The sequence below is a fragment of the Alcanivorax sp. 97CO-5 genome, assembly GCF_000524665.1.
Taxonomy (GTDB): Bacteria; Pseudomonadota; Gammaproteobacteria; order Pseudomonadales; family Alcanivoracaceae; genus Alcanivorax; species Alcanivorax borkumensis.
The window spans coordinates 1-57,671 of record NZ_KI965883.1 but is presented as its reverse complement, the minus strand read 5'-3'; the positions used below and the strand labels follow the sequence as shown (position 1 = coordinate 57,671).

Sequence of the window (57,671 nt, the reverse complement as noted above, 5' to 3'; positions counted from 1 at the left end):
TTTCAGCATCATGATGATATTGCCATCTGGGGTGATATGCGGAGTCACTTCCAGTCGCAGCTCTGCTTCCACAAAATCGATGGAGGTCGCACCAGAGGAGGTCGCTATTTCGAAAGGCACTTGCTGACCGGAAGCGATCACTGCGGGCTGCTGATCCGCGGTCAAAACCTTCGGTGTTGCCACCAATTCACCGTGCCCTTCCGCTTCCAATGCGGACAACTCGAGCTCAATCAAACCAGAGGCAAGAGAGGTAAAGCCTACTGCAAACCGGGATGCACTGGCAGAATCCACTCCTAGATCAACAATGAGATCATCATCGTTTTCAGCCTCTTGAAACTGAAAATCATCCGGCCCAAATTCCACATCGCCAGGGTGCCCGCCAACAGTGTCGGGATAAGCGATAGTTGCATCAATATTAGTCTGATGGAGGTTCCTTAGAGATTGCAAACGACCCGAAACACCGAAGGTACGACCATCCTCAAGCATACTCTCCGTATCAAAACCCAGCCCCCCCCAACGCACACCAAACTCGTCGGTCACATCATTGGTCGCCACCACGACCCGAGCCTCGATGAGCACTTGCTGAACAGGAATATCAAGCTGATCGATTAGCTCACGTATTTCCTGCAATTTGGCCTGGGTATCCTGAACAATGAGTGTATTCGTACGCTGATCTACAACCACAGAGCCACGCCCGGAGACTAGCGCTTCGCCCTTACCGCCAGCGTTGGAGATCAGCTCTTTCAACTCCGACGCATTAGCATAATTGATATTGATATATTCGGTTCGCAGAGGAGCCAGTGCCTCAATTTTTTTCTGGCTTTCCAGCTCTAACTGCTCACGGGCTGCAATTTCATCCGCTGGCGCAACCAGCAGAACATTGCCCACCTGACGTTTATCCAACCCCTTGGTTTTCAGAATCAATTCCAGCGCCTGATCCCATGGCACATTCTGCAAACGCAGCGTAATTCGACCGTCTACTGTGTCAGAGGCAACCAGGTTAAGCCCCGTGAAATCCGCAATTAATTGAAGAACGGAGCGCACCTCAATATCCTGGAAATTCAAGGAAAGTTTTTCCCCCGTATACTGGAACGCATTTTTCTTCTTTCTTGCCACTTCTGCTTTACTAACCGGCTTAATGTTAATACTGAACTCGGTATCCGCCTGGTATGCCATATATTCCCATACCCCGGTCGGCTCAATAACAACCATGGTGCTGCCATCTGCAGACTGCGTTTCCACCATTTTGACTGGCGTTGCAAAATCGGTCACATCCAGTTTACGCACCAGCTCGTTAGGCACTCCTGCACCCACAAATCGAGCCACGATTTTGCCGCTCTCTTCTTTCACATCTACAGGAATGGATGGTTCAGACAATTTGATAATGACGCGTCCTTCGCCACTTTCTCCACGCCGAAAATCGACCCCCGTTACAGCGGCCTCGCCATTGTAATCATTTCCCTGTGAAGCCTGTTTCTGCTTATCAACTTGATCATTACCCAACAGAACAATCAGATCATCACCCTCGGTACGGGTTGAATAGCCAGTCAGCGATTCCAAATTAAAAATCAGCCGCGTCCTGTCTTTTGCTTCAACAATGGTGACACTACGAGCGTTACCAGAACCAAGGTTTTGCCGCTTTCCCGCAATATCCGAATCCGCACCGACAAGGTCCAATGCAATACGAGCAGGCTGTTCGATACTGTATCCCTTCACTTCCGGCACACCACCTTCAAACTTCAGGCGAACTTCCATGCCATCACCGGATAAAGCATTAGCTTCGATGTATTTCAGTGTATCTGCGCCCGCAACCATAGAGAGGGCAGACAACACTCCTACAGAAACCAGCCCCGCCAGACGCCGGGAAGCGCTATTTTTTATTGTCGATCTTGCACATTTCATAACTGGATCCCCAGCGGCTGTTATTCGGAAATCGAGACGTTACTGGCGCGTTCCACCCAGCCATCCCGACCATCCGGTACGATTTCAATCAGACTCACTTTGGTTTCGTTAACCTGCTTGACCAAACCAAAGTTTTTCCCCATATAACTGCCTGGTTTAACACGTGTCACCGCCCCTGAAGGATCGGCAACCAAAGCCTGAAGCGGCTGACCTGGCTTGGTAATGGTGCCCACCATTTTCAGCGCATCCAGCGAGAAACGCTCCAGATATTCTTTCGGGCGGCCCATATCCGGCTCCACCTTGCGGCCATCAGGCACCACCAGCAATTCCTGGTCCTGTGGCGGACTGAATGGAGATCGCAGTTTGTGAGCAGCATAAGCATAGGAAGCAATAGGCTTGAACTCAGGCGGAGGCTCAACCCGCCCTCGCGGCCTTGCCTTTATTTCCTGAAGACGAGCATCTAGCTCTGAAAGATTAGCGCTGGAACCACAACCGGCAAGCCCGAACAAGGCAACGCAAGCAACAGAAAGAAAGATTATTTTTTTCATTATCTCACGCCCCCTTATTTCTTCTTGCTAGAAGAATTAGCGTTGCCCGTCGCATCATCCTTACTAGAGTAACGATAGGTCTTCGCCGTAATGTCCATTCTCAACAGCCCCAGGGGAGCCTGTTTTTGATTACCTTTCGCAGGCCGCGCAACCGTAAACTCATGCAACGTCACAATACGTGGTAATGACGCCACCCCGGAAACAAAAGAACCAAAACCATGGTAATCACCAATGACTTGAATATTGATAGGGAGCTCAGCATAAAACTCCTTCTCCATTTCATCTCTCAGTTCGATATTTTCGAACTCCAAGCCACTGCCCAGCCCAGTATGCGTAATATCCTCAAGCAGACCAGGAACCTCCGTATCTTTGGGCAATTGTTTAAGGAGGGCACCAAAAGTTTGCTCCATTTCTACCAGCTGCTTACGAAACTGATCGAGATTGTGGGCTTGAAACGCTTTCTTCTCATATGCCTGTAAAAGCGTAGCCTCTTCTTTTTTCTGCTGATCAAGCACCTGATTGGCCTCACTAATCGACAGGAAATAGCCTAGGGCCACAACAAGAATCAGCACCAGAACCGCAGCGCCAACCTTAATTGGCGTGGGCCACCCCCCCACATTCTCGAAATCCAGACTATTGAGCTCATCCATCAGCTCACGCAAGTCCATATTCTTCAGCTCAGAGGCTTTCATTATTTTTCTCCCTCTTTATCGCTGTTCAGAGATGCCTGCTTGACTGTCAACAAGAAACTGTTGGCCTGTGAGCCATCTTCAAGCGCCGTCACATTTTGTAAATTGGCACTCTGGAACCAGGATGACTCATCAAGATTACGCATCAGGCGAGAAATTCGATTATTACTTTCAGCCACCCCATTAATGGTGTACAAGTCGCCCACCCGTTTAATTTCGTTATAGAAAACACCATCGGGGAGGGTCTTCACCAACTCATCAAACACATACACGATAGTTGGACGATTACCCTGCAGGCTCTGAATAACCTCCATCCTCGCCACCAGCTCATCGCGACGAGACTTTAGCTCCTTAATCTCTATGATTTTTTCATCTAGCTCTGCTGAACGCGTCTGGATATGACTATTGCGGGCCCGCTGATCAGCAATCTGCTGATCCACATACCCCCGCCAAACCCAAAAAATAGCCCCTCCCACAATCGCCGCGAGCACCAACATCATGACGAATTCCTGCTGGCGCTGTTTGCGGCGCTCTTCGCGCCATGGCAACAGGTTAATTGTTGTTGTCATTAGTCAAAGCTCCTCAATGCCAGGCCACAGGCAATCATCAATGCCGGGGCATCATTGGCAATGGCAGAGGCATTCACCTTGTTCGCCAGCGCCATGTCACTGAAAGGGTTAGCCACTGAACAACCCGCGCCCACCTTTTCCTGAATCAGATCGCCCAAGTCTGCGATAGAGGAAGAGCCCCCTGCCAGCAAGATGTAATCCACTTCATTGAATTGCGTGGAGCCATAGAAAAACTGCAATGAACGATTCACCTGCTGGACAATGGCATCTTTGAACGGCTGCAGCACTTCGCCTTCGTAATCATCGGGCAGCTCGCCGGTTTTCTTGGCCAACCCCGCCTCTTCCATAGAAATACCGTAACGACGCTGAATTTCTTCAGTGAGCTGCTTGCCCCCGAAAAGCTGCTCGCGGGTATAAACGCTACGCCCTTGATGAAATACGTTTAGCGTGGTCATGGTGGCGCCGATATCGAATACCGCCACGGTTTCTAGCTCCTCCGCATTCGGCAAACCGGGCAGAAGCAACTGAAAAGCCCGCTCAATAGCGTACGCTTCCACATCCACCGCTCGCGGTTGTAGGCCACCGATTTCCAACGCATCGGTGCGCATCTCCACGTTCTCTGTGCGTGAGGCGGCAACCAACACCTCCACGCGCTCATCGTTATTCTCAACCGGCCCCACAACCTGAAAGTCCATACGGACCTCATCCATGGGATACGGGATGTACTGATCTGCCTCAGACTTGAGCTGCATTTCCAATGCATCCTCGTCCAGCTCGGCATCCATTTCGATGAGCTTAGTAATCACAGCGGAACCGGACACTGCCACCGCCGCCGCTTTTACCCCGGGACGCGTACGGCTTACCAAGCGGGCAATAGCATCACCCACTCCTTCCACGTCGCTGATATTTTTCTCGACAACCGCATTGGCCGGCAGGGGCTCAACCCCATAGCTCTCGACCTTGTAGCGACTCCCTGATTTGGACAGTTCCAACAGCTTGACCGCCGTGGAGCTGATGTCGATCCCCAGTAGTGTCTGGGCCTTTTTTCTGAGGAAAGGCAGCACTGTCGTCGTCCCGTCTGGTTATTATTGAAGTATTTTTTCTTGCTAGATATATACTTACACGTTTTTTATGTCGAACTACATTAGGAGTTAGTAATAGCAGAACAGATATTAGATCACAACAAGCATTCCACCATATAATGACCCACTTCACGGGCCGGCTAGGCCTTTCTACCGATCCCAGCCAGTAGTTGCCGAAAACATGCGTTTACCCTCCTGGATCCGATACCTGCTGTTACTCCTTATTGCCGGCGCCGGTGGCGGCCTCGCGGCACTTGCCGCCTGCTACCTTTATTTGGCCCCACAATTGCCCCCGGCAAACCAGATTCGCGAGGTGGAGTACCAGATCCCTCTGCGCATCTACAGCCGCGACATGAAGCTGATTGCAGAATACGGCGAAAAGCGTCGCCAGCCAGTGACTTTCGACGAACTGCCGCAACCACTAATCCAAGCGGTACTCGCTGCGGAAGACGAACGCTTTTTCCAGCACAATGGGGTCGATTTGAAAGGTCTGTTACGGGCCTTCGTTGAGCTTGCTCGTTACCGAGAGATCCGTTCTGGCGGCTCCACCATCACCATGCAGGTCGCCCGGAACTTCTTTCTAGACCGTGAACAGCGTTTTTTGCGCAAGTTCAACGAAATCGTACTGGCCATTCAGATCGAAAGGGTTCTCAGCAAAGAAGAGATTCTTGAGCTTTACCTAAACAAGATCTATCTAGGCCACCGCGCCTATGGTGCCCAAGCGGCCTCACAGGTGTACTACGGCAAGTCCGTGGGCGAACTCAGCCTGCCCCAGTGGGCCATGATTGCCGGCTTGCCGAAAGCACCTTCCGCCTACAACCCCATTACGAACCCTCAGCGCGCCCGGGTCCGACGCAACTGGATTCTTCATCGCATGCAGGAAACCGGCGTCATTACCGCTGAGCAGAAAGAGCAAGCGCAGGCTGCGCCAGTCAGCGCCCGCTTCCACGCAGCGTCACCGGAAGTAGACGCCAGCTACCTAGGGGAAATGGCTCGCTTGCAGGCCATGAAGCTGGTAGATGCCAACATTTACACCGACGGCATTCGCATCATCACCACCGTGGACAGCAAGCGCCAGCAAGCTGCCGTTAACGCCCTGCGCAAAGGTTTACACAGCTATGACGAACGACATGGCTACCGTGGTCCGCTAGCACAACTGGATGTGAGTGACGCACCCACCCTCCCCTCCCCATCCAATGCAGATAACGAAGCCCCTCCGCAGGACAGCACCGACACAACGGAGGTGATCGAGGAAGCTGAACTAGAAAAAACCATCACCGGCCTCAATCCTGATGTGGCCAACTGGGCTGAACGCATCAAGGACCAACGACGCATAGGCCCCCTGCAACCGGCCATCGTTACCGCCGTAGGCAAAAAAGACGCAGAGATTCTGTTCCGTGACGGCAAACGCAGCCCACTTGCCTGGGATGACATCCGTTGGGCTCGCCCACAATTAAACAATAAATATGTAGGCAAGGAGCCAACCCAGGCCAGCGACGTCCTCAGCAAGGGAGACGTCATCTACGTTCGTCCAGCCGGCAATGACGAGGATCGGCATTGGCGGCTCGCGCAGCTACCAAGAGCTCAATCCGCACTGGTCTCCCTTGATCCGACCAGCGGCGCCATTGTTGCTCTGCAAGGTGGCTACAGCTTCTCCACCTCCAATTTCAACCGTGCCGTACAAGGCGAGCGCCAAGCCGGCTCCGTATTTAAGCCCTTCATCTATACCTCAGCCATGGAAAGCGGCTTCACCCCAGCCACCATCATCAACGACGCCCCCGTGGTCTTTGACGACAACAAGCTGGAAACTGCTTGGCGACCCACCGGCGCCAGCGGTAAATTCTTTGGCCCCATCCGCATGCGCGAAGCCCTTTATCGCTCCCTAAACCTAGTTTCTATCCGCATCCTTCGGCAAATCGGGATTAGCCAGGCCATGGGCACACTGAAACGTTTTGGCCTACCGACAGACACCTTCCAGCGAGATCTTTCGCTGGCACTGGGCAGCGCCAGCGTCACCCCCATGGATATTGCCGCTGCCTACAGCATCTTTGCCAATGGCGGCTACCGCGTTACCCCATGGAGCATCCTACAAATAGAAAAGGACAACGGAGAGGTGCTTTGGAAAGCGCCGGAAATCACCTTCTGCGAGCACCACTGTCAGGCACCGACAACCGGCAACCCGCCAGCTGAGAACAACTCAACCCGTCACACCGATGACAGCAACAGCTTTGAAAACGCTCTAGAGCCACTGCAACCCCCCCCGGTCATGGCTCCCCGGGTTGTTGATGCTCGTATTGCCTGGCTGATGAACTCCATACTCCAAGATGTTGTGCGTCGCGGCACTGGTCACCAGGCTAACCGTCTGGGTCGCCGGGATCTGGCAGGCAAAACCGGCACGACCAATGATCAGTTCGACGCCTGGTTTTCCGGCTACTCGCCGGATCTGGTTGCCACCGTCTGGGTTGGGTTTGATAACCCTGCCACCCTAGGCTGGGGCGAATATGGCGGCAAGGCAGCGCTACCCATCTGGATGGACTACATGGGCCCAGCCCTGAAAGGAGTGCCCGAGCACCAACTGAAACAACCCTCCGGCATCGCTACCGTACGCATCGATCCAGATAGTGGCCTGCTAGCTCGGCCGGAGAATCCGGACTCCATTCGCGAGTACTTCATTGACAGTCAGGTTCCCAAACTGGAACCCGCTCGCGGCCCGAATGGACACAGTGCGCCGGAACAGATCTTTTGATGCACGCAGCGCACAACTCTGCTCTGCTGTGCTGAAACAAAAATGAGCAGCCATAAAAAAACCGCCGAAAGGCGGTTTTTTTATGGCTGGCACTGCTCCCTTAAAGTTCTGGGAAAATCTCGTCCAGCGAGTTTAGCGGGTAGTGTGATGGGTATCCCTTACGGGCCACACCACAATCCACCGCTGCCTGGGCCACAGCAGCAGAAACCTTGCCCAACAAACGCGGATCATTCGGCTTGGGAATGATATATTCCGGCCCGAAGGTCAACGGCTCTCCACCATAGGCATCCAGCACTTCCTGCGGGGGCGCCGTTCGCACCAGCCCGGCAATAGCATGCACTGCGGCGATCTTCATTTCTTCAGTGATGGACGTGGAGCGCACATCCAAAGCCCCACGAAACATGTACGGGAAACACAGCACATTGTTCACTTGGTTGGGGAAATCCGAACGACCCGTCGCCACAATCGCATCCGGACGTGCCGCCTTGGCCACTTCCGGACGAATTTCCGGATCCGGGTTAGCCAACGCGAAGATGATCGGCTTGGGAGCCATCTTCTTGACCATTTCTGGGGTCAACATATCCGGCCCGGAAACGCCGATGAACACATCCGCGTCTTCCACAGCATCGTTCAATGTGCGCTTATCCGTATCGTTGGCCAGCGCAGCCTTGTACTGGTTCAGATCATCACGGCGGCTATGAATCACCCCCTTACGATCCAACACCAGAATATTTTCCTTGCGCGCGCCCATCTCGATCAACAACCGCACAGATGCAATACCCGCCGCACCAGCCCCGACACACACCACCTTGATGTCTTCGATACGCTTGTTTTGAATTTCCAGCGCATTAATCAAACCTGCCCCCACCACAATAGCGGTGCCGTGCTGGTCATCATGGAATACGGGAACTTCGCACTGTTCTTTGAGAATACGCTCAATCTCGAAACACTCCGGCGCACGGATATCTTCCAGATTGATGCCACCGAAGGTGCGATGAATACGCATTACCGTGTCAATAAAAGCCTGGGAATCCTCAGAGTCCACTTCGATATCGAACACATCGATACCCGCAAACAACTTGAACAGAATGCCCTTACCTTCCATCACCGGCTTGGAGGCTAGCGCGCCCAGATTGCCAAGACCAAGAATCGCCGTGCCATCACTAATTACGGCTACCAGGTTGCCCTTGGAAGTAAAACGGTAGGCCAGCTCCGGCTCCCGCGCGATTTCTCGCACCGGTTCAGCTACACCTGGGCTATAGGCCAGGCTCAGATCTCGACTGGTCGCCGCCGGCTTGGTTACCTCGACGCTAATTTTCCCCGGCCGCGGTTTGGCGTGGTATTCCAGGGCCGCCGTTTTTAAATCCTCGGACATGCTGGTCTCCGCTTCCCTTTTTTTGGGATATACACTGTGTACGCAAGTACTTAACGTAAAAAGCACCCAGTTGGGTGCTTTTTACAATAGGCGCTGTAACGACGCGCTATTAGTCCTTCTTGCTGCGCATCATGCCAAAACGTTGCTTGAACTTGTCGATCTGGCCACCGCTATCAGCCTGCTTCTGCTTGCCAGTATAGAAAGGATGGCAGGCAGAACAAACGTCCAATGCCATATCACCGCCTTTAGTAGAACGGGTTTCAATGACATTGCCACAGCTACACGTATACGTGGCTGTCTGGTAATCGGGATGAATCTCTGCTTTCATTGCTAAGCTCCATTTTGTGTCGCTACCGGCCTCTGCGACAGGCACCACACGGCTTGCGCCTGGGAAAAAGAAGGCGAATCATAACAGCTTGTCCCCATTGCGCAAGCGCAAAGCCGCCGCGAGCTCCAGGAAATTCCGTGTCATCCAAGAATACCCTGCAAATTGCCCTGCCCGTTCCCCTACCCGGGTGTTTTGACTATGCGCTACACGGCACAGTGATACCGCCCCGAGGGAGCCGAGTCAAAGTTCCCTTTGGGCGCCGCACCCTCATCGGCCTTGTCCACGGCCATGCTCCCAGCGATTATCCAAAGCTGAAAGCTGTAGAGGCGGTGATCGACGAAGAGCCCGTTCTGCCCGATGAGCTTTACCAGCTCTGTGAGCGGGCGGCCCGCTACTACCACCACCCTCTTGGGGAAGTGCTGAATTACGCACTCCCCACCTTGTTACGCCAAGGCGGCGACGCCCAAGCCAGCCTGGAGAAACGCTGGCAGATTAGCGAACGGGGCCAGCATGTTAGCGATGACCAAGTTAGCCGCGCCCCGCGCCAGCGAGACGCTTTGCGCATTTTGCGTGAGCATCCCCAAGGCCTGAGCAGCGCCATGCTAGCGGCACTGGACGTAAGCGCATCCGCCCTGAACAGCCTGCGCGAAAAGAGCTGGGCAAACCAAATTCACGTGGATACCCGCCCTGAGGTCCCACGAGAAACCCTGGCCCAGGCCCCGCTGGCCGCCAACGCCGAGCAGCGTGGGGCAATCCAGGCAATCCAGAAAGCCAAGGGGTTCGCCCCCTTCCTGCTGGACGGCATCACCGGCAGCGGCAAAACCGAAGTCTACCTGCAAGCCATGGCGCCGCTGCTGGCCGCCGGCAAACAGGTAATGGTGCTGGTTCCGGAAATCGGCCTGACCCCACAAACGGTACAGCGCTTCAAGCAGCGCTTTGCCGTGCCTGTTGTCACGCTGCATTCTGGGCTCAGCGACCGAGAACGGCTGGACAACTGGCTCGCCGCCCGTGAGGGCCACGCGCGCATTATCATCGGCACTCGCTCAGCCATCTTCACGCCCATGCTGAACCCCGCTTTAATCATTGTGGACGAAGCCCACGACAGCTCCCTCAAACAGCAAGATGGCTTCCGCTACCACGCGCGGGATCTGGCCACCTGGCGCGCCCAGCAGTTGGAAATCCCGGTCATTCTGGGCAGCGCCACACCGGCACTGGAAACCCTGCATCTAGCTCGGCAAGGCCGTTTCCAGTGGCTGAAACTGTCCCAACGCGCCACCGCCCAGAGCCGCCCCCCCATCGAAATTGTTGATGCCCGCCTAGCCCCCCCCGGCAACCCACTACTGCCCCTCTCTTTGCAAGCGCTTAAACAATGCGTAGAGGCAGGTAATCAGGGGCTGGTGTTTATCAACCGCCGCGGCTATGCCCCCATGATTCTCTGCCACGACTGTGGCTGGCAAGCAGAGTGCAAGCGTTGCGATAGCTTCCTCACCTGGCATCGCAATGACCGGGCCCTGCGCTGCCATCATTGCGGCTATCAACAGCCGGTGCCTAGCCGCTGCCCGGATTGCGGCTCCAGCGCCATTCAGGAAGCCGGTAGTGGCACCGAAAAGCTCACCGAGCTGCTTGAACAGTCCCTACCGGTACCGGTGATTCGCATCGACCGGGATGCCACTCGCCGCAAGGGCGCCTTAGATGCGCATCTGGCACAAATCCAAAAAGGCGAGCCCGCCGTCATGGTCGGCACTCAGATGCTGGCCAAAGGCCACCATTTCCCCAAACTGACCTTGGTGGTGATCCTCGATATGGATTCTGGCTTTCTCAGCGCCGACTTCCGCGGCCCTGAACAGGCCGCACAGTTGCTACTACAGGTGGCCGGCCGCAGCGGCCGCGAAGGCAAAGGCCGGGTGATTCTGCAGAGCCGCCACCCGGATCATCACTTACTGCAACTAGCGGCCAGCGGCGACTACCCACAACTGGCCACCACCCTGCTAGAAGAGCGACAGATGGCCGGACTGCCCCCCCACGGGCACTTGGCTCTGTTCCGCTGCGAAGCCATGACCATGGGCACCGCCATGAACTTTCTGCAACAGCTAAGCACTACTGCGGTTCCGCAGGATGTTCACGTCCTTGGCCCGATTCCCGCCCCCATGGAAAAACGTGCGGGCCGTTTCCGCACCCAGCTACTGCTGCAATGCAGCCAACGGGCGCCGTTACATCAAGCCCTTAACGTGCTATTGGAACAGGCCCGCAAACTCCCTGAGGGGCGTCAATGCCGCTGGCACGTGGATGTGGATCCGATTGATATGTTATAGCGACGCCGGAGACGGACGCCAGACAGAGCAGTGTCGGCCATCAGACATCCTGCGCATGCGTAAGCATGGCTTTTCCCGTACAATCGCCGGCCAGTTAAACGGCCCAGAGCCCTCCACAAAAGAATGTCATGAAAGAACGCCTGATATCCCTTATTGAAAGCGCCTTGGACACCCTGATCACCGACGGTACTCTGCCCGCTGACGCCAAGCGCCCAGTGCAAATTGACCGCACCCGGGACAAGAGCCACGGTGACTTTGCCACCAATATCGCGCTGATGCTGGCCAAACCCGCCGGCATGAAGCCTCGTGATCTAGCAGAAAAGCTGATCGCCGCTCTGCCCAACGACAGCGCCGTGGCCAAAGTCGACATCGCCGGGCCCGGATTTATCAATTTCTTCCAGGCCGATGACTGGCTCACCGCCCTATTGGATTCCGCCCTGGCCGACGACTTTCTCGGCATTAGCCGGCCAGAGCAGCCCCAAACCGTGGTGGTGGACTACTCCTCACCCAATCTGGCCAAAGAAATGCACGTGGGCCACCTGCGCTCCACCATCATCGGCGACGCCGTGGTGCGTACCCTGGAATTTCTCGGTCACACCGTGATTCGCCAGAATCATGTGGGCGATTGGGGCACCCAGTTCGGCATGCTTCTCGCTTATCTGGAGGAGCAAAAAACCGAAGAAGGTGAGCGCGAGCTGAGCCGTGAACTGGCCAACCTGGAAACGTTCTACCGGGCCGCCAAACAACGCTTCGATGAATCCGACAGCTTCGCCGACCGGGCCCGTGCCCTGGTGGTAAAACTGCAATCCGGCGACGACTACTGCCTGACCCTTTGGGCCGAGTTTAATCAGGTATCGCTAAGCCACTGTCAGGCGATCTACGACCGCTTAGGCGTCAGCCTGACACCGGCAGACGTGCACGGTGAAAGCGCCTACAACGACGATCTGGCACAAGTGGTGGCAGATCTGGACAGCAAAGGGCTGCTCAGTGAAAGCCAGGGCGCTCAATGTGTGTTTATGGACGCCTTCAAAAACAAGGAAGGCGAACCGCTGCCGGTGATTGTGCGTAAAGCCGACGGCGGCTACCTGTATGCCACCAGCGACTTGGCAGCCCTGCGTTACCGCGCCAGCACCCTGCGGGCTGACCGCATGCTGTACTTTGTCGATCAGCGCCAGGCACTGCATTTCCAACAAATGTTCACCTTGGCAAAACTGGCCGGCTTTGTGCCCGAACAGACCGAGCTGGCCCACATGGGCTTTGGCACCATGAACGGTCCAGATGGCCGCCCATTCAAGACCCGCGACGGTGGCACGGTTAAACTGGTAGACCTACTCGACGAAGCAGAGCAACGGGCCTTTGCCCTAGTGCAAGAAAAGAACCCGCAGCTGGACGACGAAGAATTACGCAACATTGCCCGCTCTGTGGGCATCGGCGCGGTAAAATACGCCGACTTGTCGAAAAACCGCAGCAGCGACTACATCTTCAACTTCGAACAAATGCTCAGCTTTGAAGGTAACACCGCCCCCTACCTGCTTTACGCCTACACTCGTGTAGCCAGCGTATTCCGCAAGGCCGAGCTGGACATGGCTAACGTAAGCGGCGACTTCCTGTTAAACGAAGACGCAGAACACACTCTCGCCGCGCGCCTAGTGCAATTTGGTGAAGTACTGCAGAACGTAGCCGACAAGGGCCAACCGCACCTGCTCAGCGCCTACCTGTACGATGTGGCCGGCCTGTTTTCCAGTTTCTATGAGCATTGCCCCATCCTCAGCAGCGAAGATGAGCGCATTCGGCAAAGCCGCCTTAAGTTGGCCGCCCTCACCGCCCGCACTCTCAAACACGGCATGGAATTGCTGGGCCTGAGCCCACTGGAGCGCATGTAATGGCGAAGAACACCCGGCGCGGCGCCAGCCGCGGCCCTGCCCGCAAAAAGACACCCCAGCGCCAGGTACCCGGCTGGGTGTGGTTGTTTACAGGTCTCATGGTCGGGCTGTTTGTGGCCTTCCTGTTTCACCTGGGAAAAACCCAGATTGAACAGGGCAGCAGCACAGGGGTAACCAACAACGACAAACCCGCCAAAACCAAGGCCGAGCCAAAACCAGGGCCTAAGAATGAATCCGGTGACGACTCACCCAAATTCGACTTCTATGCGGTATTACCCAAAATGGAAGTGATCGTGCCACAGAACGAAACCGGCAGTGGCTCACATACCACCAGCAAACCGGATGCCACCAAGAAGCCGACAACAACCCGCAAGCCAGAAGCCGGCACTCGCAATAGCAACGAGAAATATTTGCTACAAGCGGGCAGCTTTCGCCGCAACGAAGATGCCGATCGCCGTCGAGCCGAACTAATTCTGAAAGGCTTCGAGGCCAACATTCAGTCAGTCAATCTGGACAGCGGCGACAGCTGGCACCGGGTCATGATTGGCCCCTACAACAACCTTAACGCCATGCACCGCGCCCAGGACCAACTGGCCAGCAACGGCATTGAGACTCTGCCAATCAAAATGAAAAAATAAAGCATCGGGTGCTTGATGCCCAACGCCTGATGCCGCCCCGCGTCGGCATTGGGCATCCGCCATCTCGCTTTCTCTCCTTGAAATCCCCCTGTTGCGCCCATACTTCCTTTGCTACGCGTAAAAAGGAGAATTCCCGTGGAGCAGTATCGCGGTACAACCATTGTTTCTGTTCGTCGAGGCAACAACGTCGTCATCGGTGGCGATGGCCAGGTTAGCCTGGGCAACACTGTCATGAAGGGCAACGCCCGCAAGGTTCGTCGGCTTTTTCATGGCAAAGTCATTGCCGGATTCGCCGGTGGCACCGCCGACGCCTTTACCCTGTTCGAACGTTTCGAAGCCCAGCTGGAAAAGCACCAGGGCCACTTAGTCCGCGCCGCCGTGGAGCTGGCCAAAGACTGGCGTACCGACCGAGCCCTACGCCGGCTGGAAGCCCTGCTGGCAGTCGCCGACAAGGAAAGTTCACTAATTATTACCGGCAACGGCGACGTGATTGAGCCGGAAAAAGATGGCTTGATCGCCATCGGCTCGGGTGGCCCCTTCGCCCAGTCCGCCGCGACTGCCCTGCTGGATAATACCGATCTGCCAGCCCGAGACATCGTCGCCAAGGCGCTCACTATTGCCGGCGATATCTGTATTTACACCAATCACAACCACACCTTCGAAGAGCTGGACGGTTAATCATGGCTTCCCTGACACCCAAAGACATTGTTTCCGAACTCAATCGCCACATCGTCGGTCAGGACGCGGCCAAGAGAGCCGTGGCTCTGGCGCTACGCACCCGTTGGCGTCGCATGCAACTGCCCGAAGAAATGCGTGCCGAAGTGGCGCCCAAAAACATTCTAATGATCGGCCCCACCGGGGTAGGTAAAACTGAAATCGCCCGCCGCTTGGCCAAACTGGCGGATGCCCCCTTCATCAAGGTAGAAGCCACCAAATTTACTGAGGTGGGCTACGTGGGCCGGGATGTGGAGTCCATTATCCGTGACCTGATGGAAGTAGCCATCAAGCTGTTGCGCGACAAGGAAATTGCCCGTGTCGGCAGCCAGGCCGATGACGCTGCGGAAGAGCGCATCCTCGACGCTCTGCTGCCTCCAGCTCGCACCGATGACAGCAGCGCCAACACCGACAACAGCACACGCCAGATCTTCCGCAAGAAGCTGCGCGAAGGCGAGCTGGACGACAAGGAAATCGACGTGGACGTGGCCAGCAACCCGGCCGGCATCGATATCATGGCGCCCCCAGGCATGGAAGAAATGACCAGCCAGCTGCAGCAGATGTTTTCCAAAATGGGCAACAACCAGCAGCGCAAGAGCCAGAAACTCAAAGTTCGCGAAGCCTATCGCCTGATTCGCGACGAAGAGGCCGCCCGCTTCGTCAACGAAGACGAACTAAAAGTGCAGGCCATCGACGCGGTGGAAAACAGCGGCATCGTCTTCATCGATGAAGTCGACAAGGTGGCCAAACGCGGCGAAGGTGGCGGTACCGACGTCTCTCGCGAAGGGGTACAGCGCGACCTGCTACCCTTGATCGAAGGCTCCACCGTATCCACAAAATACGGCATGGTGAAAACAGATCACATTCTGTTTATCGCCTCCGGCGCCTTCCATCTGTCTCGCCCCAGCGACCTGATCCCCGAGCTGCAAGGCCGCTTGCCCATCCGCGTAGAGCTAAGCCCGCTGAGCCCGGACGATTTCCAGCGCATCCTCACCGAGCCAAAATGCTCACTCACCGAACAGTACAAGGCGCTACTGGAAACCGAGGGGCTGAATCTGGAGATCACCGACGATTGCATCCGCCGCATTGCGGAAGTGGCTTGGCAGGTCAACGAACGCACCGAGAACATCGGCGCGCGTCGCCTGCACACGGTGCTGGAAAAGCTGCTGGAAGAAATCAGCTTTGACGCCGACTCTCTCGCCACCCAGTATCACGACAAGCCGCTGGTACTGGACGCAGAGGCTGTCGACCGTTACCTGGGAGAGCTGGCCGATGACGAAGATCTGAGCCGGTATATTCTGTAACCGCAGCAGGCACCACGCATCATGTCGCACCCTTTTTAGCGTGCCAGTGTGATGCGTGGTGCCTGCCGGCGTCTCACTTTGCTATTATCCGTGCCGGAGGGAAAACCATGACCGCCGGCCAACAACTACAACACTATCTCGACCGTTTTTTTGCCCTGCGCCAGCATGGCGACGATGCCCTATTTCTAACCCGACTGCGGCGCCTGCAGAATTGGCAGGCAGAGCGCCTCACGCGCACCCATGCCCACCTTCTCGATGACCCGGTAACCGCCGAGGGAGTCCGTTTCCTTTTAGAAGACGTCTACGGTGGCCGCGAACTACTGCCGGTGGCGCGGGAAGTCCACCGGGCCTTGCCCAAGGCGATGAAACTACTGCCCGACAAGGTCATGGCCACCTCCGCCGCAGCATTGGAAGCCGCCATTCTCACCCAGGAACTTGACGAGGCGGTCACCGACATCCTCGGCGACCAACTCGACCAGCCCATTGATGAAACCATCTACTTGGCTGGATTCCGCCAGCCGACCCACCATGACGACCGTCAGCGGCAGCTACAACTGGTAGCCGAACTGGGTCATCGGCTGGATCGCTATATCCGCTCGCGGATGCTCCACGCCACCTTCAGAATGGTCCGCAAACCGGCCCATGCGGCAGGCTTTGCGAACCTGTATGATTTCATGGATCGCAGTTTCCGAGTGATGAAACCCGTCCCCAGCGTGGGGCTGCTGCTTGAACAGCTGGCCGCCCGGGAAGAAGCCATTATGGGAAAGGTTTTCGCCTGTCACCCATCGCCTTTCGAGAATTGATATGTCCGACGATAACAAGGTCACACACTTCGGCTACCAACAAGTGCCATGGCAGGAAAAGCAACAGAAAGTGGCAGGCGTATTTCGCTCGGTGGCGGGCAAATACGATGTCATGAATGACCTGATCTCCATGGGTAGCCACCGCATTCTCAAGCGCATGACCATTGAGCTCGCGGGCATTCGTCCGGGCCACAAAGTGCTCGACCTTGCTGGCGGTACCGGCGATCTAGCGATCAAATTTTCCCGGCTGGTTGGCGAAACCGGCCAAGTGGTGCTGGCTGATATCAACGACGCGATGCTAGACGTGGGCCGCGACCGCCTGTTCGATGCTGGCTGCAGCCACAACACTCAAGTCACTCAGGTTAACGGCGAGTGCCTGCCGTTCGAAGACAACAGTTTCCACTGCATCACCATTGCCTTCGGCCTTCGCAACATCACCGATAAAGACGCCGCCCTGCGTTCCATGTTGCGGGTCCTGAAACCCGGCGGGCGCCTGCTGGTGCTGGAGTTTTCCACCCCCACCAATAAGCACCTAGCCAAAGCCTACGACGCCTATTCCTTTGCTGTCTGGCCCAAACTGGGCAAGCTCATCGTCAACGACCCCGACAGCTACCAGTACCTGGCCGAATCCATTCGCATGCACCCAGACCAAGATACCCTACAGGGCATGATGGACAACGCTGGCTTTGCCCGCACCGAATACTTCAACATGATTGGCGGCATCGTGGCCCTGCACAGAGGATTCAAATTTTGAGCCTGAAAGACCAGTCAAGCTCTCCCGGGCTGCTCTCTACCACCGCCCTGGCCACCGTGGAGCGAGCCATCAACACGGCCCTGCGATCTGACCCCGCCAGCGCAGAGCGGCTGGCCGTACACGCCGGCCGGCTTATTGCCATTGAGGCCACACTGCCCCCCGTGGCCATCTACGGGTTAATCGTGGAAGACGGCGTGGAGCTCTACCACCGCAGTGATGCCACCCCGGATGTGGCGGTGAAAGGCAGCCCCATGGATCTGGCCTCGCTACTGCTCAACTGGAAAACCCGCCCCGGCGTTATTGGCGGCCCCGTGAATATCAATGGCAACCGTGATTTCCTACAGGAGCTGCAGCAGATTGCCAACGATCTGCAGATCGATTGGGGCGCCATCCTGGAGCCGATTACCGGATCAGAATTGGCACAGCAATTGGATTACAGTGCTCGGCGCCTGTTCGGCTGGGCCAAACAAGCGGCCTCCCGTCTGACCGAGCAGCTAGGCGATTATGTCGGCAACGAATCCGGGCTTACCCCCCGTCGCCGTGACGTTTACGAATTCGGCCAAGACGTGGATGAACTGCGTATGGATGTGGACCGCCTGGACGCTCGCATTCAACGGTTAAGAAGCCGCTCGACTTCCTCATCACCCTCCTCGCCACAGGATTCCTGGAGCTCACCACACTAATGCCGCCGATTACCCGTATGCTGGTGGTGATCCATGTGATCTGCCGCTACCGGCTAATATCCTTGCTTCCCCCACACCCCACCAAGGGGTTATTGCTTATTCTCCAATATCTGGTGCCTGCTAGCTGGCTCGGCACCGGCCACCTAAGCGAAGGGGAGCGTCTACAGAAAGCCCTGGAGCAACTAGGCCCGATTTTCATCAAATTCGGCCAACTGCTGGCCACCCGGCAAGACATGCTGCCGCCGGAGTGGGTCGCCGCCCTTGCCCGTCTGCAAGATCAGGTTGCCCCATTCGACGGCGAGCAGGCCAGGGCCCTGGTGGAAGCCAGCCTGCACCAACCGCTGGATGAAGTATTCCGTGACTTTGATAGTACGCCTATAGCCGCAGCCTCGGTCGCGCAGGTACACGCCGCCACCCTGCACAACGGCCAGCAAGTGGTTGCCAAAGTGCTGCGCCCTACAATCCGCCCGGTGGTGGAAAGGGATCTGAAAGTCATGGCATTCGGTGCACGCTGGCTGGAACGCCTATGGCGTGATGCTCGCTATTTCCGCCCGGTCCGAGTGGTGCAGGACTACCGAGAGATCCTCCTTGGCGAGCTAGATCTGGCCGCCGAAGCGCGCAACAGCGAAACCATGCGCCGGCATTTTCTGTTCAGCCCACTGCTGCACATCCCGGCCATACATCTGGAACTGTCCAGCCCGACCGTAATCATCATGGATCGCATCCATGGTATTCCGGTGAATGATATCGAGCGCATTAAGGCCGCGGGTATCGACCCGAAAGTGCTGGCCGAACGGGGCGTGGAGATTTTCTTCGCCCAGGTATTCCGCTTCAATTTCTTCCACGCAGACATGCACCCGGGAAATATTTTCGTCAACCCGGAACATCCTGAATCGCCCCAGTACATGGCAATAGACGCTGCCATCGCTGGGCGCTTGTCCAAAGACGATTTGAACATCCTCGGGCGCATGGTGTTGGCGGTAATGCGCGAAGACTACAGCGCCCTAGTCGATGCGGTTATTCGCGCCGGCTGGAATACCGCCCCCATCGACCGCTCCCGGTTCGAACGGGCGGTAATCGACATCGTCGAGCCGGTTCGCTCTGCCCAGCTTGACCAGCTGGAATTCGCGCCCCTAGTAATGAAGCTGTTTGATATGGCGCGTACCTACCATATCGAAATGCCGGTGCAGTACATCCTTCTGATGAAAACCTTGGTGCATATCGAAGGGCTGGGGCGCAGCATCTACCCGCAGCTGGATATCTGGAGCACCGGGCGCCCACTGCTGGAAGCGTGGATGCTGGCCGAGTACGGCCCCAGCGCCACCCTGAAGAAACTACAAAACCGCCTACCGGAATGGTCCGCTCAACTTCCAGACATGCCCGACCTGCTGCGCGACGGGCTGGAAAGCCTGCGAAACCTGCCCTACCAGCAAGATCGCCAGGAAGCCCGTTTCGAGCAGCAGCTAGTGCGTCACCGTCAAAAGCTGTTTGCCGGCCTCGTCGCGCTGGGCTGTGCCGGCGCGGCCCTATGGCTGGCCAACCCCTACAGCTGGGCCTTGGGCGGTGCTGCGGCCATTCTGGGCAGCTGGAGCTGGCGCCGCTAGCAACAACACATCAGAAAAAAGAGCCTATGGCCCTTTTACGCACCCTGATAAACTCATCCCCCTGCCGGGTTGGGCAATAAGGAATACACTATGTCAGACATACTCAGTGAGCTGCATCAGGTTCTGGAGTCACGCAAGGGCGCCAATCCGGACAGCTCCTATGTGGCCAGCCTGTATGCCAAGGGCCTCAACAAAATCCTGGAAAAAGTCGGCGAAGAAGCGATAGAAACCATCCTTGCAGCCCGAGATGCGGAAGTCAGCGGCGAGCATCAGGCACTGATCAGCGAAACTGCCGATTTATGGTTCCACTCCCTGGTAATGTTGGCCAAACTGGGCGAACACCCAGACAAAGTCCTGGCAGAACTACAACGACGTTTTGGCCTGTCCGGCCATGATGAGAAAGCCGCACGCAGCGGTAAGCACTAACGTAGCTAACGCGGCCCTTAACTTTTTCGGAGAGAAATTCCATGTTTTCCGGTATCAGCATTTGGCAGCTATTGATTCTCCTGGCCATCGTGGTCCTGTTATTCGGCACGAAAAAACTACGCAACATCGGCGGTGATTTGGGCGGCGCGGTGAAAGGCTTCAAAAGCGCCATGAAAGATGGCGAAGACGAGCAGGACCATAAACGCTTGGCTGACGACGATCAGCCCCAGAATAAGCAAGACGCCGAGCAAAAAGCCGAACAGGAAAAGGACAAAGCCTGATAGCTGCCGCCCATTACCGGCGGCACAGCCTAGGCAAGATCCTGCCAAACCGAGGATACGATGTTCGATATCGGCTTTACCGAACTCACCCTGATTTTCATTATTGGCCTAGTGGTACTGGGGCCGGAGCGGCTCCCTACCGTCGCCCGAACCCTCGGTCACTGGATCGGCCGTGCCCGCTCCACGCTCAATCATCTAAAGAGCGAGCTGGAACGTGAAACCATCACCCAAGATATGCAAGAGCGTATGGAAAAACAGATGCGCCAGATGGGGCTGGATGAAGACAGCATCCGTGAGGCCAAAGACAGCCTACTGAGCCCGGAGCAGATCGCTCGCTCACGAACCCCTCGCGACAAGCCCCTATCGGCCGCGCTGAATAACGACGAAAGTCCCAGCGACAAAGATAGCGCCGATAAAAATAACCATGACCAGGATTCCCGCCGCCATGACTGATGCCAGCAATGACGCCGGCCAGCCGCTGATTGCCCATCTGTTGGAGCTGCGCAACCGCCTACTCAAGGCCATGGTGGTTATTTTTATCGTCTTCCTTTGCCTGTTCACGTTTTCCCGTGAACTCTATACCCTGGTGGCAAAACCACTAATGGACGCCATGCCATCCGGCACCAACATGATAGCCACTGGCGTGGCTTCGCCTTTTCTGGCCCCATTCAAGCTAACACTGTATTTAAGCGTGTTTGCTGCCATGCCGTTCTTATTGCATCAGGCTTGGGCTTTCGTGGCACCGGGCCTATACAAGCATGAAAAGAAATTGGCGATTCCCTTGTTAACCAGCAGCGTGCTGCTGTTCTACGGTGGCGCGGCCTTCGCCTATTTCGTGGTATTTCCGTTGATGTTCCAATTCTTCACGGCCATTGCTCCGGAAGGCGTGGCTGTGACCACCGACATCAGTAGCTATCTGGATTTTGTGCTGGCGTTATTTCTGGCGTTCGGGCTAGCCTTTGAACTACCCATCGCCATCGTACTGCTGGTGAGCACTGGCGCCACCACGGTGGAAAAGCTAAGCAAGGCTCGCGCCTATGTGGTGGTGGGCTGTTTCGTTATCGGCATGCTGCTGACACCACCGGATATCATCAGCCAGACACTGCTGGCGATCCCCATGTGGTTTCTTTTCGAGATGGGCCTGCTCGCAGCCCGAATGATAAAGAAACAAGCATCGGCCCCGCCAGAGTAAAGCCATCCAACACAGCGCGCGTGCTGGGTGCTGGGTGCTGGTGCAGACCGTATTTAGCCCCCGCCTAGCCAACGTCACAAAAAACTCGAGGGTGTAAATCGGTCCTCAGAATGTGAGACGATAATGATGCTGGCTGGCCTGCGAGCATCTCGACAACCCTCGCCATTCACTACGCGCAACACGCTTTTTTCAAACGCAAGACTAGAACCGATACCCTTTGTCGGGAGCGGGAAGAGGCACAAACAACTCCGGGGGAGATTCATCGTCTGATGGCGCCACCGGCTGTTCGACTTCCGCCACCTTAGCGGCACAATCATTATCCTGCATAAAATCCACCAACCGCTGCTGCACCGCCGGGTCACGAGAGCTTTCGGTATGGCCTCCACGCAGTTTTTGGAAGGTTTTGGGTTGCTGTGCGGCCGCATAAAGCCGCTCACCGTGAGCATAGGGAATCACGGGGTCGTCCACGCTATGCATCACCAACAAAGGCGTTGGCTTAATGCCGGCCACTCGTACTTCCGGGTCCAGTTCACGATCAGGCATTGCAGGGACCACCATCCAACGTAATGGCCACAGCAGCCAACTACGTTTCATTACATCGCTGGTAATATCCCGGTAACTGGCAAACGCGGCCTCCAGGATCACACAGTCCGCCGCACCAGCGTTGCCTTTTTCACCCAAAACGCTAGCGACCATGGAAGCGCCCAGGCTCTGCCCGAACACGACCAACGGCGCACCCTCCGTGCGTTTGGCATGGCGTAGCCAATCCAGGCCCAACTGCACATCATCGAGCGCTTCCGGCAAACGCGGCTTGCCTTCCGACAACCCATAACCTCGGTAATCCAGCAAAAATACGTTATAGCCCTGCGCCGGCAGCCACTGCACGTTGGCCAAGTGAGTGCTGATATTCTGGGCATTACCGTGCAGGAAATAGACCGTGCCACGGGCTGGGGCATCATTGGCCGCCGGCAACCACCAGCCATGAATACGCATACCGCGCGGGTGTATCAGCACAATATCCTCGTACTCCAGCCCTTGGTTTTCTGGGTTCTGCACCCACGCAGACATGGGGTAGAAAAACAGCTTGCTACACCCTACCAGCAGCAGGCTCAGCAGCAGCGCTGTGCTTAATCGTAATACCATCGCCATTGGAGTTTGAACTCATCATCATAACCGCCCCTGCGGTTCTCACGCGCAAGAGAAGCGCGCAAGCCATGCTGGCGGGTCATTGCCCACTGCACCGCAAACTGGGAGGTGTATCGATATTCATCGTTGGTGAAATAGTGCCCCACTCCGCCTAACTGCCACTGCCAGTCGCCACGGTGATAAACAATACCCGTGTCTAGACCGGCCCCCGGGGTCAGGAAGGTGCCGAACTCGCTATTATTCTCCATTCGCACGCTGGTTAACAGATACGGCTGCCAGTTCCTCCACAGCCAGCTTCCGCCAGCACCTCCTTGCATATAGCGCACCAACCGGCGACGCCCCGCCCAAGTCCGCTCCAAACCTCCCTCTACATACCAGCTTAATGGCTTCATGAAGCGATTTCGTGGCGCTAGGGACCGAATACTGACCACATCCAGCTCTTCCAATTTGACCTGGCCAGACTCAGTGCTGCGCAGAGTCATATCCAACCCTTCGATCTGTGCGCCACGCAGGAAGCCGTATTGGTTGTCGAGCAAATCATGGTAGGTCAACCGGTAGGTCAGCTCACCAAAATCCAGCTCACCTTCACGTTGGCCACCGCTAACGCCCAACATCTGGGTGCCATGCCCCTTTTCCGGTGGCTCGGGGTGCTCGGTTTCGGGTACCGGCACTGCCGGCAGACTATTGATTAGAGTCAGCAGCGTAAACGAGCGTTTCGCCACCGCTGGCGTTCGCTGTTCCTTGCGGTGGGTAAGCCTGATGTAGCGATAAGCCACCGCCGCCATAATCGCCCGGCTTTCTTCGGGTTCAGCCGTAAAGGCAGGCGATTCAGCCAGGCCAGGATCATCCGCCAGCGCCCTCGCCAGTTTTTGCTGAGAGCCATTCAGTTGCTTGCGCAGATTATCCAGCTCCACGGATTTGGATGGCCGGTAATGGCGGCTGTTAATAATGTCGCGTTCATCCAGCGCCCGCACCGTATTGACGGGCACTTCGGCGAACCGTAACTCGCTCAACAACCCGGAACCTGGCCGCGCTACCTCAACCAGCTCAAGCAATCGGAACGAACAGTTTTCATCGAAAAAATAATAATCAAAATTAATGTCTTTCAGTTCCCAGAGATGATCAATCAGCCAGTCGATTTCTGACTGATCCAGATCCAGGGTGTATTCCCACATATCCCGGTTTTCCATGTGCGAGTATTCCTGAATCTTCTGCACATAGGGCACCAACGCGAAGCGACCGGGATAACCGCCCGCCAAACCGCGATACATATAGAAAAAAGAGTTGTCTGCTTCCGTAGAAACCGCACCAAAGTTCACCGCCCAGGACAGCCACACCGCACTGTCTTCACCCTGATCCAGGCGCAGCAAGGTATGCCCAAACATGGATGAAGGGCTGTTCAAATAGGCTGCGGGAAAAACCAGCACCGCGCGATTGGCATGAATCGCACCACGCCATTCGTTGTAATCATCGCAGTGTGAAAACGGCGACTCATTCTGCCAACCCAGTTTTTCGGATAAGAAACGATAACGCGCAGGGAAACGGCATCGCGCAGGCGCCCCGGCTGGGCGAAGAGCCTGCTCAGTCGCTTCCAGCTCCGCTAGCGGATCTCTCTTCCCTGAGTCAGCCAAAAAAAAGCGGTCGTCATCCACGTAACTCTGGTGCTTGTCACGCAGGGTAGCACCAGGATTGATATGCAATAACGCCTGCCAGCGGGGCATGTCTGCCAGCGTAGAAAAGGAAGAAGTTGCAGCAAACGCCGGCACAAACCAGCACAGCAGCACACAGAAAAGGCCAGTGCGCATCCGGATTCATCCGTCTCAATTACAAGCCGACAAAAGTGTCAGAAAAGAAGGGCCAAAAAACAAAACCCCGCCAAAAGCGGGGTGCTGTCTCGGTCTTTTTGGCCGATTATGCCAAGTACTTGGACAGCGCTTGGTCTTGCTGCATCACCTCGGTAATGCTGGCCATGACTTCAGCAGCAGTCACGTCCTGGTTCGGGAAAATTGCCGCGAAGTTGTCATGCATCAACGCATTAAAACGTGCACGATCTTCAGTCTGAATACCCATGGAAACAGACAGTGCAGTCAGGGCTTCACCGTCACCGGTAGCCATGTCCTGCGCCACTTCTTCCATTACGCCGGTCATACCCAGCAGGCTTTGGCCGCTGTAGGTCAGAGCACCACTGGTATCACAACCGTTAGTGCCTGTGGTCATGCCGAAGGTGGCGTTAAAAGTAGTGCCATTCACAAAACTGGCGAGCAGATGCATAGGCATGCCGGATTTGCCTTCAAACAGCATGTTGCCCCAACCACAGCCCGGACCACCCGGTGCAACAGCCATAGCAGATGTTGAAGCGCCCAGCAGCGCAGCAGCGATAAGTGTTTTTTTCATTCTGAATTCCTCCAAGTTTTTATGTGTCTTCCTTGGGGATGCGGCGATCATGCTGACCGGCCACAACGACCGTCGACACTATGCCGACAACGCGTTCCCCGTTACCATTTTGAGGCAACTCAATTCATCATAAACAAGGGAGACCGCTTTGCAACAAGCGGATCCATAATAAATCACATCTCAAGCATAAAGGTAACAGGGCCATCATTAACCAAAGAAACCTGCATCTCAGCGGCAAAAACCCCTGTGGCCACAGGCAGACCATGAGCCTTCAATTGTGCTACACAGTGCTCGTATAATGGCCTTGCCAAAACGGGATCTGCCGCACTACTAAAACTCGGCCTACGCCCCTTTCGAGTATCCGCAACGAGAGTAAACTGAGAAATAGCCAGTAACGCCCCACCCGCATCGCGCACATCCCAATTCATTTTCCCTCGCTCGTCCGCAAAAACTCTATAGCCAATGATGCGTTCAACCATCCTGTCCACTAAAGCGGTGTCATCGTGCTTTTCTATACCAATGAACAATAACAAACCATTATCAATCGCCCCCACGGTTCTACCGCTCACATCCACATGGGCTTCACTAACTCGCTGCATTAATACTTTCACTGCTTCGCCCTCCGATCCAGTCGGGTTACCGCGTTAACCAGAGCCTGCGCCACCCCCGGATCCATGGAAGAGTGTCCACCCCTGTCAACCCAATTAAGCTCGCTATTGGGCAACACTTGATGCAATGCTAGTGCTTGCTCCGGCGGACAGACGAAATCCCTGCGCCCATGCACAATTTCCACCGGCACCTGGCTCCCTGCACAGACCTCTAACAAGGGGCGCTCAATAAAACCGCCGGCAAGAAAATAATGGGTTTCTTGCCTCGCCATGCACAGCTCGCCATCACTACCCGCCCCAGGCGGCTGGGTGGGCATCAGGGCTAGTGTCGATTCCCAGTTACACCATGCCCGCGCATAGCGATGCGCATCATCCCCCTGTAGTCCCTGATAATAACGTTCAAGCAAATGGCCACTGCCGGGAGGCGCTTGCTGCTCCAGCGCTTGCCAGGCTTCCGGGAACAAACGCGCAGCACCTTTGCTAGTGTAGAGCCAGTCTAAGTCCCGCTCTCGACAAAGAAAAATACCCCGCAGCACCATTGCCGTAATGTACTGCGGGAACGCCGCCAAATACGCCAGTGCCAGTGTTGCTCCCCAGGAGCCACCAAACACCATCCAACGCTCAATATGTAACGCTTGGCGAATCTTTTCGAGATCCAATAGCAAATGGCTCAAGGTATTATTATCGATAGAACCCAGCGGCCGGCTTTGACCGGAACCACGCTGATCAAACAGAATAATGCGAAATTTTTGCGGATCAAAAAAACGCCGCAACGCTGGGGAGCAACCGCCACCAGGCCCACCATGCAGCACGACTACCGGGCTGCCCTGTGGATTGCCGCTTTCCTCCACATACAGTTGATGCCCCTCGCCTACGGGAAGATAAAACTGCCGGTTAGCATCCAAATAAGGGAATAACGCCATGATGGAAGTTCTGAGAAAAAGAAGGGGTTTAGCATACCTGTTGCTAGTACTGCTGCAAGGTCTGCTGGCCGCCTGTGACAACGCTCTACCAGAGCAGGCCATCAGCAAAGCACTGGCAGAGATAAAAAAGGGCATTGAAGAAGGCGACACCAGCACAATAATGGGCCTAGTGGCCGATAACATTACCGTGGAGCGACGCGGGCGAACGCTGAGCCGCAAGGAAATTCAACGCACCCCACCCTAGTCGATTTTTTTCCGCTACCCAAACCGCAACATCTCATTCACACGCATCAATATTGCACTGGACCTGGTGACACAGGAGCAAGCACGCGTACAATTTACCGTGCTGCCCTGGGGTGGAAAAAATGTGTTTCCTGAGGATGCCGAGAGCTACCAAATGGACAGTCACTGGCAGCTGAACGGCGGCTGGAAAATAAAAAACCTGAAGACCGGCACATAATATGTGTCCGTTTTTTAGTCCTCATCATTCCCCTGAAGCTGGCTTTCCATGTCCAGCTCTTTAATCTTACGCGTCAGCGTATTTCGACCCCAACCCAACAGCGCCGCTGCGTCGCGTTTACGACCACCGGTATGCTGTAAAGCCACTTCGATCATGGTGCGCTCAAAACCGGGCACGGCCTGTTCAAGAATATTTCGCTCACCCTGAGACAACGCACGGTCGGCCCAGTTGCGCAAAGACTTGAGCCAGTCACCACTAATATCGGCGCCTTTCGCTGGGCCAGTCTCTTTCAACTCTGGCGGAAGATCATCCACGAGTACTTCTCGACCAGAAGCCATCACGGTTAACCAACGGCAGGTATTTTCCAGCTGCCGCACGTTGCCCGGCCAAGCCTGAGCAGCAAGATATTTTTCCGTGTCCTTATGAAGAATTTTCGGCTCTACCCCCAATTCACTTCCCGCTCGCTGAAGGAAATAATTGGCTAATCGCGGGATGTCCTCGCGGCGCTCGGCCATGCGGGGAATATGAATGCGGATAACGTTTAAGCGATGAAATAGATCCTCACGGAAGTCGCCATCCTTCACCAGTTTTTCCAGATCTTGGTGGGTGGCTGCGATTATGCGTACATCCACGTGGATCGGCGTGGTTCCGCCGACGCGGTAGAATTCACTTTCCTGCAGTACCCGCAACAAACGTGTTTGAGCCTCCAGTGGCATATCCCCGATTTCGTCGAGAAACAGGGTGCCTCCGTTAGCCTGTTCAAAACGGCCCACCCGCTGATTGTTAGCGCCAGTAAAAGCGCCTTTCTCATGGCCAAACAACTCTGATTCGATCAGGTCCTTGGGAATAGCCGCCATATTCAAGGCGACGAAATTCTTTTCCCGTCGTAAGGAATGACGATGCAAGGCGCGGGCAACCAGCTCTTTACCGGTACCGGACTGTCCATTAATCAGCACCGTCACGTTGGAATGGCTGAGCCTACCGATGGCACGAAAGACTTCCTGCATGGCCGGCGCTTCACCAATAATTTCGGTGGGCGCTTCTTCTATCGGTTCAGGAAAATCGCCACGGGATTCTTCCCGGTGCTTGATCGCTCTACGTACCAACGCCACCGCTTCATCCACATCAAACGGCTTGGGCAAGTATTCAAACGCGCCACCCTGGTAGGAAGCCACAGCGGAATCCAGATCGGAGTGAGCGGTCATGATGATTACCGGCAAGTCTGGGTTTTTACGCTGCAGGATTTTCAGCATCCGCAAACCGTCGGTGCCCGGCATGCGCACATCACTGATAAGCACTTCTGGCTCCTGCCCTCCCTGCTCCAGGGTGTTGAGCGCCTCATCCGCATCCTCAAAGCAGGTCACCGCATAGCCTTCCTGGCCCAGCGCCTTTTCCAACACCCAGCGAATCGAGCGGTCATCATCCACAACCCAAATACTGACACTCATGACCTGCTACTCCTGTAATTTCTATCACCTCCGCACTAGCGGCCGGCGTGTATGACAACAATCTGATCACAGCCGCGCAATTACGCTGTGTTGGTTTCATCCAGCTGCTCCATGGGCAGCAAAATGCTGAATACAGTTTGGCCAGGCTGGCTTTCGCATTCGATCAGCCCTTGGTGCTGACTAATAATGGATTGCGCAATGGACAAGCCCAGCCCCGTGCCATTAGCACGGCCACTAACCATGGGATAGAACATCGTCTCCTGTACCTCTTCGGTGATCCCCGGGCCGTTATCGATAATATCCATGCGTAGCACCAGTCGATGACGCTGTGCACCGATGGTGAACTGCCGCAACACACGGGTACGCATAGTGATACGAGGCTCAGGAGTCTGTGACTCCAGCAACGCCTGGGAGGCATTGCGAATAAGGTTGAGCAACACTTGAATTAGCTGATCTCGATCGGCAATCACATCCGGCAAACTAATATCGTAATCTCGCCAGATAGCTATCCCTTTGGGGTATTCCGCCAGCAGCAACTGACGCACATGCTCGAGGCACTCGTGCACATTCACTGCCCGGAACTCGGGGGGTTTACGCGGGCCAAGCATGCGATCCGCTACCGAACGCAACCGATCGGCTTCATCGATAATAACTCTGGTGTATTCAGTCAGGTCCGGACTCGGCAGTGCCCGCTCCAACAACTGGGCGGCACCACGAATCCCTCCCAGCGGATTTTTGATTTCGTGGGCCACGCCACGCACCAGAGCCCGGGTGGCTTGGTGGGCATGAATCAACGCTTCTTCACGACCAATGCGTAACAGGCGATCCAGCGACTGCATCTCCATCAACAAACACAGCGGTTGTCCCGGGTCGTTGATGGGGCTGACCGAGTAATCCACCACAATTTCGTGGCCCGGTGCCACCGACAACCGTGCTTCACGCTGGGTAAACGGGTGCTCTTCATCAATGCACTGCTGAATAGCCAGGCGCGCTTCTTCATCGTCGAAAAAATAATCAGGCAAAGGCTGATCCAGCGCACGGCTCGCGCTGGTGGCCAGCAGCATTTCCGCCGCGGGGTTCAGGTAGCGCACACACAGGGCTTCGTCCAGCATGATCACCGCAGTACGCAGGTGATCCAGTAGTCGTTTGTGCAACGTAATGTCACTCATCAAAAATTGGCCCATAACAGGGCATAAGCAATTATCAGGCCATCTGCTCAGTCGCCATAAAAAACGTCAGCCAGCAGCCTATGGCGCAAGCGCAAGCGCTTGTCGTTGATGAGTTTAAAGGGATGACAGGCCGTATTGCACCATGTGGGTGCATATTTAGTTACTGAGAATGCTCCGATTCGGTTTAGCGGGCCGAGCAGCACTGCCCCGATCTGCTCCACTGCCCACATTGGCAGCGCCCCCAGTTGAGGCACTACCCCCCACATTCGCCGCGCCGCCACGATCGGCTGCACCACCCGCTTGCGCAGCACCACCGTTACTGCCGCCACCTGCAGAGTTACGGAAATCGCCGACCGTGCTGCGGTGTATGTAAAGCTTCACCGGCTCGGAAGTAATCCGGGGCTCTCCATCTTCCCCGACCACCTTAACGATAAGGGTGTGCTCACCGCGATCCGGAGCATCGAGCTGCATGGCCGGCTGCTCGATACCGTTGTCGATCAGCACCAATCTATCTCCCGTCTTTAGACCGGGCTGTAAACTCACAGACACATATACCGCATCTGCAGGGTTACGCAGAGTAGAACCACTTTCCGGCGCGGTAATGGCCAGCGAGCTATAACCCTCCCCGGCCTGGCCTCCTGTTTTAGCCTCTTCAGGCTGAGCAGCGGCTTGCGGCATTTCCACCGTCTTAATCGGCACCGTATTAGTGGTTTTCAGCTTCACTTCTTCTGAGTGGCGGTTCTGCGCCGGCTGGTCGGAGAACACCACATTACCTTTTTCGTCGGTGGTTCGATAAATCTTCGACGCAGGCGCATCAGGCTCCTTCCCCTCGCTGACACTCCCTGCGTTTTCCGCCATGGAGGCCAAGCTCACCCCAGACACCAAGGCCAGCACAACAAACGAAATTAGCGACTTTTTCATTATTATCTCCATATCTGCCCTTGATTCTGGCCTGACTCGACCGCTCAGAAAAGGGGGGAGTGCACAAAACCGCCGCCTTTATTCCAGGCAAAAAAAAGCCCCCGACAAGCGGAGGCTCTGTTCTGCTAGCGACCCGAAGGCATTAGCAAGAGTAGTACATATCAAACTCAACCGGGTGCGGGGTCATGTTCAGACGCTCAACCTCGGCACGCTTCAGCTCGATGTAGCCTTCCAGCATATCCTTGGTGAACACGTCACCTTCGGTCAGGAAGTCCATGTCTTCTTCCAGACAATCCAAGGCCATGGTCAAAGTGTGAGCCACGGTAGGAATGTCTTTTGCTTCTTCAGCCGGCAAATCATACAAATCTTTGTCCATGGCATCGCCAGGGTGCATCTTGTTCTTGATGCCGTCCAAGCCAGCCATCAGCAGGGAAGCAAAGCACAGGTACGGGTTGGCAGACGGGTCAGGGAAGCGCGCTTCCACACGACGGGCCTTAGCACTGTTCACAAACGGGATGCGGATGGATGCAGAACGGTTACGGGCAGAGTAGGCCAACATTACCGGCGCTTCAAAACCGGGCACCAGACGCTTGTAAGCGTTAGTGGACGCATTGGTGAATGCGTTCAGCGCACGGGCATGCTTAATGATACCGCCAATGAAATACAACGCTTCATCAGACAGACCAGCATAGCCGTCACCGGCGAACAGGTTTTTGCCGTCTTTACCCAGGGATACGTGCACGTGCATACCAGAGCCGTTATCACCGATCAGCGGCTTAGGCATGAAAGTAGCTGTCTTGCCGTAAGCGTGAGCCACATTGTGTACGCAGTACTTAAGAATCTGTACTTCGTCCGCTTTGGCGGTCAGGGTGTTGGCGCCAACACCGATCTCACACTGACCAGCCGTGCCCACTTCGTGGTGATGCACTTCAATTTTCAGCCCCATGGACTCCATGGCAGAACACATGGCGCCACGCAGATCGTGCAGGCTGTCTACCGGAGGAACCGGGAAGTAACCGCCTTTCACACCAGGACGGTGACCAATGTTGCCGCCCTCAAAGTCTTCATGGGAAACCCACGCAGCTTCTTCAGAGTGGATGTTATACATGGAACCCTGCATGTCGGACTTCCACTGCACGGAGTCAAATACGAAAAACTCCGGCTCAGGGCCGAACAGAGCGGTATCCGCGATACCAGTAGATTTCAGGTATTCCTCAGCACGACGGGCAACGGAACGCGGGTCGCGCTCGTAACCTTGCATGGTGGTCGGCTCAAGAATGTCGCAGCGCAAGTTCAGGGTAGCAACGTCAGTGAACGGGTCCAGCACGGCGGACTCGTCGTCCGGCATCATCACCATGTCCGATTCGTTGATGCCCTTCCAACCAGCGATGGAGGAGCCATCAAACATTTTGCCGTCCTGGAAGAAATCTTCGTCGATTTCGCCAACCGGAAGGGTAACGTGCTGCTCCTTACCAGAGCTATCGGTGAAGCGCAGGTCCACCCATTTCACATCGTTTTCTTTGATCAGTTTGAGGGTCTTAACAGACATTATCGTGCGTCCTCCTAAGGAACAGCGGGTTTGTCTCTGACTCGTCGTGCCGCTCTGAGGAAGCGCAACACAAAGAACCGGTATTCTCGGCCACTGGGCCAGCTTTGCCAATAGGGAGGCAAATACCGTGCCAGCCCTTTTTTAGCGCATTCTCTACTTGATTCGAAGAAACAAGAACAGGCGACTCATTTTGGTGCACAGTTGCGGTGCGCCAAACGCATATAGGGCACTAAAATAGTGCACCATTATCTTGCCCGACGCGCAACACCACAAAAACTTCGTTGCCTTGCTCCGCCATTTCCAGCACCTCATGGCCATTAATCCGACACCAGGCGGGGATATCGCTTAATGCTCCAGGGTCGGTGCAAACGACTTTCAGGGTATCACCTGTCGCCAGAGTTCTTACTTTATTTTGAGTTTTTATCACCGGCATGGGGCACAGCAGCCTGCGCACATCCAATTCGTGAAGGGTATCGGTCATCGTCGTTCAGCCCACATTCCAGCTTGGCAGCACCGCTTCCGCTTGCGCCGGCGCCACGGTAATCTCGCGTGCAACACCGTCCGGGCTGCGCACTTCCAGAGTCACCGCGTCTTCAACACGCCCCTTGGAGTAACGTGCCACAATGGCCGCCGCCTGCTCCAGCTCTGCCTCGCTACCAAACTCACCGTCCACCAGCGCCAGCGGGCCCGGGCAACTCACCGTAGTAATACTGGTGAACTGGTAACGATAACCTTCCAGAAAACGGTTTTCACCTTCTTCACGGCTGATAATCAGTTTGTAATGCGGCTGCGGACGCAGATGACGCCCAACCTTCAGCAGCATGATGTCATCCAGTTCGTATCGACGCTCATTGCGAGCCTTCCACAGGTCCGCCAGCTTGTTGGAATAAGACTCATCGGTGAGGAAGCAACAGCCACCGGCAGGCTGAGCAAAATCGTCCAACCCAAACTTGGCGGCCAGCGCCATTTGCGGTTTCCGGTTACGGCCGGAAAAATCGTGCAACTGCTCCCGGTTTACCCAACCTTCGCGCTCAGGCAGCGTAGGGGGCAAGTTTTTTGCGCACAGAGGGCGTAAAAGACGGTCGTCAGCACCGGACTCCTGGCTAATGATCGGCATCGTTTCCTTGCGCTGACTCTTCGGGCGCTGACCAATCACTTCACCAGTAACGATAAAATCAAAGCCCCGATCACCGGCCAACTCCCGGGCCTTGTTAATCATCAGAGTGGCCTGGTTAACCATGAAAATCTTACAGTCGAGACAGGGATTCAGGTTTGCGCCGTAACCATGCTTGGGGTTGAGCACCACATCCTTGTACTCCTCGGAGATATCAATGATATGCATTTTAATGCCCAGCTGCTCCGCAACCCACAAGGCGTTATTACGCTTTTCCTTATCCTTGTCTTTCTTGCGAATAGCATGGGTATGCCCCTCCACACAGAAACCAGTGTAGAAATTCACGCCCTCTACCTCGATGCCCTGGTCCTGCATGACTTTCACTGCCAGCATGGAGTCCAGTCCACCGGACACCAGTGCAATGGCGCGACGCTTGATTGGTTGGCTTGCCTCTGTCATCGAAAAACCTGCGTTGCTGTGGGGACAGCTCAAAATTTGGGCGGCGCAGTATAGCAATGGTCGGCCTAAGGCGCATCCTCCCAATCGCCCCGCCTCAACCCGCTACTTACGGAAAAAAGCAGAGAGGTCCCGCAACACATCAGCCAACGCCTCGCTGAGCTGCGCCAACACAGTGTCGGGCTCGCTCACCGGACCATCGTGCGCATCGCTTATGCGCATTTCTAACAACCCGCCCGCCCCCAAAGGCATGGCTACTTTGTAGTCCGGCCCCACATACGCCAGCGCATCCCAACTGGCCACCAACCGGTAGGCATCACCTTGCGGCCCCAGCAGAGAGTGCCCCACGCTATAATCGCTGGCGGGGTTCTGCACCCCCAGCATGGGCAACAAGGTAGGCACCACATCCAGGTGGCTGGTGGGCCGCGTCACCACCCCCGGTACATTGCCCGGAAACGCCAGCACCAGCGGGACATGAATTTGCTCGTTATGGAATTCGGAATTGTGCCCCCAACGGCCGTTTTCCATAAACTCTTCCCCGTGATCGCCAGTAACAACCACAATGGTATTGTCCAGCTTCCCGCTCGCCTTCATGAAGCCAAGCACTCGCCCCAATTGCTGATCCAGGTGGTGGGAAGCGTTGACATAACGACGAAAGATACCGGGCATATCCGCCTTCAAATCCATGGTGGCGTAGTTCATCTCTGGCAGATAATCCTTACGGATCACGCTCTCATCCGGGAAATAATAACGCGCATGGGCGGACTCAAAGAACATGAACCCCATGAATGGCATGCCGACTTTTTGTTCGCCGAGAAAATCCAGTAACCGCTCTACATTACGACGATCCCGCTGCCAACCCGGCCCCACATCATCACTGAGCATATCCTTCTCAGGCACCGACACAAACAAGGTTTTGTCGAACTCCGGATAGCTGAAATTGGCACTGGTATACAGCCCCATGTGGTACCCCGCCTGCTGCAACTGCTGCATCAGCAAAGGGGGCTTGCGCTCATCAAGCACACTGAACCAGTAATTGCCGGGCAAACCGTAGAACAGACTAAACAGACCCATTCGGGTGCCATTCCCCCCGCTATAATGCTGGGTAAACCGAATCCCGTGCTGCGCAGAGAATCGCCACAGGTTGGGCATAATCTCCGGTGTCAGCATATCCCAACGCAACGATTCTGCCACTAGCACGAGGAGGTTAGGACGGGGCGCATCGGCACTAACTCGCAATGGCTCCTTCGGGTAATTCAAACGCCCTTTGGCATCGGCTTCCAGACGAGTGCTGCGCACCATAGTTATCCCCCACTTTTCCGCCACCCGGCGAAACGTGGTGGGCTGGTAGAAGGGAATACTCTGGGCCGCCATCAGCACCGGGCGATACCCTTTCAGGTGGCTGACACCGTAGGCCGCACGCTCCCCCACCATGCACAACACCAACAAGGACACCAGCAGCCCCAAGCGCGGCACGGAACGGGAACGCAGCACGTACAGCACAACGCCGTGAATCAGCAGCACCGCCACACAGATAGCGGCCACGGTCCAGGACGTTCCCGCACTGCCGCCCATGGATTCAATTCCACCCGGGGTGGTAATCAGGTTCCAGACAAAGCCATTAATATGAAAGCCGTAAATGGCATAGATCTGACCGTCGACCAACAACAGCATCGTCATCAACGCCGCCAGCACCACCACCCCCACCGCCTGCACACTGCGCCCCGGAAGGTTACCCAACAACCAACCCAGCGCAGCCACCAACAGCACATAGAGGAAAGCGTAACCACTCAGGGCCACGAGCATGAAGAGCAGACTCAGAGACGGCAAGACAACCAGCGTGCCTCGCCCAACCCAGGCGTTGAGAATAAAAAACAACAAGAAAAGAAAGACGTAATAACCGCGCAGGGATATCCTGCCAAGACGCTGCTGGCACATCACAACCACTCATGGAAACAGGGCATAAAAGCCTATTTCCACAAGCTTAAAATGAGCTTAAATCAACCCTCTTTTTGTTCGGCTAACACCGGCCCAGCCACTGCAAATTGTTGTTTTGCGAAGGCCACTCGCTCGGCCACCGGACGGGTTTCGCCTTTGAGGGCCTCAAGTTGTTTTTCAACGATCTGGCAACGGCGCAGCAGGCCATCATCCATGGCAATCTGAATATTCAGGCCTGGGCGGGCATTGAGCTCCAGCATCATCGGCCCATACTCGTGGTCCATGACCAGATCCACACCAAGGTAACCCAACCCGGTTAGGTCATAGCAACGCGCCGCCAGCTCCAGGCATTCCTGCCAGTCCGGCACCGTCAGTCCAGCCACTGGATTAGCCGTATCCGGGTGACGCTCGATCTTGAGGTTGTGCCAGGTGCCATCCAGAGTAACCCCGGACGCCAAATCCAGGCCCACACCAATCGCCCCCTGGTGTAGGTTCGCCTTTCCTTGGGACTGTCGAGTAGGCAGACGCAACATCGCCGCCACCGGGTATCCCTTGAGCACGATAATTCGGATATCCGGCACGCCCTCAAAACTGATCCGGTTGAACAATTCCGTAGAACGAACCCGATACTCGATCAACGCCTGATCGCGATGGCCGCCCAGAGAATAAATGCCGGAAATGATCCCGGAAATATGATGTTCCAACTCTTCCGTGGTAATGATACGCCCGGAGGCAGAACGGAAATAATCTTCAAAGCGGTCGGCAATCACCATAATGCCGTCGCCTCCCGCCCCTTGAGCAGGCTTGATCACGAAATCACGGTGCTGTTCCACTACCCGGTGCAAAGTACTGATGCCCTGCTCTGTGGCGATGGTGCCATACATGTGTGGCACCCGAATCCCCGCATCCAGCGCCATCTTCTTAGTCTGGATCTTGTCGTCCACCAGCGGATACAAGCTGCGCTTATTGTAGCGAAGAATGTAATCGCCGTTCCGTTGGTTAATGCCCATCACACCACGGGCACGCAGGGCTTTTCGGGTTTTAGACCAGAACATTAGTGCTTATCCCCGTCCACCATGGCACGAAAACGCAACAGCTCCGTGAGGCGATAGCCACGGTAATGGCCCATCAATACCATAATGGCCGCCAGGCAAAGCAGCACGCCTGGGAAGGTGAACACGAAATACACCAGCGGCTGCCACACCATCAGCAAGTGGCAGAAAATCGCCGCCACCAGCGTTCCCAGTGCCACTTTCAAGGACTGGGTCCCGCCACGCTCTTCCCAAACGATGGACGTCCGCTCGATCACCATGGTCAGAATCACCATAGGGAACAGCGCCACCGACAAACCTGAACCGATGCCCAGCTTGTAGCCCAGCAGGCTAATCAGTGCCATAGCGATCACCACAAAGGTAAGCACCACGGAAAGCCGGGGCAATAATTGTAATTTAAGATGTTCGAGATAGGAGCGCACAGACAGCCCGATGGCGGTGATGGACGTAAACAACAACACCCCCCAGACCACTTGCGTCTCGCGGAAGGCCAAGGCGATCAACACGGGTGTAAAGGTACCCAGGGTTTCCATACCGATAAGAGAACGGATAAACAGCACCAGCAGTACCCCCACCGGGATCATCACCAGAATGCGGTACAGCTGCTGAGCAGGAAGCGGTAGTTCATACAAGGAGAAATCAATAAAGCTGCTCACGTCTTTCAGACGTAGAGACTGAGCCAACTGCAGCGCGCTCATTTCGTTTTCGTGCACGCTGAAGCTCACATCCGCAGACTTGCCGCCTTCGATATTCAACAGCGGCCCAGGCCCGCTCCACCAAACCAGACGATCATCCGGCAGCCCCTGCTGACCATTGAGCGGGTTGAAATAGAGCCATTCCTTGCCGTTAAAACTACGCAACCAAAGCTCAGGTTGCTGCCCTTGGCTCTCCGCCAGCCGCAAGGTATGCACCGGCTCCGCAGGAATATGCGCCACCGCCAGCAGCAGATCGATCACTTTAGCCCGGTTCTCCGGACTTACATCGCTGCCCAGCAGAAGCTGAACATTATCGTTTTCAAGCTCATTAACCCGCTTGATGGTCTCACTGATAAAGGTTTCCACATCCGCTGAGTGCTGACGAATAGGCTCAAGCAACGCGTCCGCAGCCAGCTTTTCTGGGCCATCCAGAGTAGGCGCAGGCCGGAATTGGGGCCCCGGATCCTTCTCCGGCACATCCGCATAGCGAGGAGTCAACATAAGGCGGTAATAGAGGTACTGATTGCCTTCGGCGCGGCGGGATGACCAAGTAACCTGGCGGTTACCCTTATCCACATTCACATTTACGCCGTAATTATTGGAAATAAAACTCTCGTTAAGAGTGGTATAGCCAGCCCCCAGCGGTGGCACAAACATACGTACTTTGACAGGCTTATTGGCCTTTGCGACAAAAGACACCTGAGAATCGACCACCCAAACCGGGTCTTTCTCATCCTGACTCAGCGGCACATTTTGCACCAACAGCTGATAAGCAATACTTCCGCCGCCCAGCAACAAAAGGAAAACGGCAAGCAACCGCGCTTGCAACTTCACAGAACCCATTATAGCGCCTCGGCAGCCTCCATCGTTTGGTCGTCGCTTTCGACAACATTATCCTTACTGTCCTGACAATCAGGCTCTCCAGCCGCCATTGATAACGACGGGTCCACCAGTGCACCTAACCCTTGCAGAGCCTCGGAGCCCATCAGCAACGGGTAGCGAAACTCACTACGATTTGTCAGGTTAACTTCAACCTGTTCCTGGCGCCGACCCATGCAGATAGTCAACGTCACCACCGGGCGACGACTGTAATCCCGGTCACCGGGCGCCACACTCTCTGCCCGCCGTTTAATGCGCACATGCCCAGATAACGGCAGTTCCACATCATCCCATTGTTCTCTGGTAACACTCCATTCTTCCCGGTCATCACGGTCAATAGCCAAGTCGAACTCAACCATTTCAACACCATCGCGCTCAAAAGTACGGATATAACGAGCGCTTAACGAGCCGGAACCGGCGCCGGTATCCAGCTTGGCCGGTACAGTAATCCCTAACTCCTTGATGTGCACCTTTTCATGCAAGCCATAAATCATTTTACCGGATGCTCCATCGGCCACCGCCGCTAAGGGCGATAAAACCAACAGTAAAGCAAGCAGTGTACGCATCATAACAACCTGATTGTAAAAGCATTACAGCCGAGCCACGGAAGCACGGACCCAACATCTGAGCCTTCTCCCGGAAAATAGTTGCGCCATTCTAGGCGATCATTGGGTCTCTCGCAGGCTCAACGTTGAAATTTTGAACTTGTTCACAATTGCCAATCTTACGATAAAGGCTGACCGGCGGGCTATCACCCACACGCCACGCTGCTATAATGCGCGCCCCTGCGAAACCGCTGGCACGGTTTCGCCCACCATATTTTGGAGCATCACTAGTGATTGAACGTCTGCGCAATATCGCCATCATCGCCCACGTTGACCACGGCAAAACCACCTTGGTGGATAAGCTGTTGCAACAATCTGGCACCCTGGGAGATCGCGCCGGCGACATCGAACGGGTCATGGACTCCAACGATCTGGAAAAAGAGCGGGGCATTACTATCCTGTCCAAAAATACCGCTATCCAGTGGAATGACTATCGCATCAACATCGTAGACACCCCTGGCCACGCCGACTTCGGCGGTGAAGTAGAACGGGTTATGTCTATGGTGGATTCCGTACTACTGCTGGTAGACGCAGTGGACGGCCCCATGCCACAAACCCGCTTCGTGACCCAAAAGGCGTTCGCCGCCGGCCTTAAGCCGATTGTCGTGATCAACAAAATCGACCGCCCTGGTTCCCGCCCGGACTGGGTAATGGATCAGGTCTTCGATCTGTTCGATAACCTGGGCGCCACCGACGAGCAGCTGGACTTCCCGGTGATTTACGCCTCGGCCCTGAACGGCATTGCCGGCCTGGAGGCGGATGACTTGGCCGACGACATGACCCCGCTGCTGCAAGCCATCGTCGACAAAGTTGACTACCCCAACGTCGATGCGGACGGCCCTTTCCAGATGCAAATTTCCTCTCTGGATTACAACAGCTACCTAGGCATCGTCGGCATTGGCCGCGTTAAGCGCGGCAACATCAAGGCCAACAGCCCGGTGAAAGTGATCGGCGCCGACGGCAATGTCCGTAACGGTAAGATCCTCACCATCATGGGCTACCATGGCCTGGAGCGTGTCGATGCCAGCACAGCCTCCGCCGGCGAGATTGTCTGCATCACCGGTCTGGATCCGCTGAACATCTCCGACACCCTGTGCGACCCGTTAAACGTGGAAGCTCTGACGCCGCTGAGCGTGGATGAACCCACCGTAAGCATGTTTTTCCACGTAAACACCTCGCCGTTTGCCGGCCAAGACGGCAAGTTCGTTACTAGCCGTCAGATCCGTGAGCGTCTGGAAGCCGAACTCAAACACAACGTGGCATTGCGCGTAGAAGAAACCGGCAGCGCCGATCAATTCCGCGTTTCCGGTCGTGGCGAACTGCACTTGTCAGTACTGATCGAGAACATGCGTCGTGAAGGCTTCGAACTTGCCGTCGGTCGCCCACAGGTGATCATCCGCGAAGAAGACGGGGTAAAGCAGGAACCCTACGAAACCGTCGTCGCCGACGTGGAAGAACAGCATCAGGGCTCCATCATGGAGCATCTGGGTTTACGCAAAGCCGAAATGACCAACATGGAACCGGACGGTAAAGGCCGAGTTCGCCTGGAATTCCTGGTGCCTAGCCGTGGCCTGATCGGTTTCCGTAGCCAGTTCCTGACTCTGACCTCCGGTACCGGCATCCTTAACAGCACCTTCAGCCACTACGGCGAGCACAAAGCCGGCGACATGGCCAAGCGCATCAACGGTGTGCTGGTATCCATGGTTAAAGGTAAGGTGCTGGGCTTCGCCCTGTTCAACCTGCAGGAACGTGGCCGCATGCTGATCGACCCGAACGTGGATGTGTACGAAGGCCAGATCATCGGTATCCACAGCCGTGGCAACGACCTGGTGGTTAACCCCACCAAAGGTAAGCAGCTGACCAACATGCGCGCCTCCGGCACCGATGAGAACATCGTTCTCACCCCGCCGATCCGTTTCAGCCTGGAACAAGCGCTGGACTTCATCGAAGACGACGAGCTGGTGGAAGTCACCCCCAACTCCCTACGTATTCGCAAGAAGCTGCTCACCGAAACCGAGCGCAAGCGCGCCGGGCGGTAATTAAGAGCCGCAACAGGCTAGACCTAAAAAACGCCACGTCTAAAACGTGGCGTTTTTTTTTGCATCCAGAGCACCCTCAACGCAATAACATCAGCATCAACACCGCACCGATTACCATCCCTACCAGCAAACCCGCCAGAAAGCCCTGCCCGGCCAGCGGTGTGGGAGCGGTGGCTGGCGACACCACCTCTCGGTCCGCAGGCTGACTGGCCTCAAACTCGGCGATCACCTCCAGGGCGCGGTCTTCATCGTTCGCGGCCACCCACACCGTCGACAACCCCGCCGCCGGTAACTCACCCATGCCACCTTGCAACATATCGCCATGCACCTGTGCCATAACCCCCACCTGATCCAGCAAATTGGCCAGCATATGGGCTTCAATCATGTGGCGCGCCTGAAACACACACTTCACCGGGCTATCTCCATCATGGGTTCACTGGGGCTTTCTCCACCACATCCAGCAACGGATACCGCAAACTACGGCCACACCATAGGGCGCCGCGTAAAAAGCGACCCCAGTTTGTCCTGCGGGGCGGGCTCCCCGCAACCGCCCAATAAAAGCAACAACGCCAAGCCCGCGTATTCCACATCATCATCCATGTCCTGTTATTCTTGTCGTCGTTTTAACCTAACGCCGATCAGCCTCATTTCCCCCGCCAAGGCCAAACCCGACATGCTACACATTGCCCTGTTCGAACCGGAAATCCCCCCCAACACTGGCAACATTATCCGTCTAGCCGCCAACACCGGCGCTCAGCTGCACTTGATTGAACCGTTGGGGTTTTCCCTAGAAGAAAAAAAACTGCGCCGCGCCGGCCTCGACTACAGCGAGTTTGCCGCATTACAGGTGCACCGGGATTTTTCCGCATTCCAGGAAAGCGTCGTCGGCCAACGGCTATTCGCCATGACCACCAAAGGCAGCCGCCCTCATAGCCAAGCGTGTTTTCAGGACGGGGATGTTCTGCTGTTCGGCCCGGAAACCCGTGGCTTGCCGGAGCAAATTCTCGACAGCCTGCCCGCGACACAAAGGCTTCGCCTGCCCATGGTGGCCGAGAGCCGTAGCCTGAACCTGAGCAACGCCGTTGCCGTCACACTTTATGAAGCATGGCGACAGCTGGGGTACCTTGGAGCAATTGATAATTGATCGCTACGCGCTCCAGGCCTCGGCCGCCCCTGAAATGCAAGAGGCCGCACCCAAACTTGGGCGCGGCCTCTTGCATTAGAAGACAACGAAAACGCCAATGCGCGCCGTTATCCATTCTTTATTTTCAACAATTAAACCATTACTGAACGGTCTCACCAGCGGCAGCTGCGTTGCCTTGCTGCTGATCACGCTGCTGTTGATACAGCGCATCGAAGTTGATCGGTTGCAGCACCATTTGCGGGAATGAGCCTTTCGCAACCAGGTCCGATACCACTTCACGGACATATGGGAACAACAGATTAGGGCAATAGGCGCCCAGAAGCTGAGCACGCTCTTCACCGTCAATGCCTTTCACAGTGAATATCCCAGCCTGCTTTACTTCTACCAAATAAAACGTCTTTTCTTCAGCTTCGTCCTTGGCGGTCACCGTCACGGTAATTTCCACTTCGAACTCATCGCCTTCACCAACGCGACGGGCACTGTTGTTCAGCTGCACGTTCACCTTAGGCTTCCATTCCTGCAGGAACACTTCCGGTGCCCCCGGGCACTCGAACGAGGTGTCTTTGAGGTAGATACGCTGCAGTTGGAAAACCTGTTGCTGTTCATCAGCCATATTCTTCTCCTGTTACTGATCCGCTCCGAGCAGAGCATCGAGCGCCCCCGCTCGCTCTAGAGCAAAAAGTTCATCACAGCCACCGACGGCGTGATCATTAATGAAAATCTGCGGCACCGTCCGGCCACCGCCACGCTGCATCATGACTGCACGTTGCTGGGGCTCACGATCCACATCGGTATCCTCAAACGCCACATTCTTGCTGTTAAGTAACTGCTTGGCACGCACGCAAAACGGGCACCAAGAGGTGGTATACAGCTCGACTCTGGCCATCCTTGTCTCCTGCTTACGCTTTGACTACCGGCAGGCTCGCTGAACGCCATGCATTCAAGCCACCCTGAATGCGATACAGGTCGGAAAACCCCTTGGTTCGCAGCTGACGACCAAGATGTGAGGCCTTTGTTCCCATATCACAAGTCAGGATGAGGGGTTTGTCCTTGTATTTTTCCAGCTCTGCAATACGATCAATCGCCTGCCCGGCGGGAATATTGATGCTACCGGCGATATGCCCGGCTCGGAATTCATCGCTGTCACGCAAATCCACGATCACCGCATCCTTCTGGTTCACCATATTGGTAGCCAGCTGCGGCGTGAGGGATTGACCGCCACGGCGGGATTCAAGCACAAAGAACAGTGCCCACAACAGGAAAAAGGCGGACACCAGAATATAATGGTTGCTGGCGAATTCAATCAGGTTGCCCATGGAGACCCCGGTTCATTAGCGTTGGCTCTATCGACGCCAACTCTGCGGCGCCACTGCTTCCCTCCGGTAAGAAAGCCGAAGGAAAATCGGCGCCAAGTATACACATCCCCGGGCCGTTAAGGTAAAACCCCCGCCATGACCCGACAATTACTGCTGCGTTTACTGCTAGCCACCCTGCCCTCCCTGCTGCTTCCTGTTAGCGGAGCGGCAGACAGTGCGCCCAGCAAAGCGGAGCTGAAAGAACTAAAATCGCGCATCAGTGAATTGAGTGACGCTCAGAGCCGCGAGCTGCGCGAACGTGACTCCGTGCAGGCCAACCTGCGCAAGACAGAACTGCGCATCAGCCGACTAACCCGAGAGCAGAGAGCGCTAGAGAAAAAGGCCAGCAAGGCACAGCAACGCCTTAACGCTCTGGAAGCTGAGCAGGCAACCCTGGCCGCAGAAAAACGCACCCAACTAGACTGGCTGGGCAAAACCGTACGTGCCAGTTACCAGGCCGGCCGCCAGGAGCGCATCAAATTGCTGCTCAATCAGGAAAAACCAGACCAGATCGCCCGCCTGTTGCGCTATCAAGAATACTACCAACGCGCCCGCAGTGACCGACTCAAAGCCGTAAACGGCGAACTGGACGAACTCAAGGCTATTGCCCTGCGCGTGGACAAAGCCCGACAAACGCTACTGAATCAACACACCGATCTGCAACGTCATGCCCGTAAACTTCAAGGCGCCCAAAAAGAGCGCCAAACGACCCTCGCTGCCTTGAACCGCTCGTTGGAAGATCGCGGAAACAACCTCAACCAGCTGAAGGCCGACCAGCAGCAGCTGCAAAAGCTACTGCAAGACATGCAGCGCAGCCTCAATGGCATTCCTGCAGACCTAGGTGGCACGCCGTTCAACAAACTGGCAGGCAAACTCCCTTGGCCACTACAAGCACGTATCTCCACCGGTTATAACAGCCGGCGGGAAGGGTCCCTGCGTTGGCAAGGGGTGATACTGAATGCCTCGCCCGGCACCCCGGTCAGGGCAGTGCATTCTGGCCGCGTTGTGTTTGCTGATTGGCTGCGCGGCTACGGCCTGCTCACGATCGTCGATCATGGCAGCGGCTACCTAACACTCTATGGGTATAACCAGAGCCTGCTCCGCGATGTGGGAGAATGGGTTTCTGCAGGGGATAGCCTTGCTCTGGCGGGTAGTTCTGGCGGCAACCGAACTAGCGGGCTGTACTTCGAGATACGCCACCGCGGCAAGGCCGTGGACCCCACACGCTGGTGCAATCAGCGTGTTACACTGCCGCCATTGGCGCAAAATTGATGATGATTATTGAAATGTGCGCACCTTACCTGCGCGCACTGGGGATCCTGAATGCCAACAACAATCCTGCCGACGCTACGCTCTATTTTAATCTCGGGCCTATTTGCTCTTGCCCCTTTTTCCGCACTACACGCCCAAGATCCGGCCTTAGACGAGCAGGCTCGACAGCAGGGCGTCCCCGTCGATGAACTCCGCGCTTTTGCCGAAGTCATGGAGCGTATTCGCGCCACCTATATTGAAGAGGTAGACGACAACGAGCTTCTGGAGTCCGCTATTCGCGGCATGCTCAACGAGCTAGATCCGCACTCCAGCTACCTAACGCCAGACCAGTTCGAAGATCTACAAGTCACCACCACCGGTGAGTTCGGCGGCTTAGGCATTGAAGTCACCATGGAAGATGGCTTTGTTAAAGTCATCACGCCGATAGACGACACCCCTGCCAGCGAGGCGGGCATTCAAGCGGGCGACCTGATCCTTAAAATTGACGACACCTTCGTAAAAGGGCTCACTCTCAGTGAATCTATTGAGCTAATGCGCGGGGAAATCGGCACCAAAATTACGCTAATGGTACTCAGCGAAGGCGAAGAAAAGCCACGCCAGGTGAGCCTCACCCGCGACCGCATTCAGACCCACAGCGTGAAATCAAAAATGCTTGAGCCAGGCCTTGGCTATCTTCGCATCTCCCAGTTCCAGAACAACACGGGAGAAGATGCGCGTAAGGAATTGGCAAAACTCAACAAAGACACCCCCCTTACCGGCCTGATTCTCGACCTGCGCAATAACCCTGGCGGAGTCCTCAACGGCGCCGTTGAAGTCACCGACCTGTTCCTAGATAACGGCCTGGTGGTTTACACCCAAGGCCGGGACAAAACGAGCCGCAACGATTTGGAATCACGACCTGGCGACGCACTGAACGGCAAACCGCTAGTGGTACTAGTTAACGGTGGCAGTGCCTCCGCTTCAGAAATCGTGGCCGGCGCTCTGCAAGACCAGAAGCGCGCCGTTGTGGTGGGCAATCGCACGTTTGGTAAAGGCTCGGTACAAAGCGTGCTGCCATTGAGCAAGGACCGTGCCCTTAAGCTCACCACCGCCCGCTACTACACGCCAAAAGGCCGCTCTATTCAAGCAGAGGGCATCGAGCCTGACATTGAGGTGGACGTCGTTACCAAGCTTGAAGTGCGTAAAGACATGTATTTGCGCGAAGCCGACCTGCCGCGCCATCTAGATAACGAAAACGGAGGCAGCGAGAAGCAACAAAAAGCCGGTTCCCTGGCCCAGGAAGATTATGCTCTGGCCCAAGCACTCTCGATTCTTAAAGGCATCGTCTTGACCCAACGCCCAGCCATGCCCTGATGGCAAGACGCATACTGACCCTAGCCTTTCTCCTGCCCGGGCTATTGATAAGCAGCGTTAGCGGCTTAGCGGCTCCGCGCATTGCCATTATCATCGACGACCTAGGCTACAGTCGCCAGCAAGGACAGGCCATTATCGACCTGCCCGCACCGGTGGCCTGTGCCGTCATTCCTTTTTCTCCCCACGGGCGTCGGCTCGCGGAACGGGCTAGCCTGGCGGGCAAGGAAGTGCTGGTGCACATGCCTATGGCCACGCAAGGCCACCAAAAACTCGACCGCGGTGGCCTGCAAAATGGAATGGATGAACCTCAGTTACTGGAGGCCGTTCGTCAGGCCCTGGGCCAAATTCCACAAGCCCGCGGGCTGAATAATCATATGGGCAGCGCGCTCACCGAACAGCCACAAACCATGGGTTGGTTAATGGCCGAACTAAAAGCGCACCAGCTTTTCTTTGTGGACAGCCGCACCAGCAGCCACACCGTGGCGCAGCAGGTGGCCCAGCAAGTGGGACTACCCAACGCTCGGCGCGATGTCTTTCTGGATAACAACCGCAACCCAGTGAGCATCAATCAGCAATTTAACCGACTGATACGACTGGCCCGGCAGCACGGCCAGGCCATCGCTATCGGCCACCCGTACCCGGAAACCGTACATTATCTGCAACAGGTTTTACCGTTGATGGAAGAGGCCGGCATTGATGTGGTGCCCGTATCCTCCTTGCTTAGCACCCCAGCGGTGACCACGGCCACCAGCCAGGCGAGCGTTAACATCCGCCCTTAAGCCCGATTTTTACCAAATGCGGGGCTGGCATAACCAACCACCAGGAAGTCTAAACGCCAACATCCGCACGAGTAGCGACAGCCCAATCTCAATCGAGCGCGCTCGACCCACCACAACGCGCCCCTGATTTTTATGCTTCTATCCGGGAGCTGTGAGCCCAAGCCAAGAGAAAAGTGGGGCTAATTTATGACCAGTACGCAACGCTCTAAAGTGATGACAGGAAGGGTGTAATCCGCCCGACAAGAAGAAAACACCGGTTAGCCTAGGCGCATTTCCACGCCGGCAGACTGCATAAACTCCTTGGCTTGCTGCACTGAATACTCTCCGAAATGGAAAATCGACGCCGCCAACACCGCATCAGCACCGCCCTGCTGCACACCATCAACCAAGTGCTGTAGGTTGCCAACCCCGCCAGAGGCAATCACCGGGACTGGGACCGCATCGGCAATGGCTCGAGTCAGCGCAATATCAAAACCATTCTTGGTGCCATCGCGGTCCATGCTGGTCAACAGAATTTCACCCGCGCCGTAGTCGGTCATTTTCCGGGCCCATTCCACCGCATCCAGCCCAGTGGGTTTACGACCGCCGTGGGTGAAGATTTCCCAGCGGTTGGTATCGCTTTCCGCGCTGACTTTTTTCGCATCAATCGCCACCACAATACATTGGGAACCAAACCGCTCCGCCGCCTCACGAACAAACTCCGGGTTATGCACCGCGGCAGAGTTGATCGCCACCTTGTCGGCACCGGCATTCAGCAAGTTACGAATATCCTCCAACGCACGCACACCGCCACCCACGGTCAGCGGGATAAACACCTGGCTGGCGATCTGTTCCACCGTGTGCAGGGTGGTATCGCGCTCTTGATGGCTGGCGGTGATGTCCAAAAAGGTAATTTCATCCGCCCCAGCGTCGTTATAGCGCTTGGCAATTTCCACCGGGTCACCGGCGTCACGGATATCCACGAATTGCACGCCCTTGACCACTCGGCCGGCGTCCACATCCAGACACGGAATAATGCGTTTGGCTAAACCCATAATACGTCCCCGGCGCTCAGGCGCCGCTCAACTCATCGGACAACGCCTGACCATCGGCAAAGTCCAGGGTGTTCTCATAGATGGCACGGCCCGTGATAGCACCACTGATGCCCTGATCGGCCACTGCACACAGGTTGCGCACGTCATCAAGATTGGTAATGCCGCCGGAAGCGATCACCGGGATCGACATGGACTGGGCCAAGCGCACAGTGGCGTCCACATTCACCCCCTGCAACATGCCATCACGGCTGATGTCGGTGTAGACGATGGCCGAAACGCCATCGTTCTCGAATTGTTTCGCCAGGTCGATCACATCCACATCGGTGACATTGGCCCAGCCATCGGTGGCCACCTTGCCGTCTTTCGCGTCCAGACCCACGATAATGTGGCCGGGGAACTGCTCGCACATGGCTTTCACGAAAGCCGGCTCATTCACGGCCTTGGTGCCGATGATCACCCACTGCACCCCGGCATCTAGATAAGCCTGAATGATTTCCGGGCTGCGGATGCCACCCCCAATCTGGATCGGTAAATCCGGGTGCGCCTTGGCAATCGCTTTGACGATATCGCCGTTCACCGGCTCACCGGCAAAGGCCCCATTCAAGTCGACCAAATGCAAGCGGCGGGCACCCCGCTCCACCCAATGGCTGGCAACGGCCACCGGATCTTCGGAAAACACCGTATCGTCTTCCATCCGCCCTTGCTTAAGGCGCACACATTTACCGTCTTTCAGATCAATGGCGGGAATCAGTAACATCAGAATCTCTTCATTTAAATTCATGGAAATCGGCATCCCTCCCCCGCCGCGCCCGTTATACGAACACCGTAGAGAGAAACCCTAGCGTGCAAGCCTGCTGTCTTTTATGGCTGCCAGCGCAGGAAGTTTTCCAACAGGGCTAGGCCTGCATCCGCGCTTTTTTCCGGGTGGAACTGCACCGCAAACACGTTGCCTTGAACCGCGGCTGCCGCAAAACTCAAACCATAATCACAGCGCCCTGCCACAGCGTCATCGGGCAGGCCGGTAACGCAGTAACTGTGCACAAAATAAAACCGGGTATGGTTGTCGATACCGGCCCACATAGGATGGGCCATGCACTGCTGTACCTGGTTCCAGCCCATGTGCGGCACTTTCAAGCGAACACCGGTATCGCTGAACTGCTCACCGAAAAAAGTCACCTGGCCGTCGAAGATGCCCAGGCAATCCACCCCGTGATTTTCTTCACTACGGGCCATCATTGCCTGCATCCCGACACAGATGCCCAACAGCGGTTTGCCCGCCGCCGCCACATCACGGATGGCCTGATCCAGGCCGGTGTCTTTCAGAACCGCGATGCAGTCACGAATAGCACCCACACCAGGAAAAACCACCCGGTCCGCTGCACGCACCTGCGCCGGATCGCCGGTAATAATGATTTTCTGGCCATCGGCGACTTTCTCCAGCGCCTTACCTGCGGAGTGCAGGTTACCCATTCCGTAATCAATAACGGCAACGACTTCGCTCATACTCGGGGCTGTCCTTGTAATTGCTACTGGGCTGCTTACTGGCTATCGCCACTTTCGCTCAGGGTGCCCTTCGTGGAGGGCGTAATACCATCCATACGAGGATCAGGCTCTACGGCCATACGCAGTGCACGGCCAAACGCCTTAAAGACGGTCTCGGCCTGGTGATGCGCGTTTTTGCCGCGAAGGTTATCAATATGCAGGGTAATCATGGCGTGGTTCACGAAGCCCTGGAAAAATTCATAGAACAGATCCACATCAAAGCCGCCAATGCTGCCTCGCGTAAATTCCACAAACATCTCCAGCCCAGGCCGGCCAGACAGATCCAGCACCACCCGTGACAGCGCTTCATCCAGCGGCACATAGGCATGGCCGTAACGGCGAACGCCTTTTTTATCACCGACAGCCTTGGCGAAGGCCTGCCCAAGGGTGATACCGATATCTTCCACCGTGTGGTGGGCATCGATGTGCAGATCACCCTTGGCTTTGATATCCAAATCAACCAGGCCATGACGGGCCACCTGATCCAGCATGTGCTCAAGGAACGGCAAACCCGTATCCAGCGTGCACTGGCCGGTACCATCCAGATTGATAGTGGCTTGAATCTGGGTTTCCAGGGTGTTGCGCTCTACGGTAGCGCTTCGCTTGCTCATCTATACCTCCCAGGCATTGGACCGGCTATTATACGCACCCCAACAGGACCTAACCAGCGGAGAGGACAGATGCCGATCAGCGTAGAAGCCCACACCCTTAGCGAAAATCAGTGTGAGGCCTTTGCCAAGGTGCTTCGTGATGCGCCGCAATACCGCCAGAAGCTAGCCGATGCGGTCGCCAGCGGACAAGGGCGGTTGTTCGCCGCCCACTTCAATGGCCAGCGTGTCGCTATTGCACTCATAGAAGAAAAACAGCCCCAACTGGCCTGGATGGTAGTGCACCCAGCCACTCAAGGGCGAGGCGTAGGCAAGGATTTCCTACGCTTAATCGGTCAACAGCTGGGGGAAAATCTGACGCTGCCAGACCACTGTCAGACACAACGGTCGCTATAGTTAAGCCAACGGCAACTGAATATGCAGAGCAAAGCCCCGCCCGGGGCCGTCGCTCTCAGCCCACAACGCGCCGCCCACTTGTTCAATCATTACCCGCGCCATGGCCAGCGATAAGCCGAACCCTTCTTCGTGGTGCCGTGAGCCCATCACGAAAAACGGCTCTAGAATCTTTTCCAGCTGGTCTGCTGTGGCGCCTCTGCCCTCATCGCGAATGCAAAGTTCTGCATGCTCTGCGGATGCATCTACTGTGCTTGTGATGTCCACACAGTCACCCTCAGCGCTGAACCGCAGGGCATTATCCAGCGCCATAGACAGCACCTCACTCAATTCACCCTCGCAAGCACGCACCTGTAGATTCGGGCTAACCCGATTACGCACCACCACGCCACATTCCGTTATCCGCTCCGCCTGCTCACGGAGAATGGCGTCCAACATCCACATGGGCTGGCAACGCCCCTGTAGCGGCGGCTGATCACGGTCGGAAAGGTCGAAGTAGCGCAATGACGTGCTGACGATACCGGTAAGTCGCCGCTGCCCCTTGCGCACCATGGCCCATACGTCCACATCTTTGTCGCCCTGCCCCTGCCCTGATTGCCCCAAGGAGTCCGCCGCGCCAATCCAATTGATCGGCGTATTCAGTTCGTGGCTGATGTATTGCAAGAACATGGATTTATCCTGGTTCATCTGCTCAATATCCGCCAGGTGCCGCTCCAAATTCTGTTGCGCCTCAACAGACAACTGCTTGCTCTCGCTTTCCAGAAAACGGATCCGGTCACCCAGCGCTAGCGACAACATCACCACCACCCACAACGCGCCAAAATGCAGCAAATAAGGAACAATCACGCTATAGGGAATTAATCCTAGGTTGCCCAAGGCATACAAAAACACAGCGAGCAAGAACACGGACCAAGCCAACACATACAAGCGCGCTACGCGGAACCCCTGGCGCCAGACCACCCAACCCAACCAGCTGAATAACACCACCGTTATCATCACCATCACCGTGGACAAGTGGTAGGAGTACGGTGGCGGTATCACCCACTGCAACAGGAACGCCAGCCCGATCAATATCAGGTAATGTTTCAGCAACCGATCATAACGAGGGAAACGCTGTGCCAGCTGCAAGAACTGCCGTGAATACAGCGCCAGCGACAACCCGCAAATATACGTGGTCAGCCAAAAATATTCGTTAACTTTGGGATTGTCTGGCCACAGATACTGCAGCCCGAAGCCGCTCACGCAGATATTGAAAAAAAGCACCCCGGTGAGGAACACCACAAAATGCAGGTGCACATTGTCACGCAGAGACAGAAAGAGCAGCAGATTGTAAATCAACATGATGGTCAGGGAACCGTAGAACAATCCCTGAAGCAACTGCTCGATATAGGTGTATTCCACCAGCCCCTTCGCACTGTACAGCATAGGCATCATGTTCAGGGCGCCTTTACCGCGCACCTTAATATAGTACTCACTCACCCCGTCAGGCAGTGCGTCCAGGTTGAACACGAAAGCACGGTGATCCATGGGCCGACTACCGAATGAGCGGGTATCTCCCACTGCATATTTACGGAACTCACCATCGGCTTGTGGCACAAACAGCGTCAGCTCATCGAGAATGGGATAGCGCTCTACCAGAAACCAGCTACGCCCATCCATCTGGCTGGCATTCACCTGAAAACGCAGCCAGATAGTGCTTTTGGTGAAGCCAAAGTTCAGCGTATCACTGTCGTTTTTGCGAAACCGGCTGGCGAACTGGTCCCGGATCTGGCTCAAGGTCCAGTTTCCTTCCGGGTCCTCCAGCACTTCGACCTGGGCCCCCAGCTGAACACTGTCACCTGCCGAAGCAAGCGCAATAGGCTCAGCACGCACTATTGCCCCAACCATAAGCAGCAGCATCAAGGCAGCAACATGGAACTTTCGCAAACGCTCTTCCCCTAACTCACAATAACAATCACGAATAATGCTACGGTATGGTCAGTGAATTCCCACTGCTATAATCACGATCCAATGACCAACGCGCAAGGAGTGCTCCATGGGACGCCTGTTAAAAATTTTGCTGATCACTTTATTTACCATCATTGTGCTATTAGCCATTGCTGTTTTTGTGATCACGCAGGTGATTGACCCCAACGAATTTAAGCCAGAAATCGAGAAGCAGGCGCAAGAGCAGGCCAACCTGACCTTAGATATTCAAGGCGACCTAGCGTGGCAGTTTTGGCCCTCTCTAGGCGTCAGCCTAGGCCGCACAGAAGCGCGCATCGCCGATGAAGAGGCCCTATTCGCTGCACTCGATGAGGCCAGTGTCAGCGTCGCAGTGCTACCACTACTGTATGGTCAGGTGGAAATGGATGGTATTACTCTGGCTGGCTTGGATGTCAATTTGGTTGATGGCCCTGATGGCGCCAACTGGGAACAAATCGGCCCGCAGACACCCGCAGAAGACACCGCAAAGGCAGAGGAACCGGCCAACGCAGAGGAAGATAGCAGCAGCTTCGACATTCCCCTCACTATCCCCACGGTTGTGGTCAGCGACGGCAAGGTCCGCTACCGCAATACCGCTGACAGCACGGATATCGTGGTCGAGCACTTCAACCTGAACGCCCAAGACGTAAACCTGGACGAGCCTTTCCCTCTCCAGCTATCCCTGCGCTATCAAGACCAAAGCGACATGCGAGTGGACATGAATTTGGACACCGTTTTATCCGCCGATCTCGACAACAACCACTTTCTCCTCAATCCGATGAAACTGGATGCCAACATCGCTGGCGCCACCACTATGCCGGTGGATGTGCACCTGGAACAGAATTTTGAGGTAAACCTAGACGAAGACACGGCCTCCATTAAGGATCTCCTGCTGCAAGCCGCCGGCACAGAGACTAAAGGTAATGTTGAGATCACCGCACTCACCGGTGACATGCAGCTCAGCGGCAAACTGGCCACCGCGCCTTTCGATGCCAACAAAGTACTGGAAGCCATTGGCGAGGCCCCCATCGAAACCACCGACAGCCAAGCACTGAGCAACATTGCCCTAGAGGCCACCTTGGGCGGCGAGCCCGGCAGCGTCATGGCCAGCCCGCTCACCGTGACCCTGGATGACAGCACCCTCCGTGGGAGCGCTGGTCTAGCCAGCCTGGAAAGCGGAAAAATCGTCTTTGATCTGACGCTCGATAAAATCACTCTAGATGGCTACATGCCTCCCGCCAGCGGCGAAACTGAAACCGCGGCACCTGGCGGCGGCAAAACCGGCGGCACCAATAGCCTCAGCGACGCAGAATTGATCCCCGTGGACACGCTGCGCCCATTACGGGTAGACGGTAAACTGGCCATCGGCAGTCTCAACTATGACGGCATCAGCGCCAGCGATATGAAATTTGCGGTTACCGCCAACAACGGCGTCCTCAAATTGACCCAAGCCACCGGCAACACCCTGGGCGGCAGTTTCAGCGCCAACGGCACGCTAAATGTCGCCGGCAGCACCCCAAAAATTTCGGCCACTAACAAAATCAGCAGCGTACAAATTCAGCCCATCGCCCAGATGGCACTCGACGACGATCTCGCCAAGGGTATTTTTTCCATGTCCGGCAGCTACAGCGCTAGTGGCAACAGTGAAAAAGCACTGATGAACTCCGCCAAAGGCAACATCGATCTAAGCCTGGCTGACGCCACTGTGCGCGGCCTGAACCTGTACGACACCCTGGTAGGTGGCGTGAACGACATGTTGGGTCAATTTCAGGGATTAGCAGCCGCCCTAATTCCCAACCAAGAATCGGGCAAGCTGCCTTCCGCCCTATCCGAAGACACCAAAATTCTTGACCTTAAAACCAAGGCTCGGCTGGACAAGAACGTAGCCTATCTCGACAGTCTCAATGCCACCCTCAGCAAGGGTGAATTAAGCGGTAACGGCTGGATGAACATACTCAACCAAGACTTCGACCTGAAAATTGGCATGCAGTCACCAGAGTTGGGCACATCCAAGTATTTGCAAGGCACCACCTGGCCACTACGTTGTGAAGGCAACCTAGGCGGCAGCCCGGCCAAATGGTGCGGCCCTGACAAGGATGGCTTCAAGGACATTGGTAAACAGGTCGCCGCTAACGCCACCAAGGACAAGCTAAAAGACAAATTCGGCATTGAAGGTGAGGGGGACACCACCGAAGAAATCCTCAAGGATGCCGCACAAAAGAAAGCCAAGGACGAAATCAACAAACAGCTACAGGACGGCCTAAAGAAACTGTTTAATTAAAAACCGCTGTGTATTTCACACGCACGCGGCCGCTAAACCGAACCGCAATCGTAGGGCGAAAGCAAACCAACGTCAGCTTTCGCCCTACCCACCCGGAAGTCCATGCCTAAATACTCATTGAGTCCCGAGCATTTCAGCCAGGCGCTCCTCGACTGGTACGACCAGCATGGCCGTCAAGACCTTCCTTGGCAGCACCCTCGCACGCCTTATCAGGTGTGGATATCGGAAATCATGCTGCAACAAACCCAAGTGAACACGGTGATTCCCTACTTCCAGCGGTTCATGGAGCACTTTCCGGATGTCAAAACGCTGGCGCTGGCCAAACAGGATGAAGTCCTACACCTGTGGACCGGCCTCGGCTACTACGCCCGCGCCCGCAACCTCCACAAATGTGCGCAGCAATTACTGGAGAACTACGCAGGTGATTTCCCCAACACCGTAGAAGAAGTGGCCACACTCCCCGGCATCGGCCCCTCCACGGCCGGGGCTATCCTTGCCCAGAGCCGCGGCATTCGCGCTCCCATCCTCGACGGCAACGTTAAACGGGTGCTGGCCCGACTGCATGCCGTACCTGGCTGGCCCGGCAAGAAACCTGTGGAAAGCCGGCTATGGGAGCTGGCCGAGCACTACACACCCGACCACCGACTGGCAGACTACACCCAGGCGATCATGGACCTGGGAGCGACCCTGTGTCGACGCAGCACCCCCGACTGCACCGCCTGCCCAGTGAAAACCGGGTGCCAAGCCCATGCCAACGGCAACCCCCAGGACTACCCCGGCAAAAAGCCGAAAAAAACCCTGCCGGTGCGCACCACCGTCATGCTTATCTTGCGTGACAGGGAGGGTCAGGTCTGGCTGGAACAGCGCCCCCAGCAAGGCATCTGGGGCGGCCTGTGGTGCTTCCCGCAAACCTGTGCCATGGAACAGGTACACCATGCCCTTCAAACCCGCGCTTTTGATGCCCGTGGCGACACCCAACAGCTGCCCCCCTTTCGGCACACTTTCAGCCACTACCACCTGGATATCGAGCCGCTGGAAGTGGCCGTGGACACAGCCGGCCCCTGTGACAATAATGGCCGCTGGGTAAACCCACAAAACCCCGGGAAATTGGGGCTGGCAGCCCCTGTGAAAAAGCTGCTAGCCAGCTTGTCCGCACCACGGCAAGCCCGCATGTTATAGTCGCCCCAAACCTCCATTCAGACCAAGCATTCCCACGGAGACGTTATGAGCCGCACGGTTTTCTGCCGCAAATACCAAAGCGACATGGAAGGTCTGCCCCGTCCACCCTTCCCAGGCCCCAAGGGGCAGGACATCTTCGACCATGTATCCCAGCAAGCCTGGAAGGAATGGCTTCACGAACAAACCATGCTCATCAACGAAAAACACCTGAACGTGATGGACCCGGAAGCCAAACGCTTCCTTGATGAGCAACGTGATCGTTTTCTGAACAATGAAAACTACGAAAAAGCAGAGGGATACGTTCCACCTGCTCACGATGCGAACAAATAAACGCCCATGGCTTGACGACTTCGATCCAAGCCGCTTTAATACGCGCCCTGATTGCCCGGATAGCTCAGTCGGTAGAGCAGAGGATTGAAAATCCTCGTGTCGGTGGTTCGATTCCGCCTCCGGGCACCAAATTGCAGTCCTAGAGGTTCCTGCCTCGCCTTTAAAGCCTCTGATTGCACAACGATCAGGGGCTTTTTTGTGTCTAATACAATCCTAACGAGTCCATTGAAATACAAGAGTATTTTTGTGGGTACTCCACCCCTTCCCTCTTTGAGATACCCGCAAATGAAGCTGCCGGACACAGCCATCTGAAATGGCCGAACTGAATCACCACCATTCGCTAGACACTAGCCAGCCGCTCTTTGTACTACCCCGACTGCTGTAAATCTTTCGCTGTACCCTCACGCGTTTCAGGAACCGGAAAAAGCTCTCAGCGACGGCATGATCGTGGCTGCTCCCCGGCGCGAGAACAGATTCAGAACCACAGCCAGATACAGCCGACCTTCGTGGGTACGGATATAAGCGATGTCCGTCACCCAACCTGCACTTGGCGTATCTAGACTGAACTGCCGCTACAGGCGTGTCAGCGTCGCACTGTGCATTCCGCCTGCTTTGTATCACGGCTTTTAAGAGGTCAGGCGCTTCGCTAACGCGCTTGAGCGCCTCCTGAAGTCGCCCCCCTGCTCATCGACCTTCATTGTTCGCTGAAGCGTTCGGCATAGCACCATCGGGAAGGTGAGCTTCAGTTGATTGGAATCAAAATGAATCCATCCAAGCAAAATAAACAGGGGATGCGGCTTGGTACGTGAGTCTGGATGGCGGAATACGCGGCCTTCTTCTAGAAGTGGCCCAACGTCGAGGGCACGGTACCGTGCAGCAAGACCCCGTTCACAGGCAATCAATCGTGAGTTATTCGACGGAATGCCTGCTTCAAAGGGGGGGCTGCTGCGGCCCTCTTGCTATGACGCTTTTGGTATGGCCGCCCCAGAAAAAAGCCCTAACTGTCTTGAAGTGCCCTCTTCATGTCACTAAATGTCCTCGCCAGCATGGCTGCACAGCGACAGGCTAGATTTCATACAAATTTTTGGTTAGGGAGTCTTCCAGCAACACCTGCCACCTGATTGTTCCAGAAGAATGGTTTGATAAAACAGGGCCGATTAACGATGCCGAAGAACAAATATTGTCCATGACACCTGAGCGTGCAAAA

At 55.7% G+C, this 57,671-nt stretch carries 55 protein-coding genes, 1 tRNA gene and 1 pseudogene (1 of these 57 running past the window's edge); 25 read left to right on the top strand and 32 right to left on the bottom strand.

Annotated features, from left to right (window positions below; genetic code table 11):
* The 5 genes in view from pilQ to Y017_RS05560 are tightly spaced (at most 20 nt apart) and all read right to left on the bottom strand, a layout consistent with a single transcriptional unit that may run on beyond the window.
* Positions 1–1,902 carry the 5' portion of a type IV pilus secretin PilQ gene (gene pilQ / locus Y017_RS05580; protein WP_011589509.1) on the bottom strand. Its footprint begins 270 nt before the window's first position, so 1,902 of the gene's 2,172 nt are visible here — the first part of the coding sequence; its start codon is at positions 1,900–1,902; its stop codon lies beyond the left edge, outside the window.
* Positions 1,903–1,922: 20 nt separating this feature from the next.
* A complete protein-coding gene (locus Y017_RS05575; protein ID WP_011589510.1) occupies positions 1,923–2,450 on the bottom strand; it encodes a pilus assembly protein PilP in 528 nt (175 codons plus the stop codon).
* Positions 2,451–2,464: 14 nt separating this feature from the next.
* The gene (locus tag Y017_RS05570) at positions 2,465–3,142 is read right to left on the bottom strand and encodes a type 4a pilus biogenesis protein PilO (RefSeq protein WP_035459498.1); all 678 of its coding nucleotides are present in this window, start codon (positions 3,140–3,142) and stop codon (positions 2,465–2,467) included.
* Complete coding sequence (locus Y017_RS05565) at positions 3,142–3,708, bottom strand: PilN domain-containing protein (RefSeq protein WP_011589512.1); 567 nt, start codon at positions 3,706–3,708, stop codon at positions 3,142–3,144. The genes Y017_RS05570 and Y017_RS05565 overlap by 1 nt, the downstream gene beginning before the upstream one ends.
* Positions 3,708–4,772 (bottom strand): pilus assembly protein PilM, encoded by a 1,065-nt coding sequence (locus Y017_RS05560; protein WP_035459497.1) that lies wholly within the window; start codon positions 4,770–4,772, stop codon positions 3,708–3,710. Before Y017_RS05560 ends, Y017_RS05565 begins: the two co-directional genes overlap by 1 nt.
* A gap of 199 nt (positions 4,773–4,971) precedes the next feature.
* On the opposite strand from Y017_RS05560, the gene Y017_RS05555 reads away from it, so the two are divergent.
* Positions 4,972–7,536 (top strand): penicillin-binding protein 1A, encoded by a 2,565-nt coding sequence (locus Y017_RS05555; RefSeq protein WP_011589514.1) that lies wholly within the window; start codon positions 4,972–4,974, stop codon positions 7,534–7,536.
* 100 nt (positions 7,537–7,636) lie between these two features.
* Here Y017_RS05555 and Y017_RS05550 read toward each other — a convergent pair whose 3' ends face one another.
* Both Y017_RS05550 and rpmE read right to left on the bottom strand, forming a co-directional pair.
* The gene (locus Y017_RS05550) at positions 7,637–8,911 is read right to left on the bottom strand and encodes a malic enzyme-like NAD(P)-binding protein (protein ID WP_011589515.1); all 1,275 of its coding nucleotides are present in this window, start codon (positions 8,909–8,911) and stop codon (positions 7,637–7,639) included.
* A gap of 109 nt (positions 8,912–9,020) precedes the next feature.
* Entirely contained in the window at positions 9,021–9,239 is a 219-nt protein-coding gene (gene rpmE, locus Y017_RS05545) for a 50S ribosomal protein L31 (protein ID WP_011589516.1), read from the bottom strand.
* Positions 9,240–9,376: 137 nt separating this feature from the next.
* On the opposite strand from rpmE, the gene Y017_RS05540 reads away from it, so the two are divergent.
* From Y017_RS05540 to tatC, 13 genes are all read left to right on the top strand, one after another.
* Complete coding sequence (locus Y017_RS05540; RefSeq protein ID WP_035459495.1) at positions 9,377–11,551, top strand: primosomal protein N'; 2,175 nt, start codon at positions 9,377–9,379, stop codon at positions 11,549–11,551.
* Positions 11,552–11,679: 128 nt separating this feature from the next.
* Positions 11,680–13,434 (top strand): arginine--tRNA ligase, encoded by a 1,755-nt coding sequence (gene argS / locus Y017_RS05535; RefSeq protein WP_035459493.1) that lies wholly within the window; start codon positions 11,680–11,682, stop codon positions 13,432–13,434.
* A complete protein-coding gene (locus Y017_RS05530; protein ID WP_035459491.1) occupies positions 13,434–14,072 on the top strand; it encodes an SPOR domain-containing protein in 639 nt (212 codons plus the stop codon). Before argS ends, Y017_RS05530 begins: the two co-directional genes overlap by 1 nt.
* 135 nt (positions 14,073–14,207) lie before the next feature.
* Entirely contained in the window at positions 14,208–14,750 is a 543-nt protein-coding gene (gene hslV, locus Y017_RS05525) for an ATP-dependent protease subunit HslV (protein ID WP_007150844.1), read from the top strand.
* A gap of 2 nt (positions 14,751–14,752) precedes the next feature.
* Positions 14,753–16,090 (top strand): ATP-dependent protease ATPase subunit HslU, encoded by a 1,338-nt coding sequence (gene hslU, locus Y017_RS05520; RefSeq protein ID WP_035459488.1) that lies wholly within the window; start codon positions 14,753–14,755, stop codon positions 16,088–16,090.
* A 107-nt stretch (positions 16,091–16,197) separates the two neighbouring features.
* On the top strand, positions 16,198–16,893 hold the full coding sequence (locus Y017_RS05515; RefSeq protein WP_035459486.1) for a hypothetical protein: 696 nt from the start codon (positions 16,198–16,200) through the stop codon (positions 16,891–16,893).
* Between the two features lies 1 nt (position 16,894).
* Complete coding sequence (gene ubiE / locus Y017_RS05510; protein WP_035459484.1) at positions 16,895–17,647, top strand: bifunctional demethylmenaquinone methyltransferase/2-methoxy-6-polyprenyl-1,4-benzoquinol methylase UbiE; 753 nt, start codon at positions 16,895–16,897, stop codon at positions 17,645–17,647.
* Complete coding sequence (locus Y017_RS05505) at positions 17,644–18,330, top strand: SCP2 domain-containing protein (RefSeq protein ID WP_035459481.1); 687 nt, start codon at positions 17,644–17,646, stop codon at positions 18,328–18,330. The genes ubiE and Y017_RS05505 overlap by 4 nt, the downstream gene beginning before the upstream one ends.
* Positions 18,330–19,934, top strand: coding sequence for an AarF/UbiB family protein (locus Y017_RS05500; RefSeq protein ID WP_035459479.1), 1,605 nt, complete (start codon positions 18,330–18,332; stop codon positions 19,932–19,934). Before Y017_RS05505 ends, Y017_RS05500 begins: the two co-directional genes overlap by 1 nt.
* A 90-nt stretch (positions 19,935–20,024) precedes the next feature.
* Positions 20,025–20,360: a phosphoribosyl-ATP diphosphatase gene (locus Y017_RS05495; RefSeq protein WP_011589524.1), complete on the top strand. Its 336-nt coding sequence runs from the start codon at positions 20,025–20,027 to the stop codon at positions 20,358–20,360.
* Between the two features lie 41 nt (positions 20,361–20,401).
* Positions 20,402–20,641, top strand: a complete 240-nt coding sequence (gene tatA / locus Y017_RS05490) for a Sec-independent protein translocase subunit TatA (protein ID WP_011589525.1) — start codon at positions 20,402–20,404, stop codon at positions 20,639–20,641.
* A gap of 60 nt (positions 20,642–20,701) precedes the next feature.
* Positions 20,702–21,094, top strand: coding sequence for a Sec-independent protein translocase protein TatB (tatB, locus tag Y017_RS05485; RefSeq protein WP_011589526.1), 393 nt, complete (start codon positions 20,702–20,704; stop codon positions 21,092–21,094).
* Complete coding sequence (gene tatC, locus Y017_RS05480) at positions 21,087–21,833, top strand: twin-arginine translocase subunit TatC (RefSeq protein WP_011589527.1); 747 nt, start codon at positions 21,087–21,089, stop codon at positions 21,831–21,833. The genes tatB and tatC overlap by 8 nt, the downstream gene beginning before the upstream one ends.
* Positions 21,834–22,034: 201 nt before the next feature.
* On the opposite strand, the gene Y017_RS05475 is transcribed toward tatC, so the two are convergent.
* The 5 genes from Y017_RS05475 to pip all read right to left on the bottom strand — a co-directional run bounded on the left by Y017_RS05475 (position 22,035) and on the right by pip (position 26,904).
* Positions 22,035–22,982 (bottom strand): alpha/beta hydrolase, encoded by a 948-nt coding sequence (locus Y017_RS05475; protein ID WP_035459477.1) that lies wholly within the window; start codon positions 22,980–22,982, stop codon positions 22,035–22,037.
* A complete protein-coding gene (locus Y017_RS05470; RefSeq protein ID WP_035459475.1) occupies positions 22,961–24,784 on the bottom strand; it encodes a DUF4105 domain-containing protein in 1,824 nt (607 codons plus the stop codon). Before Y017_RS05470 ends, Y017_RS05475 begins: the two co-directional genes overlap by 22 nt.
* A 106-nt stretch (positions 24,785–24,890) precedes the next feature.
* Entirely contained in the window at positions 24,891–25,373 is a 483-nt protein-coding gene (locus Y017_RS05465) for a DUF3015 domain-containing protein (RefSeq protein WP_035459473.1), read from the bottom strand.
* A 173-nt stretch (positions 25,374–25,546) separates the two neighbouring features.
* Complete coding sequence (dtd, locus tag Y017_RS05460; RefSeq protein ID WP_011589531.1) at positions 25,547–25,984, bottom strand: D-aminoacyl-tRNA deacylase; 438 nt, start codon at positions 25,982–25,984, stop codon at positions 25,547–25,549.
* A complete protein-coding gene (pip, locus tag Y017_RS05455) occupies positions 25,981–26,904 on the bottom strand; it encodes a prolyl aminopeptidase (RefSeq protein ID WP_051428708.1) in 924 nt (307 codons plus the stop codon). The genes dtd and pip overlap by 4 nt, the downstream gene beginning before the upstream one ends.
* Here pip and Y017_RS14875 point away from each other — a divergent pair.
* A complete protein-coding gene (locus Y017_RS14875) occupies positions 26,903–27,148 on the top strand; it encodes a hypothetical protein (protein WP_051428707.1) in 246 nt (81 codons plus the stop codon). The two genes, pip and Y017_RS14875, sit on opposite strands and share 2 nt — an antisense overlap.
* Positions 27,149–27,378: 230 nt before the next feature.
* On the opposite strand, the gene glnG is transcribed toward Y017_RS14875, so the two are convergent.
* The 10 genes from glnG to Y017_RS05400 form a co-directional block, all read right to left on the bottom strand.
* Positions 27,379–28,812 (bottom strand): nitrogen regulation protein NR(I), encoded by a 1,434-nt coding sequence (gene glnG / locus Y017_RS05445; protein ID WP_011589534.1) that lies wholly within the window; start codon positions 28,810–28,812, stop codon positions 27,379–27,381.
* Between the two features lie 80 nt (positions 28,813–28,892).
* On the bottom strand, positions 28,893–29,996 hold the full coding sequence (glnL, locus tag Y017_RS05440; RefSeq protein WP_011589535.1) for a nitrogen regulation protein NR(II): 1,104 nt from the start codon (positions 29,994–29,996) through the stop codon (positions 28,893–28,895).
* Positions 29,997–30,137: 141 nt separating this feature from the next.
* Positions 30,138–30,902: a DUF4124 domain-containing protein gene (locus Y017_RS05435; RefSeq protein WP_231483409.1), complete on the bottom strand. Its 765-nt coding sequence runs from the start codon at positions 30,900–30,902 to the stop codon at positions 30,138–30,140.
* Positions 30,903–31,044: 142 nt separating this feature from the next.
* Entirely contained in the window at positions 31,045–32,451 is a 1,407-nt protein-coding gene (gene glnA / locus Y017_RS05430; RefSeq protein WP_011589537.1) for a glutamate--ammonia ligase, read from the bottom strand.
* Positions 32,452–32,680: 229 nt separating this feature from the next.
* Positions 32,681–32,932, bottom strand: coding sequence for a sulfurtransferase TusA family protein (locus tag Y017_RS05425; RefSeq protein ID WP_011589538.1), 252 nt, complete (start codon positions 32,930–32,932; stop codon positions 32,681–32,683).
* Between the two features lie 6 nt (positions 32,933–32,938).
* Positions 32,939–34,024 carry a tRNA (5-methylaminomethyl-2-thiouridylate)-methyltransferase gene (locus tag Y017_RS05420; protein WP_011589539.1) on the bottom strand — a complete coding sequence of 362 codons (1,086 nt, stop codon included), beginning with the start codon at positions 34,022–34,024 and terminating at the stop codon, positions 32,939–32,941.
* 102 nt (positions 34,025–34,126) lie between these two features.
* On the bottom strand, positions 34,127–35,959 hold the full coding sequence (locus tag Y017_RS05415) for a sulfatase-like hydrolase/transferase (RefSeq protein ID WP_035459467.1): 1,833 nt from the start codon (positions 35,957–35,959) through the stop codon (positions 34,127–34,129).
* A gap of 62 nt (positions 35,960–36,021) precedes the next feature.
* Positions 36,022–37,014 (bottom strand): alpha-L-glutamate ligase-like protein, encoded by a 993-nt coding sequence (locus Y017_RS05410; protein WP_035459465.1) that lies wholly within the window; start codon positions 37,012–37,014, stop codon positions 36,022–36,024.
* Positions 37,014–38,549 carry an inactive transglutaminase family protein gene (locus Y017_RS05405; RefSeq protein WP_035459463.1) on the bottom strand — a complete coding sequence of 512 codons (1,536 nt, stop codon included), beginning with the start codon at positions 38,547–38,549 and terminating at the stop codon, positions 37,014–37,016. Before Y017_RS05405 ends, Y017_RS05410 begins: the two co-directional genes overlap by 1 nt.
* Complete coding sequence (locus Y017_RS05400) at positions 38,549–39,154, bottom strand: RimK/LysX family protein (protein WP_011589543.1); 606 nt, start codon at positions 39,152–39,154, stop codon at positions 38,549–38,551. Before Y017_RS05400 ends, Y017_RS05405 begins: the two co-directional genes overlap by 1 nt.
* Before the next feature lie 266 nt (positions 39,155–39,420).
* On the opposite strand from Y017_RS05400, the gene typA reads away from it, so the two are divergent.
* Complete coding sequence (typA, locus tag Y017_RS05395; protein WP_011589544.1) at positions 39,421–41,229, top strand: translational GTPase TypA; 1,809 nt, start codon at positions 39,421–39,423, stop codon at positions 41,227–41,229.
* A gap of 76 nt (positions 41,230–41,305) precedes the next feature.
* On the opposite strand, the gene Y017_RS05390 is transcribed toward typA, so the two are convergent.
* Positions 41,306–41,632, bottom strand: a complete 327-nt coding sequence (locus Y017_RS05390) for a DUF2007 domain-containing protein (protein WP_255346558.1) — start codon at positions 41,630–41,632, stop codon at positions 41,306–41,308.
* Between the two features lie 270 nt (positions 41,633–41,902).
* On the opposite strand from Y017_RS05390, the gene trmL reads away from it, so the two are divergent.
* Positions 41,903–42,373, top strand: a complete 471-nt coding sequence (gene trmL / locus Y017_RS05385) for a tRNA (uridine(34)/cytosine(34)/5-carboxymethylaminomethyluridine(34)-2'-O)-methyltransferase TrmL (protein ID WP_011589546.1) — start codon at positions 41,903–41,905, stop codon at positions 42,371–42,373.
* Positions 42,374–42,512: 139 nt separating this feature from the next.
* Here the strand turns inward: trmL and secB are convergent, their stop codons facing one another.
* From secB to Y017_RS05370, 3 genes are read right to left on the bottom strand one after another with little or no spacing between them, the layout of a single operon-like run.
* Positions 42,513–42,986 (bottom strand): protein-export chaperone SecB, encoded by a 474-nt coding sequence (secB, locus tag Y017_RS05380; RefSeq protein WP_011589547.1) that lies wholly within the window; start codon positions 42,984–42,986, stop codon positions 42,513–42,515.
* A 12-nt stretch (positions 42,987–42,998) separates the two neighbouring features.
* Positions 42,999–43,259 (bottom strand): glutaredoxin 3, encoded by a 261-nt coding sequence (grxC, locus tag Y017_RS05375; protein WP_011589548.1) that lies wholly within the window; start codon positions 43,257–43,259, stop codon positions 42,999–43,001.
* 13 nt (positions 43,260–43,272) lie between these two features.
* Positions 43,273–43,689: a rhodanese-like domain-containing protein gene (locus Y017_RS05370; RefSeq protein ID WP_011589549.1), complete on the bottom strand. Its 417-nt coding sequence runs from the start codon at positions 43,687–43,689 to the stop codon at positions 43,273–43,275.
* Positions 43,690–43,824: 135 nt separating this feature from the next.
* On the opposite strand from Y017_RS05370, the gene Y017_RS05365 reads away from it, so the two are divergent.
* The 3 genes from Y017_RS05365 to Y017_RS05355 are packed head-to-tail and all read left to right on the top strand — an operon-like array spanning position 43,825 to position 47,132.
* Entirely contained in the window at positions 43,825–45,000 is a 1,176-nt protein-coding gene (locus Y017_RS05365) for a murein hydrolase activator EnvC (protein WP_011589550.1), read from the top strand.
* 51 nt (positions 45,001–45,051) lie between these two features.
* Complete coding sequence (locus tag Y017_RS05360; protein ID WP_011589551.1) at positions 45,052–46,353, top strand: S41 family peptidase; 1,302 nt, start codon at positions 45,052–45,054, stop codon at positions 46,351–46,353.
* A complete protein-coding gene (locus tag Y017_RS05355; protein WP_035459459.1) occupies positions 46,353–47,132 on the top strand; it encodes a divergent polysaccharide deacetylase family protein in 780 nt (259 codons plus the stop codon). The genes Y017_RS05360 and Y017_RS05355 overlap by 1 nt, the downstream gene beginning before the upstream one ends.
* A gap of 257 nt (positions 47,133–47,389) precedes the next feature.
* Here the strand turns inward: Y017_RS05355 and hisF are convergent, their stop codons facing one another.
* From hisF to hisB, 4 genes are all read right to left on the bottom strand, one after another.
* Complete coding sequence (gene hisF, locus Y017_RS05350; protein ID WP_011589553.1) at positions 47,390–48,166, bottom strand: imidazole glycerol phosphate synthase subunit HisF; 777 nt, start codon at positions 48,164–48,166, stop codon at positions 47,390–47,392.
* A gap of 16 nt (positions 48,167–48,182) precedes the next feature.
* A complete protein-coding gene (gene hisA / locus Y017_RS05345) occupies positions 48,183–48,923 on the bottom strand; it encodes a 1-(5-phosphoribosyl)-5-[(5-phosphoribosylamino)methylideneamino]imidazole-4-carboxamide isomerase (protein WP_035459508.1) in 741 nt (246 codons plus the stop codon).
* Positions 48,924–49,027: 104 nt separating this feature from the next.
* Complete coding sequence (gene hisH / locus Y017_RS05340) at positions 49,028–49,669, bottom strand: imidazole glycerol phosphate synthase subunit HisH (protein WP_011589555.1); 642 nt, start codon at positions 49,667–49,669, stop codon at positions 49,028–49,030.
* Positions 49,670–49,704: 35 nt separating this feature from the next.
* Entirely contained in the window at positions 49,705–50,319 is a 615-nt protein-coding gene (gene hisB / locus Y017_RS05335; RefSeq protein WP_011589556.1) for an imidazoleglycerol-phosphate dehydratase HisB, read from the bottom strand.
* Positions 50,320–50,388: 69 nt separating this feature from the next.
* On the opposite strand from hisB, the gene Y017_RS05330 reads away from it, so the two are divergent.
* Positions 50,389–50,712 carry a GNAT family N-acetyltransferase gene (locus Y017_RS05330; protein ID WP_011589557.1) on the top strand — a complete coding sequence of 108 codons (324 nt, stop codon included), beginning with the start codon at positions 50,389–50,391 and terminating at the stop codon, positions 50,710–50,712.
* Here Y017_RS05330 and Y017_RS05325 read toward each other — a convergent pair whose 3' ends face one another.
* On the bottom strand, positions 50,713–52,635 hold the full coding sequence (locus Y017_RS05325; protein ID WP_231483407.1) for a sensor histidine kinase: 1,923 nt from the start codon (positions 52,633–52,635) through the stop codon (positions 50,713–50,715).
* Positions 52,636–52,744: 109 nt separating this feature from the next.
* Here Y017_RS05325 and Y017_RS05320 point away from each other — a divergent pair, with 109 nt between their 5' ends.
* The 4 genes from Y017_RS05320 to Y017_RS05305 all read left to right on the top strand — a co-directional run bounded on the left by Y017_RS05320 (position 52,745) and on the right by Y017_RS05305 (position 56,593).
* On the top strand, positions 52,745–54,955 hold the full coding sequence (locus Y017_RS05320) for an AsmA family protein (protein WP_035459455.1): 2,211 nt from the start codon (positions 52,745–52,747) through the stop codon (positions 54,953–54,955).
* Positions 54,956–55,057: 102 nt separating this feature from the next.
* A complete protein-coding gene (gene mutY, locus Y017_RS05315) occupies positions 55,058–56,134 on the top strand; it encodes an A/G-specific adenine glycosylase (protein WP_011589560.1) in 1,077 nt (358 codons plus the stop codon).
* A gap of 45 nt (positions 56,135–56,179) precedes the next feature.
* Positions 56,180–56,464, top strand: a complete 285-nt coding sequence (locus tag Y017_RS05310) for an oxidative damage protection protein (RefSeq protein WP_011589561.1) — start codon at positions 56,180–56,182, stop codon at positions 56,462–56,464.
* A 53-nt stretch (positions 56,465–56,517) separates the two neighbouring features.
* Positions 56,518–56,593, top strand: a tRNA-Phe gene (locus Y017_RS05305).
* Positions 56,594–56,821: 228 nt separating this feature from the next.
* On the opposite strand, the pseudogene Y017_RS15400 reads toward Y017_RS05305, so the two are convergent.
* Positions 56,822–57,036 (bottom strand): annotated as a pseudogene (locus tag Y017_RS15400) (hypothetical protein); the annotation flags it as partial.
* Positions 57,037–57,671: the final 635 nt, after the last annotated feature.

What these genes read in the sequence shown, in the direction of transcription:
- Y017_RS05575 (WP_011589510.1), bottom strand. Translation starts at nt 2,450, where the DNA reads ATGAAAAAAATAATCTTTCTTTCTGTTGCTTGCGTTGCCTTGTTCGGG.
- Y017_RS05570 (WP_035459498.1), bottom strand. Translation starts at nt 3,142, where the DNA reads ATGAAAGCCTCTGAGCTGAAGAATATGGACTTGCGTGAGCTGATGGAT.
- Y017_RS05565 (WP_011589512.1), bottom strand. Translation starts at nt 3,708, where the DNA reads ATGACAACAACAATTAACCTGTTGCCATGGCGCGAAGAGCGCCGCAAA.
- Y017_RS05555 (WP_011589514.1), top strand. Translation starts at nt 4,972, where the DNA reads ATGCGTTTACCCTCCTGGATCCGATACCTGCTGTTACTCCTTATTGCC.
- Y017_RS05550 (WP_011589515.1), bottom strand. Translation starts at nt 8,911, where the DNA reads ATGTCCGAGGATTTAAAAACGGCGGCCCTGGAATACCACGCCAAACCG.
- rpmE (WP_011589516.1), bottom strand. Translation starts at nt 9,239, where the DNA reads ATGAAAGCAGAGATTCATCCCGATTACCAGACAGCCACGTATACGTGT.
- argS (WP_035459493.1), top strand. Translation starts at nt 11,680, where the DNA reads ATGAAAGAACGCCTGATATCCCTTATTGAAAGCGCCTTGGACACCCTG.
- Y017_RS05530 (WP_035459491.1), top strand. Translation starts at nt 13,434, where the DNA reads ATGGCGAAGAACACCCGGCGCGGCGCCAGCCGCGGCCCTGCCCGCAAA.
- hslU (WP_035459488.1), top strand. Translation starts at nt 14,753, where the DNA reads ATGGCTTCCCTGACACCCAAAGACATTGTTTCCGAACTCAATCGCCAC.
- Y017_RS05515 (WP_035459486.1), top strand. Translation starts at nt 16,198, where the DNA reads ATGACCGCCGGCCAACAACTACAACACTATCTCGACCGTTTTTTTGCC.
- ubiE (WP_035459484.1), top strand. Translation starts at nt 16,895, where the DNA reads ATGTCCGACGATAACAAGGTCACACACTTCGGCTACCAACAAGTGCCA.
- Y017_RS05500 (WP_035459479.1), top strand. Translation starts at nt 18,330, where the DNA reads ATGCCGCCGATTACCCGTATGCTGGTGGTGATCCATGTGATCTGCCGC.
- Y017_RS05495 (WP_011589524.1), top strand. Translation starts at nt 20,025, where the DNA reads ATGTCAGACATACTCAGTGAGCTGCATCAGGTTCTGGAGTCACGCAAG.
- tatA (WP_011589525.1), top strand. Translation starts at nt 20,402, where the DNA reads ATGTTTTCCGGTATCAGCATTTGGCAGCTATTGATTCTCCTGGCCATC.
- tatB (WP_011589526.1), top strand. Translation starts at nt 20,702, where the DNA reads ATGTTCGATATCGGCTTTACCGAACTCACCCTGATTTTCATTATTGGC.
- tatC (WP_011589527.1), top strand. Translation starts at nt 21,087, where the DNA reads ATGACTGATGCCAGCAATGACGCCGGCCAGCCGCTGATTGCCCATCTG.
- Y017_RS05475 (WP_035459477.1), bottom strand. Translation starts at nt 22,982, where the DNA reads ATGGCGATGGTATTACGATTAAGCACAGCGCTGCTGCTGAGCCTGCTG.
- Y017_RS05470 (WP_035459475.1), bottom strand. Translation starts at nt 24,784, where the DNA reads ATGCGCACTGGCCTTTTCTGTGTGCTGCTGTGCTGGTTTGTGCCGGCG.
- Y017_RS05465 (WP_035459473.1), bottom strand. Translation starts at nt 25,373, where the DNA reads ATGAAAAAAACACTTATCGCTGCTGCGCTGCTGGGCGCTTCAACATCT.
- Y017_RS14875 (WP_051428707.1), top strand. Translation starts at nt 26,903, where the DNA reads ATGATGGAAGTTCTGAGAAAAAGAAGGGGTTTAGCATACCTGTTGCTA.
- pip (WP_051428708.1), bottom strand. Translation starts at nt 26,904, where the DNA reads ATGGCGTTATTCCCTTATTTGGATGCTAACCGGCAGTTTTATCTTCCC.
- glnG (WP_011589534.1), bottom strand. Translation starts at nt 28,812, where the DNA reads ATGAGTGTCAGTATTTGGGTTGTGGATGATGACCGCTCGATTCGCTGG.
- glnL (WP_011589535.1), bottom strand. Translation starts at nt 29,996, where the DNA reads ATGGGCCAATTTTTGATGAGTGACATTACGTTGCACAAACGACTACTG.
- Y017_RS05435 (WP_231483409.1), bottom strand. Translation starts at nt 30,902, where the DNA reads ATGAAAAAGTCGCTAATTTCGTTTGTTGTGCTGGCCTTGGTGTCTGGG.
- glnA (WP_011589537.1), bottom strand. Translation starts at nt 32,451, where the DNA reads ATGTCTGTTAAGACCCTCAAACTGATCAAAGAAAACGATGTGAAATGG.
- Y017_RS05425 (WP_011589538.1), bottom strand. Translation starts at nt 32,932, where the DNA reads ATGACCGATACCCTTCACGAATTGGATGTGCGCAGGCTGCTGTGCCCC.
- Y017_RS05420 (WP_011589539.1), bottom strand. Translation starts at nt 34,024, where the DNA reads ATGACAGAGGCAAGCCAACCAATCAAGCGTCGCGCCATTGCACTGGTG.
- Y017_RS05415 (WP_035459467.1), bottom strand. Translation starts at nt 35,959, where the DNA reads ATGTGCCAGCAGCGTCTTGGCAGGATATCCCTGCGCGGTTATTACGTC.
- Y017_RS05410 (WP_035459465.1), bottom strand. Translation starts at nt 37,014, where the DNA reads ATGTTCTGGTCTAAAACCCGAAAAGCCCTGCGTGCCCGTGGTGTGATG.
- Y017_RS05405 (WP_035459463.1), bottom strand. Translation starts at nt 38,549, where the DNA reads ATGGGTTCTGTGAAGTTGCAAGCGCGGTTGCTTGCCGTTTTCCTTTTG.
- Y017_RS05400 (WP_011589543.1), bottom strand. Translation starts at nt 39,154, where the DNA reads ATGATGCGTACACTGCTTGCTTTACTGTTGGTTTTATCGCCCTTAGCG.
- trmL (WP_011589546.1), top strand. Translation starts at nt 41,903, where the DNA reads ATGCTACACATTGCCCTGTTCGAACCGGAAATCCCCCCCAACACTGGC.
- secB (WP_011589547.1), bottom strand. Translation starts at nt 42,986, where the DNA reads ATGGCTGATGAACAGCAACAGGTTTTCCAACTGCAGCGTATCTACCTC.
- grxC (WP_011589548.1), bottom strand. Translation starts at nt 43,259, where the DNA reads ATGGCCAGAGTCGAGCTGTATACCACCTCTTGGTGCCCGTTTTGCGTG.
- Y017_RS05370 (WP_011589549.1), bottom strand. Translation starts at nt 43,689, where the DNA reads ATGGGCAACCTGATTGAATTCGCCAGCAACCATTATATTCTGGTGTCC.
- Y017_RS05365 (WP_011589550.1), top strand. Translation starts at nt 43,825, where the DNA reads ATGACCCGACAATTACTGCTGCGTTTACTGCTAGCCACCCTGCCCTCC.
- Y017_RS05360 (WP_011589551.1), top strand. Translation starts at nt 45,052, where the DNA reads ATGCCAACAACAATCCTGCCGACGCTACGCTCTATTTTAATCTCGGGC.
- Y017_RS05355 (WP_035459459.1), top strand. Translation starts at nt 46,353, where the DNA reads ATGGCAAGACGCATACTGACCCTAGCCTTTCTCCTGCCCGGGCTATTG.
- hisF (WP_011589553.1), bottom strand. Translation starts at nt 48,166, where the DNA reads ATGGGTTTAGCCAAACGCATTATTCCGTGTCTGGATGTGGACGCCGGC.
- hisA (WP_035459508.1), bottom strand. Translation starts at nt 48,923, where the DNA reads ATGTTACTGATTCCCGCCATTGATCTGAAAGACGGTAAATGTGTGCGC.
- hisH (WP_011589555.1), bottom strand. Translation starts at nt 49,669, where the DNA reads ATGAGCGAAGTCGTTGCCGTTATTGATTACGGAATGGGTAACCTGCAC.
- hisB (WP_011589556.1), bottom strand. Translation starts at nt 50,319, where the DNA reads ATGAGCAAGCGAAGCGCTACCGTAGAGCGCAACACCCTGGAAACCCAG.
- Y017_RS05330 (WP_011589557.1), top strand. Translation starts at nt 50,389, where the DNA reads ATGCCGATCAGCGTAGAAGCCCACACCCTTAGCGAAAATCAGTGTGAG.
- Y017_RS05320 (WP_035459455.1), top strand. Translation starts at nt 52,745, where the DNA reads ATGGGACGCCTGTTAAAAATTTTGCTGATCACTTTATTTACCATCATT.
- mutY (WP_011589560.1), top strand. Translation starts at nt 55,058, where the DNA reads ATGCCTAAATACTCATTGAGTCCCGAGCATTTCAGCCAGGCGCTCCTC.
- Y017_RS05310 (WP_011589561.1), top strand. Translation starts at nt 56,180, where the DNA reads ATGAGCCGCACGGTTTTCTGCCGCAAATACCAAAGCGACATGGAAGGT.